This is a genomic window from Streptomyces sp. AC1-42W, from assembly GCF_003248355.1.
In the GTDB taxonomy this organism is placed as follows: domain Bacteria; phylum Actinomycetota; class Actinomycetes; order Streptomycetales; family Streptomycetaceae; genus Streptomyces.
This window is the reverse complement of sequence record NZ_QKWY01000001.1, coordinates 1896868-1952756: the sequence shown is the minus strand read 5'-3', so window position 1 is coordinate 1952756 and position 55889 is coordinate 1896868. Positions and strand designations below refer to the sequence as shown.

The window sequence follows — 55889 nt, the reverse complement described above, 5'->3', positions numbered from 1 at the left end:
ACGTCGCGCGCGGCCGCGGACCTTGCCGCCACAGCACTCCACGGACCACCCACCGACCCCGCCGAGCTCCCCGCCGCATTCGAGCGGGCCTTCAACTCCGGTGAAATCGACGCGGTGGACCGGCTGTTCGCACCCGGAGCGGTCTTCGTCACCGCCCCCGGCCTGAGCGTTCGAGACGATGAACGGCGCGCCGCGAACGCCGATTTCCTCGGGCTCGGGATCCCGATCCGGCTCACCCCGCGCCACACCTACGTCTGCGACGACACCGCCCTGCTCATCGGCGACTACGTCATCTCGGGCAACGGACCGGACGGGGCCCCGGTGCACCTGGAAGGCTCGGCCACCGACGTGGCCCGCCGCGGAAGCGACGGCCGTTGGCGCTATCTCATCGACAACCCCTCCGGCACCGACCGCCCCTGATCCGTCGCGAACAACGGGACCCGGCTCCGTACGCCCGGACCCGCACGATCCCCTCTGGAAGGAAGACCTTGCCGACCACCGCCGACCAGGACCTCAGCGTCCTCGACCTGCCCTTCGACTCCGCACCCGATCCCGAGGAGTTCCTGCGCGCCGCGCTGCGCTGGCACTTCTCGCCCGAGACGGGGTCACCGTTCTGGCTGGAACGCGCCGCGCACCTGGGCTTCGACCCGCTGACCGACATCCGCACCTTCGCCGACCTCACGCGCTTCCCGAACCTCGCGGGCTCGCTGCGCGACGTCCGCGGCGAGGATCTCGTACCACGCGGCTACGGCAAGCGCCCCGATGTCGTAGGGGTCTACGAGAGCGGCGGCACCACCGGCGCCCCCAAGCGGATCGTACTGCTGCGTGACTGGCTGGACAGGCTGCTCGCCTGGAGCAGTGCGCAGCTGGACGCGCACGGCATCCCGCAGGACGTCAACTGGCTCGTCGTCGCGCCGACCGGCCCGCACATGGTCGGCGATGTCATCAAGCAGCAGACGGCCCTGCGCGGCGGGCTCGCGTTCATGGTCGACCTCGATCCGCGCTGGGTGAAACGGCTCATCGCCGACGGCAAGGGCGCGGAGGCGGGCGCGTACGCCGAGCACATAGTGGACCAGGTCGCCCATGTGCTGCGTACCCAGGACATCGGCGTGCTGATGTGCACCCCTCCGGTGCTGGAGCGCCTCTCCCAGCGGGAGGACCTCGCCGAGCTGATCGGTGGCAAGGTGCGGGCGATCAACTGGGTCGGCACCCAGATGGACGCCGACACCAGGCACCTCTACCGGACCGAGATCTTCCCCGAGGCCAAGCTGTACAGCGGTTACGGCTCCACGATGATCCTGGGCAACGCCAGCGAGCGGCCCGGCCTGAGCGACGACGAGCCGTGCGTCTACGACCCGTGGTCCCCGTACATGACGTTCTCCGTCATCGATCCCCTGACGGGCCGCCCGGTGGAGTACGGCGAGCGCGGGCAGGTCGTCATGCATCACGTCAGCAAGAGCTTCTTCATGCCGAACAACCTGGAGCGCGACACCGGCATCCGTATGCCGCCGCCGGCCGGCACCGCGCAGACCGGGGACTCCGTCGCCGACATCGCACCGGTCCTCGAGTTCGACAACGAGACCGTCATCGAAGGGGTCTACTGAGATGCCCGCTCCCATCGAACTGGACGCGCTCGGCCCGAACGGGACGTTCCGTGCCCGCAACCGCATCACCATCAGTGACGTGGCGGGTGATCCGGTCGCCGAACTCGGCCTGGTCCCCAGGCTGTTCGTCTCGCGCACGATGAAGGCGCTGCACCGGGCCCGGTCACTGCCGGTCGCCGAGCGCCTGACCGCCCTGACCCGGGCCGCCCGAATCTTCGCCGAGGACGTCATCGGCGGCCTCTCCTTCGCGGAGTACGAGCACACGGTGGCCCGGGTCTCGGGCGTCCCGCTGTCCGTGGTACGCGCGGCCACCGCCGCCATTATCGACTCCGCCGAGCAGGCCGAGCACGTGACGGACGTGCCGCGCCCGCGAGGCGCCGTCGCCGACTGGCGCGACCCGCGCACCGAACAGGGCAGCGCCGTGTGGACCCGGCGCGGGAACGTCTTCGCCGTGCACGCCGCAGGCAACCACCCCGGACCGCACTCGCTGTGGCTGGAGGCTCTCGCCCTCGGCTACCGGGTGGCTGTGCGGCCCTCGCGGCGCGAGCCGTTCACACCGCACCGGCTGATCAGCGCGCTGCGCCTGGCCGGCTTCGGCACCGACCAGGTCGTGCTGCTCCCCACCGACCACGACGCCGCCGACGAGGTGCTGCGCGGTGCCGACTTCGGTCTGGTATACGGCGGCGACGAAGTGGTCCGCAAGTACGCGGGAAGCAACATCCTGCCGCAGGGGCCGGGCCGTTCCAAGATCCTCGTCACCGCGGACACCGACTGGCGTGAGCACCTCGACACCATCGTCGACTCGATCAGCCATCAGGGCGGCGTCGCCTGTATCAATGCCACGACGGTCCTGGTCGACGGAGACCCGGCACCACTCGCCGCAGCCATCGCCGAACGGCTCCGGGACATCGTGAGCCTGCCTCCCGAGGACGAGAAGGCGCGCCTCGCGGTACAGCCGGTAGCCGGTGCCCGGGCCCTCGAGGAGTATCTGCTCGCCCAGGCCAGAGGCTGTGTCGCCCACCTCGGCGGCGACGGGATCGTCGAGGAACTGCCGACGGGCGGCGCGGTGCTGCGCCCCGCCGTGCACCAGTTGGACCGGCCCGACGCACGGCAGGCGAGCATCGAACTGCCCTTCCCCTGCGTATGGGTGGCTCCCTGGAAACCCGCGGACGGCATCGGCCCGATGCACAACACCCTGGTGCTCACCGCGTACACCGACGACGAGACGCTGATCGACTCGCTGCTCCAGGAGCCGACGATCAGCAACGTCTACCTCGGCGACCACCCCACATACTGGATCAGGCCGGGTGTCCCGCACGACGGATACCTCGGCGAGTTCCTGATGCGCACGAAGACCGTGATCCGCGGCTGACGCGCGTCCACGGGCCATTCCCCGTCAACGACCGCCGACCCCGTGCCCCGCACGGGGCCGGCGGCTTTTCCCCGTCCGCCCTCCCACCCTCATCCGAAGGCACCCACCCATGGCAGTCCGCCTCAACCACACCATCCTCACCGCCCTCGACCGCGACGCCACCGCCGCGTTCCTGTCCGACATCCTGGGCCTGCCGGCACCACGCCCCTACGGCCCGTTCCTGGTCCTTCAGCTGTCCAACGAGGTGTCTCTGGACATCCTCGCCGCCGCCGACGCACTCTCCGGCCCGGTGTCCGAGATCACTTCCCAGCACTACGCCTTCCTCGTCGACGAGGAGGAGTTCGACGCGATCTTCGGCCGGGTGCGGGACCGGGGCCTGGCCTACTGGGCCGACCCCTTCAAGCGGCACCCCGGCCGGATCGGCGGCTGGGCCGGGGGACGCAACGTCTACTTCGACGACCCCGACGGCCACAGCATCGAAATCATGACCCGCCCCCACGAAATGGACTGACGATGACCACAGTTCCGGGCACAGCCCGAGGCCCGGCCCTCACCGGCACGGTCCTGCGCCCCGGTGACGCGGGCTACGACGAGGAACGGCTCGGCTACAACCGGGCCCTCGACCACCGGCCCGCCGTCGTCGTCGGCGCACACACCGCCGAGGACGTCCGCACCGCGGTCCGGTACGCGGCCGGGGCCGGGCTCGCAGTCGCCGTACAGGCCACCGGACACGGCCTCTCGCACTCCGCCGAAGCACAGTTGATGATCAGCACCCGCCGGATGAACGCGGTCGGCATCGACCCGGAGAGCCGCACCGCGACAGTCGCGGCCGGTGCGTCCTGGCACGACGTCCTGGCCAGGACGGCACCGCACGGGCTCGCGCCCCTGAGCGGTTCGAACCCCGGCGTGGGTGCGGTCGGCTACACCGTCGGCGGCGGGCTCGGACTGCTCGGCCGGCGCTTCGGCTACGCGGCCGACCATGTGCGCCGCCTGGACGTCGTCACCGCGGACGGGCGTCTGCGGATCGCCGGCCCCGAGTGCGAACCCGACCTGTTCTGGGCCCTGCGCGGCGGCAAGGGAGGCTTCGGAGTCGTCGTCTCCATGGAGATCGGCCTGTTCCCGGTGGCCCGGCTCTACGGCGGCGGGCTCTACTTCGGCGCCGAGCACTCGGCCGCGGTCCTGCACACGTACGCCCGCTGGTGCGCCGCCGTCCCCGATGAGATGTCCTCGTCGGTCCAGCTGATCGGCTATCCCGACCTGCCGGCGGTTCCCCAGGAGTTGCGCGGCCGGCACATCACCCACATCCGCGTCGCCTTCTCCGGGGACCCGGACCAGGGCAAGGCCTGGGTGCGGCCGTTACGCGCGGCGGGCACCGCCCTGCGGGACACGGTCACCGAGATACCGTACGCGGAGGCCGGTTCGATCCATCACGAACCCCCCGGCCCAGTGTCGGTGTACGACCGGAACGCCGCCCTGCGCGAGCTGTCCCCCGACGCGGTCGACGCCCTGCTCGCCCTGGCCGGGCCGGGTGCCGGAGCTCCGTACTTCGTGGAGATCCGCCACCACGGCGGCGCCTACGCCCGGTCCCCCGAGGTGCCCAACGCGGTCGCCGGCCGGGATGCGGGGTTCCTGCTCTTCTCCACCTCGGTCCTCGGATCGGACGGACCGGGCCGGGTAAGGGCCGCTCACGACGAGTTGTACGCGACGATGCGCCCGTGGGGCACGGGTGGCGCCTTCGTGAACTTCTTCGGCATCGACGACACCTCCCCCGAACGGGTCCGCGGGGCCTACCGGGCGGAGGACCACGCACGGCTTGTCTCGCTCAAGGAACGGTACGACCCGGACGACCTGTTCCGCCTCACGTACGGAATCGGCCCGCACAGGCGCCGGAGTTCCTGAGCTTCGGGGCTGCAGGCCGGAAGGGGGACGGGCCACACGGCCCGTCCCCCCGTCTGTGTGCCGCGAATCAGGCGGTGAAGTCGGCGGCGTGGTCGGCCGCCCACTCGGCGAAGGTCCGGGCGGGCCGCCCGGTGATCCGCTCGACCGTGTCCGAGAGCTCGGTCGGCACACCGTCGGAGTGCTCCCAGTAGCCGAACACCGCGTCGGCCACCCAGTCGGGCACGATTTCCTTCAAGTCCTCGCGAGCCTGCTCGGGGGTGCGCTCCTCGAACTGCAGCGGCCTGCCGGTGACCGCAGAGATGATCTCCAGCTGACGGCGCTGCGTCACCGACTCGGGCCCGCTGATGAAGTAGCTCTTCCCCTCGTGGCCGGGGTCGGTCAGCGCCTTCACGGCGACGGCCGCGATGTCCTTCTCGTGGATGCAGTCGCTGTGCGACCCGGGGTAGGGGAAGCGGACCTTCCCCTCCGCCCTGATGCTCTGCGGCCAGCCCCACATCAGGATGTTGGTGGCGAAGTTGTGCGGGCGCAGGAAGGTGTACGCGATGCCGGAGGCGGCGATCGCCGCCTCGGCCGCCCGGTGCATGCCCGCGATGGGCTCCTGCCCCGGGAACGCCTCCGCGACTGTCTGGGACGACAGCAGCACGATCTGCTTCACCCCGGACGCGCGCGCCGCCTCCAGGAACGTGTCCATGCCCTGGGGGAAGGGGTAGAGGAAGACCTTCTCCACCCCGGCGAGGGCCGTGGAGAGCGTTTCGGGCCGGGTGGCGTCGAAGGCCACGGTGTCCACGGTCTCGGAAAGGTTCAGCTTCTGCGGGGTGCGGGCGCCGGCACGGACAGCCGCGCCCTGCCCGACCAGCTGCCTCAGAACCTCACGGCCGACCTGCCCGGTGGCGCCGGTGACCAGAATCTGTGCGGGGGGCATCTCTCACTCCTTGATTTCGGCGGGTACGAACGAGGTGCGGCCGTCGCGCCGGGACTTGGACCAGCGGCGGGTGACCGGGGCTTCCACCCAGGCGTACAGCGCCCAGGAGAGGACCACGGTGACGGCGGCTGACGCGATGAGCAGCAACGCTGTGGCGGCCGTCGAGTACATCTGCACTCCGAGCAGCTCGCGTCCGTACGCGAGGACCACGAAGTGCAGCAGATAGAAGGCGAACGAGATCTCGCCGAGCCAGATCATCGCCCGGTTGCGGAACGGCGAGGGCCGGTTCTCCACGTCCGCACGGGCGGCGGCGGCGATCAGCAGGACGACCGGGACGACGCAGGCCGCGCGCTGGCCGTACAGGTACGGCACGTACGCGGTGAGCGTGTAGCCGACCACCAGGAGCAGCCCCGACCAGGCCATGCCGATGTCACGCCACCTGCCATTGGCCACCGCGTGCGCCACGAGCATGCCGAGCGCGAAGTCGACGATGCGGACCGGCGGCAGCACGTAGGCGACCCAATACTGCACGACGGAGCTGGTCTCGCCACCGGGTATGCCGGGGGTGTTCGTCAGCAGGGCGTAGGCCAGCGCCGGCGTGGCGACGACGACCACGATGGCGCCGATGATCCAGTACTTGAGGTGGGCGGGGGCGATGCGCCGGAAGGCGTTGTTCAGGAGCGGGAACGCGGCGTAGAAGACCGCCTCCGCACCCAGCGACCAGCTCGGCGGGTCCACGCTGAAGTACGTGTTGAAGTCGGGCGACCACACCTGCACCATCAGCAGGTTCGCGAGCGCGGTGCCGGTCGAGGTGTACGCGGACGCGAAGAGCACCATCGCGAGGACCCACGCCACCACGTAGTTGGGGTAGATCTTCACGAAGCGGCGGCGCCAGAAGGCGCGCGCCGTGTCCTGCTTGCGGACCGACCACGTCAGCACGAAGCCGCTGAGGACGAAGAAGAAGGTGACCCCGAGGCCGCCGGCCTGCCCGGCGAGCAGGTAGAAGTCACCGACCACGGAGTCGTCCTGGAGCAGCCGCAGCGCCGGAATCGGCAGTGCGGCGTGATACAGGAACACGAGCAGCGCGGCGGGGAAGCGCAGCCCCGTGAGCGAGGGAAGACGGGACAGGCGCGCCGACTCCGCCCGCGGGCCGGACGAGTTCGTGCCGGCCCTTTCGGGGACGGCGACCGCCGGGTCTTCCCGGAGCCACTGACCGTGAGCCATTTAATACCATCCTTGGATATGCAGTTGTTGCAGTCGCCTGCATGAATGAACGAGATCAACAGGGCGCACCGGGGCGTCCTGTGGTCCGATTGGACTGCATCCATGGATTTCTGGGCGTGCTCTGCGGAATAATCTGTCAGCTGCACCTGCGGCCACCCTTCCGGGTCGCCGACCTGACATAGTCAACGGAATTCGTTCCCGAACGCCGGGTATCTTCCCCTACGTTATCGGGGTACCGCCTGTCACGACCCGGCGGGCGGTACCCCGCAATATCACTCATTCGTGCAAGCACGAAGCTAAGGGGAGAAACATGCCCATCGTGTCCGCAGGTGACGCCCGCGTCGACTACCAGGTCCATGGCTCCGGGGACGGCGTGCTTTTCGTCCACGGCACCGGCTTCGGCGCCGCCGGAACATGGGGGCACCTCGTCGACCAGTTCACCGACGACCGCACGGTGCTGCTGCCCGATCTCGCGGGCTGCGGCGCCACCGAGTACGACGGCGGTGAACTGACCGTCGAGCAGCTCGCGGCCCAGATCATCGGAGTCATCGAGGACGCCGGCAAGGGCCCCGTGGATCTGGTCGGCTTCTCGCTCGGCGCCGTCGTCTCGGCGGCGGTCGCCGCCACCCGCCCCGACCTCGTCAGCCGGCTGGTCCTGACGGCGGGCTGGGCCGGCCCCGGCGACGCATACCTGAACAACCACATGACCGTGTGGCGCTCGCTGAGCGGCGACGCGGACGCCTTCGGCCGCTTCGGCACCCTGACGGCCTTCAGCCCGGACTTCCTCAACGGAGTCGGCCACGAGCCGCTCGAAGGCATCATCGCGGGCAACCAGCCGACCGAGGGCGCCCTTCGCCACATCGACCTGAACCTGCGGGCCGACATCCGCGAGTTGCTGCCGAAGATCGAGGCCGAGACGCTCGTGATCGGCTGCACGCTCGACAGCACCGTCCCGGTCGCGAACGCCCGCGAACTGGCCGCCGGAATCGCCAGGAGCTCGTACAGCGAGATCAAGAGCGGTCACGTGGTCGTGTACGAGAACCCCACCGATTTCGTCAAGCTTGTGAAGGACTTCATCCGCAAGGCCTGACGCCTCGGAAGCATTCGCCCAGAGTACCGAAAATTAATTCCTCACGGGCGGGGTCGAGTATCTCTGACTCCGCCCATTTTTCGTGTCCAGAAAGGAGTCTTTATGACTTCCGTGGAACCGGCTGCGGCCGGGTCGGGTACATCCCGGCGCCGCCCGGCGCTCGTGCTCGCGCTGCTGGCACTGGCCCAGCTCATCACGTCCCTCGACTACAACATCGTCTATGTCGCCCTGCCCGAGATCGGCGACAGCCTGGACTTCTCCGCGCAGACGCTCCAGTGGGTGGTCAGCGCCTATGCCGTGGTCTACGGAGGATTCCTGCTGCTGGGCGGGCGCGCCTGTGATCTGCTGGGCCGCCGGCGCGTCTTCGTCTTCGGTCTCTCGCTGTACGCGGTGGGCTCGTTGCTCGGCGGTCTCGCCACCTCGCCCGGATTCCTGGTGGCGTCCCGTGCGGTGCAGGGGCTGGGCGGCGCGTTCCTCTTCCCCGCCACCTTGTCCCTGGTCATCACCTCGTTCACCGAGGGCCGCGAACGCAACCGCGCGCTCGCGGTGTGGGCCGGCGCCGGCGCGAGCGGCATGGTCGTCGGCTCACTGCTCGGTGGTGTGCTGACCCAGGCGTTCGGCTGGGAGTCGGTGTTCTACGTGAACGTGCCGCTCGCCCTGGCGGCGATCGCCCTGGCCTTCCCGCTGCTGCCGGCCGACGGCGCGCGCGCCTCGGGCCGCTCGTTCGACCTTCCGGGCGCCCTGACCGGCACCGCGGGCGCGACTCTGACCGTATTCGCCCTGGTCCAGGGCCCGGAGTCTGGCTGGACCTCCGTACCGGTACTGGCCTCGGTCACTACCGGCATCATGCTGGTCGCGGTGTTCCTGTTCATCGAGTCGCGCAGCGCCGAACCCCTCATGCCGCTGCGCCTGTTCCGTAACCGCAACCTGTCCGCCGGTGTGGCGACGACCTTCATGTTCATGGCGACCTTCGGCTCGCTGCTCTACTTCCAGACCGTCTACTTCCAGAACGTGCTCGGCTACAGCGCGCTGACGACCGGCCTGGCGTTCCTGGTCCCGATGGTCACCGGTCTGGTGGGCTCTACACTCGGCGGCCGCCTCGCCACCCGGTTCGGCACCCGTAACACAATCCTCGGCAGCCTGGTCGTGGGTGCGCTGGGCACCTTGCTGCTCGCCCTCCAGATGACCCCGTCCGGATCGTACGCGGCCCTGGTGCCGGGGCTCGTCGTGCTCAGCCTCGGCCAGGGCGCCCTCTACACCAGCATGTTCGCCGCGTCGTCGTCCGGCGTGGACCCCATGGAGCAGGGCATCGCGGCGGGCCTCGTATCGACCGGTCAGCAAGTGGGCGGCGCGGTGGGCCTGGCGCTCCTCGTCGCCGTCGCCAACTCCGTCACCGGTACGGGCGCGATCGGCGAGGCGTCGCGGGCGGCCACCGCCGACGGTCTGCACACCGCCGTCCTGATTGCGGCGGCCTGCATCGCCGCGTCCGTGGCGATCGCGCTGCGCTTCCGCCGCGACGGCCGGCGCGAGTCCGGACAGGGCGGGCCGGGCACGGAGCCAGCCGCCGACGAGCCGTTGGTCACGGAGAGTTCCGCCTCCTAGAACTGTCTTGGGGCTCCCGCGCCTGCGGGCCCCAGCACCCGGTCGACACGGGCCCACCCTTTGCGGGTGGGCCCGTGCTCGATCAGGCTCCCGGCCGCCACGCTGTCGTCCGTGTGGAGGTCCGCGCGCCGTGCATCCATGCCACGTAGTCGTGGAGTTCGGCCGGAGCGAGCGCGGCGAGCCGTTCGTTCCGGGCCGTGGCAGTGGCTCCGGCGGCGTGCCAGAGCTTGATGCTCTCCCGGGCGAGGCGCTGGATGCGCGCGGTGCGCTCGCCACGCTCGGCGTTGTACTTCTCGAAGCGCTGCGGCAGTTCGTCCGCGCCGCAGTCGAGCAGGTCCCCCAGGGCCACCGCGTCCTCCAGGCCCTGGCAGGCACCCTGGGCGACGTAGTGGAGCATCGGGTGTGCCGCGTCGCCGAGGAGCACCACCCGTTCGTCGGTCCAGCGCTCGACCGGGTCGCGGTCCACCAGCACCCAGGACCTCCAGCCCTCGCCCAGTTCGAGCAGGCGCTGCGCGTCCGGGCCCAGCGCGCCGAACTCCCGGCGCACCGCGTCCTTGGTCACGGGCACCCCGGCGAGCGCCTCGGCTGCCCCGTTGTCGCTGCTGGCCGCAAGGTTGAGATACTTGCCGCCGGCGATCGGGTAGTGCACGAAGTGGCAGTGCGGGCCGGTCCACCAGGTGACCGATCCGCCGTGGCGCAGTTCCCCGGGCACCTGCTCCATCGGGATCACCGCGCGGTAGACGGTGATCCCGGAGATCCGGGGGTCCCCGTCGCCGACCAGTTGCCGGCGGACCGCCGAGTGGATACCGTCGGCACCGACCATGGCATCCGCCGTGACGTGTTCGCCGTCGCTGAGGAGAACCGAGACCCCGGTGCCGTCCTGCTCGTAACCGACGGTGCTGCAGCCGCCGCGCAGTTCGATCGCCTCGCGGGCCCGGCACGCTTCCAGGAGCGCGGTGTGCAGCTCGGCGCGGTGCACCACGACGTACGGGTTGCCGAATCGCTCGCGGTACTCCTCGGTGAGCGGCATGCTCACCACGTGCTCGCCGGTGACCCCGTCCATGAAGCGCAGCTCCTCCATGCGGACTGCGGTCGCCCGGACGGTGGCGCCGAGACCGAGCCGGTCGAGGGCATGGAGTCCGTTGGGGGCCAGCTGAATGCCGGCACCGATCTCGGCGAACTGTGCGGCCCGCTCCAGGACGATGACGCGATGGCCCTGCGCCGCTGCGGCAAGGGCCGTGGCCAGGCCACCGATCCCACCGCCCACGACGATGATCCGCGACATCACACCTCCTCCGTGACGACCTGGCCCACAGTGCTGCCCGAGGCGAGGATGCGGGCGAGTTCAAGACGTTTGATCTTGGTGGTGGCGGTCTGCGGCAGTTCGGACTGACGCCAGTGGACGGGGGCCGCCATGGCCGGCAGTCCCGCGACGGCCCTGCCCCAGCTCTCCGGGGCGATCGGCCGGTCGTCCCTGGTGCAGACGACCGGGACGGCCCTGCCCTGCTCGCCGGGGATGATGATCACCTCGGTGAGCTCGTCGAGCCGGGAGAAGAGGGCGTCCTCGGCGGCAAGCGTGGAACCGAAGCCCTCGATGACGTCGACCTCCCGGTCGAGCAGGTGCACACAGCCCCAGCCGGTGCGGTAGCCGACATCGCCCATGCGCCACCAGCCGTCGCTGACCTGAGCGTCGTAACGCTCCTGTTCGCCGAGGTACGTGACGATCCGGCCGTCACTGCGCACCTCGATGAACCCGGGATCGTCCCGTGACGGCTCCTTGCCGCCCCGGCGGACCACCCGGACTTCGGTCATCCCAGGGAAGGGCATGCCCACGCAGCGGCCATCGGCGTCCGGCCTGCGATGCCGTGTGAACGAGCGGACCACCGCGGGCCCGATCTCGCTCTGCCCGTAGAGCTGTCCGAAGACCGGTACTTTGCGGTCGGTGGCGGAGAGCATGCGCCGCACGGTGCGCGGGTGGATGGCGTCGAAGGTCGAGCTGAAGAGCTTGACGTTCCCCAGCGGCCGGCGCGGGTCGTCGGCCAGTTCCTCCCATTCCATGAAGGAGTTGGGATGCGCTTCGAGGATGCCGGGACGTACCTGCGAGAAGAGGTCGGCGGCGCGCCTGGGGTCCGCGTCGGCGAGCACGACGACGGGGTAGCCGCGCAGCAGGGAGAGTGCGAGCGCGGTCATCAGCCGGGAGTGCACGAAGGAGACGTGCAGGGCGATGGTCTCCTTCTTGCGCAGGAGCGGCCTCGTGACCGCCGCCTGTGGCCGGTAGCGGGCTTGCAGCGTCGCGCCGGTGTGCACGGCGAGCTTCGGAGTGCCGGTGGTGCCGGAGGTATGGGTGACCAGCGCGGGGTGGTCCGCGGGCATGGTGACCGGGGAGACCCGCTCGACGCCGGCCAGCGAGGACAGTTCGAGGGCCGCCGGATGCCTGCCGGAGCTGAGCAGTACCCGCTCGGCCCGGTCGAAGACCTCGGCCGGCAGGCTCTCCTCCAGCTTTCTCTGATCGGTGATCAGGAACGGCCGTTCGGTACGGCGTACCAGCTCGGCCACCGTGTCCCCGTCCAGCTTCGGTGAGAGCAGGACCGGCACGCCGCCGATCCGGGTGATCGCGCAGGCCAGCAGGGTGATGTCGAAACCGTCGGACTTGTGGACGACGACACGGCTGGAGGGGCGGACGCCCGCGGCCCAGAGACGTGAGGCTAAGTCGTCGATCAGGTCGGCCACTTCGGTGACTGTCGCCCGGCGGCCGAGCTCCGGGGCGATGTCCAGGTCGTGGTCGAGGATCACGACATTGGTGGGGTGCCTGCGTGCGGCCCGCTCGAAGAGCGTGCCCAGACGTATCCCCTTGTTCGCGACGCGCTGTAGAAACATGCTGTGCCTTCCTGGCTCAGGTGTGTCGGGGAGCGTGCCCGTCGTACGGTCAGCCCGCCTTCTCGAACAAGGGCTTGATGCGCCGCAGTGTCTCGGCGAGATCACCGGCCACCTTCTCGCCCCACTCGGTGAAGAAGCGCCGCTTGCGCTCCTCGTCCATCTCCGCAGTGATGCCGAGGATGCCTTCGGTGGGCGCGTCCATACGGAAGTGGTGGACGAGGACGCTGCCCTCGCCGTCGGCTTCGATGTCGAAGCCCCAGACGCTCTGCTGCTTACGGCCCGCGCTGTCCCGCATGGCCCAGAGGAAGGTGCGGCCCGGCTGGGCGTCGACCACTTCGGCGTACGTCGTCCAGGCGCCACGTACCACCGGCGCCCAGGAGACGACCTCTTCGCTGCGGACGTTCTCGCCCCGGAACACCGCGCCGACGGCACCCGGTTCGCCTTGGATCCATGAACCACCGCGGCACTCCGGGCTCCATTCGCCGCTGCGGGACAGGTCGCTCACCGTCGCGTAGACCTCGGCCGGCGCGGCCTCGATCCGGACCTCGGCCCGGGACGCGAGAAGCGGCGTGCCGTTCTGCTCACTCATGGGAATCGCTCTCTTTCATGCTGCTGCTACTGGTCGTCCGTCGCGGTCGTCGATCCCGCCGAACGAGCTGAACCATACGGTTCAGTTCAGTTGAACGCAACGGTACAGTTGAATCTCTTGAACCTGCAGCGCCGAGGGAGACGAGGACACGCATGTCCGACAGCAGGAACCCGGAGGCCGGGGCGGCCCACAGGCCGCAGACGCGCTCCGTACCGTCGGGACCGCGGGCGGCCCGCAAGCGCGAGGCGATCCTGGACGCGGCCCGCCGGGTCTTCCCGCAGGAGGGGTTCACGGTCGGTATGGATCTGATCGCGGCGGAGGCCGGCGTATCCAAGGTCACCGTCTACAACCACTTCGGCAGCAAGGAGAATCTCCTGAACGCTGTCATCGAGCAGACCCTCGACGAAGCGCTCGCCGGTACCAAGTCGTTGATCCAGGCACAGCTTCCCGAGTCCGGCGATGTGCGCACCGACCTCCTGGCGGCTTGCCGTACCTGGGTCGAGGGGCTCAGCGCACCGAACGTACTGGCTCTGCGCGACCTGATCACGGGCGAGCGCCACCGCTTCCCCGAACTCGGCCGGACCTGGCAGGAGCACGGCCCCGAGCGCCAGCACGCCGCCCTGGCCGAAGCCCTGGGCCGCCTCGACGAGCGGGGCCTGCTGCGGATCGCGGACATGGAACTGGCGGTCCTTCAGCTGTCCGGTCTCGTCCTGTCACCGCACCTGGTCTACCGCTCGTACGGGACCGAACTGCCCCCGGCCCTCGTCGAGCGCATCCTCGAGGGTGGTGTGGACGTATTCCTCGGGCACTACGGGCGGCTGTCCGGCCGGGTCCGCAGGAGTTGACGAATCATGCACAGCGGACTGCCCTCCGCCTCGCCCGCCTGTGACGATCACCTCATGCGCGCAGCTTTCATCGAAGAACTCGGCCCCGCGGACGCCATCGTGTACGGCGAGATCGCCGCACCCCGGCCCGGCCCGGTCGACGTCCTCGTCGATGTCGAGGCGGTCTCGGTCAATCCGGTGGACACCTTCGTACGGTCCGGTGCCTTCCGCACCCCCTTGCGGTTCCCCTTCGTCATCGGCCGGGACCTCGTCGGCACCGTCGTGTCCGCGGGCCCCGGAGCGATCGGCTTCGCCCCGGGCAACAAGGTGTGGTGCAACAGCCTGGGCCACGCCGGACGGCAGGGCGCCGCCGCCGAACAGGCCGTCGTGGCGGCCGACCGGCTCTACCACCTGCCCAGCGGGGTGGACCCCGCCCAGGCGGTCGCCGCCGTGCACCCCGCAGGCACCGCCTACCTCGCCCTTTTCCGGCACGGGCGGCTGCGCGCGGGCGAGACCGTGGTCGTCGCGGGCGCCGCAGGCAACGTCGGCAGCGCCCTGATCGTCATGGCGGTCGAGGCGGGAGCCCGCGTCATCGCCACCGCCCGGCCCGCCGACGCCGACTACTGCGCGTCGCTGGGGGCCGAAGCGGTACTGGACTACCGCGACCCGCGACTGCGCGAGAAGACAGCGCGGCTGTGCCCCGCCGGAGTGGATGTGTACGTGGACACCTCCGGCACCAACGACCTGGCCGGCGCCGTGGCCGTACTCGGCGAGCACGGCCGCATCGTGCTCCTGGCCGGCGCCCGGTCCCGGCCGGTGCTGCCGGCGGGCCCGCTGTACATGAAGGGCGGCTCGGTCGTCGGCTTCGTCATCTCGCATGCGTCCACCGCGGAACTCGCCGACGCCGCTCGTACGATCAATCGCCTCCTGGCTGCCGGGATGCTGCGACCACGCTTCCTGGAGAAGGCCCCCCTCGCGGACGCGGCCCGCAGCCACCGGCGGATCGAGGACGGCGAACTGCACGGTCGCCGCGTAGTCCTGCTGCCCGCGCGACAGGAGTCTTCCCCCACGCGGGGAAGATCCGAGTAGACAACCGGGAGCCCGTGAGCTCGGGCCCCGATGCGGACGAGTCCGAAAGCCTCCAGTCCCCCGGTCGTGAAGACGGGGGCATCGAAGTCTGGCCGGCTGCGCCACAGTTCGGGACGTGACACGAAGGGAACAAAGCGAATCCGGCCTCTCAATATGATCGGGCTGGTGTCGGCGGGAAGGACATCGCGACAAGGAGGGCGGTGGCAAACGTTCGGTCGGAGGCCCTTTCGCGGGCGAAGCCGTTGGAGGCGGCAGACGAGTCGGGCTGTACGCCGGGTTCTGTCGCCCGGTCGCCTCGCGGCGGCCGGGGAGACGGCCATCCATCTAGGACCGGCATTGCTGCCGGCCTCGTGCGGTCTACCCGCGAACTCGGGCGGGCAGCCCTCGAACGTTCGCGCAGGGCCGCCTCGCGGCGGCCCCTCTTGACCTTGCTCCGGGTGGGGTTTACCTAGCCGTCTGGGTCGCCCCAGGCGCTGGTGGTCTCTTACACCACCGTTTCACCCTTACCCGGGACCGGAGTCCCGGGCGGTCTGTTCTCTGTGGCACTGTCCCGCGGGTCACCCCGGGTGGCCGTTAGCCATCACCCTGCCCTGTGGAGCCCGGACGTTCCTCGGGAGGACCCGAAGATCCCCACGCGGCCGTCCGCCCGGCTCGTCTGCCGTACCGCCCATGCTACCCGGCCCGACGGACCGGTCCGCTCAGAGGAAGTCCTCCGTGCGCAGTTCGAGATCGAAGGGAGCCGGGAGCCGCACGGGCTTGCCGAACGGCACCGTGCAGTGCTGGCGGTAGTCGTCCCCCTCCGGGTCGCGGAACAGCGTCACCGAGGACTCCTCCCGGTCGACCAGCAGGTACAGGGGGATCGGGCCCCTCGCGTAACAGTGCCGCTTGGCCTCGCGGTCGGCGGCCGCCTTCGACGACGTGACCTCCACCACGAGCGCCACCCCCTCGCACGGCATCCACGACTCGGCACCCCGGTACAACCGCAGCGCCCTCGGAGCGAAAGTGCCGTCGGGGATGACGTGGTTCTTCGGACAGCCGCCGCCGCTTCTCAGCTTCAGGCCCTTGTTCCCGGAGAACTGCATCTTTGTGCAGGAGTAAGCCATCACCTGCTCAAGGATCAGTCCGATGTAGTCCTCATGATCCCCGTCCGGCGGCGGTGTCACGACGATCTCCCCCTCGATCAGCTCCGCTCGGAAGCCCTCCGGCGTATCCAGCGCCAGGAAGCCCTCAAGCAGGACGTCCGCCTGCGAAAGCGGTTCGTGCGGCATGGCAGACATGTCACGCCCCTTCCTCGGTCGCTCGTCAGAGTGGGCCATCGCGGAACCAGCCGTCCGTGAGATGGGAGTCTTTCCCCCGATCGTGGCACAGGATGGGTCCAGGAGTTCAGCGGCGGCTCGGCGTCAGCGCGGTGATGCCGGCTGTCCAGGCCGCGGTGATGGATTCGGGGGTGGGGAAGCGGTTGTTCAGTTCCATCATGACCATGCCGTGGGCGAAGGCCCAGGCCGCGCGGGCCGTGGCCTCGTCGTGGGAGAGGGCTCGGAAGAGGGGGGCGGCGGCGCGGTCTTCGAGGTGCTGGGGGTGTGCGCGGGACGTCGTGAGGCGGTAGAGGTGCGGGTGGGCCAGGGCGTGGGCGCGGTACGCGGCGGCCAGGGCCGGGAACGAGCCCGGCGCCGCCGTCTCCGCCGCTTCGAGGGCCTCGGCGGTCTCCGCCAGCATCGCGTCGGCCAGCGCGTTCACCACGGACGACTTGTCCGGGAAGTGCTTGTACAGGGAGGGGGCCGTGATGCCGAGCCGCCCGGCGAGCCGGCGCATGGTCAGCGCGTCCGGGCCCTCCTGCTCCAGGAGCACACGGGCGGCGGCCAGGATCTGGTGCTGGCGGGCGCGGTCGGTCACGCCGGTCCTTCCTTCGTACGGGCGCGGGGCGCGGGGGCCGAACTCGCGATCGTACGAGACGCCGTCAGGCCGGGTTGAACAGGGCCTTCGCCGTGCCCGGCGCCGCCTCGGCGAGCCGGACCCGCAGCCGCTCGCCCAGCGGCAGGGGCGCGTCGCCCTCGATGCGGGCGACGATCGCCGGGTCGTCGATGTGGACGGTGCCGATGGCCGGTTCGTTGTCCTTCACGTCCACCACGTACCCGTCGAAGACCGCGCCCACCCGGTCCTGGAGCAGCGCCGCCTCCACCAGGTCCACGGACTCCCGCTCCACCGTGTTGGCGCGCCGTGTGCCCTCCGCCATCTCCTTGGGCAGGGCCGGCAGCGCGGCGAGCACCCACTCGGGCGGGTCGCGGTCCTCGCAGGCCGCCAGGCACAGTTCGGCGGCGTACCGGTCGACCAGGCGGCGCAGTGGCGCCGTGCAGTGGGTGTAGAGGTCGGCGACGGCCGCGTGCACGGCGGGGACCGGCAGGTCGCCGCCTTCGAAGGCGGTGTAGCCGGCGCCGCGCAGCAGCGTCGTGCAGTCCTGGAGGAACGCCGCGTGGTCCGTGCGCCTCGGGTCGAGCGAGCGGACGACCTCGGCGTACGGGACATGGTGCGGCCAGTCGATGCGCAGGGCCTCGGCGCTGCGGCGCAGCCGGGCCACCGCGCCGTCCGGCGCGACCGGCAGCGTACGCAGGATGCCGGTGCCGCTGTCCGCCATGACGCGGGCCGCCGCCATGCCGGTGAGCAGGGAGATCTGCGCGTTCCAGCCGTCCGCCGGGAGCGGGGCGCGGTACTCCAGGCCGTAGCCGCCGTCGTGCTCGGTGATCTCCTGCTCGGGCACGTTGAGGGAGATGCCGCCCCGTGCCACCTCCCGCTCCTCGCGGAGGGTGCCGATGTCCCGGAGGAGCGCCAGCGGCTCCTCGGCGGTGCCCGCGTCGATCTGCCGCTGCGCGTCCGCGTAGTCGAGCCGGGCGCGGCTGCGTACGAGGGCCCGGCCCAGCCGGGTCGCCACCGCGCGGCCCTCCGGGTCCAGGTCGATCTCCCACAGGGCGGCGGGGCGGACCCGGCCGGGCAGCAGGCTCGCGGCGTCCTCCGACAGGACCTCCGGGTGCAGTGGAATCCGGCCGTCCGGGAAGTAGAGCGTGGTCACCCTGCGGTGGGCCTCGGCGTCCAGCGCGCCGCCGGGGCGCACGAACGCGGCCACGTCCGCGATGGCGTACCGCACCCGGTAGCCGTGGGCGCGGCGCTCCAGGTGCATCGCCTGGTCGAGGTCCATGGCGCCGGGCGGGTCGATCGTGAGGAACGGGATGTCCGTCGCGTCGCGGTGTGCGCCGAGTTCCGGCGCGCGTACCGCGTCGTGCGCCTCGGCAAGGACGTCGGCCGGGAAGTCGCCGGGCAGCGACAGTTCGGTGCGCAGCCCGCGCAGGGCCTCCCGCAGCGGGGTCCCGGCTGCGCCGGTCATACGAAGGTGACGGCGGGGCATGCCCCGAGCGTAGGCCGCCACACGGACCACGGCATTCCGGAAGCCCCGGCCCCCGTACGCTGGCCAGGGGCCTCCGTGCCGACCGCACGCCGGGCGGGGCCCTTCCCCGTGCGTCAGAAGGAGAACCGTCGTGCTCGTGTTGTTGCCGCCCTCCGAAGGCAAGGCCGCCTCGGGGCGGGGGGCTCCCCTCAAGCCCGAGTCCCTTTCGCTGGGCGGGCTGGGCGGGGCCCGGAGCGCCGTGCTGGACGCCCTGGTGGAGCTGTGCGTGGGGGACGAGGACAAGGCCCGCGAGGTACTGGGGCTCAGCGAGGGGCTGCGGGGCGAGGTCGCGAAGAACGCCGCGCTGCGGACGGCGGGGACACGGCCGGCCGGGGAGCTGTACACCGGTGTGCTGTACGACGCGCTCGGCCTGGCCACCCTCGACCCGGCCGCCCGGCGCCTCGCCGGGAAGTCGCTGCTGGTGTTCTCCGGGCTGTGGGGCGCGGTCCGGGTGGGCGACCGGATTCCGCCGTACCGCTGCTCGATGGGCGTGAAGCTGCCGGGCCTCGGCGCGCTCGGGGCGTTCTGGCGTACGCCGATGGCGGAGGTGATGCCGGAGGCGGCGGGCGACGGGCTCGTGCTGGATCTGCGTTCGTCCGCGTACGCGGCGGCGTGGAAGCCCAAGGGCGCGGTCGCGGAGCGGACGGCAAGCGTCCGGGTGCTGCACGCGCAGCTGGTGGACGGGGTGGAGAAGCGGTCAGTGGTCAGCCACTTCAACAAGGCCACCAAGGGCCGCATCGTGCGGGACCTGCTGCTCGCGGGGGCGCGGCCGGCCGGTCCGGCGGAGCTGGTGACGGTCCTGCGGGACCTGGGTTACGTCGTCGAGGCGGCGGAGCCCGCCCGGCCGGGGCGGCCGTGGCAGCTCGACGTGGTGGTCACGGAGATCCACTGAGCGGACGCCGCACCGGCGTTGCGCATGCCGCAACGGTCATTGCGTGCTGCGCCGCGCGCGGGCAGGATGGGCACATGACCTCCTCCGTGCTGGACCTCGCCCCCGTCGTGCCCGTCGTCGTCCTGGAGGACGCGGCCGACGCGGTCCCGCTGGCCAGGGCCCTGGTCGCGGGCGGGCTCCCGGCGATCGAGGTGACCCTGCGCACCGCCGCCGCCCCGGACGCGATCCGGGCGATCGCGGCGGAGGTCCCGGACGCGATCGTCGGCGCCGGCACGGTCATCTCGGCGGGCGATGTCGCGGACACGGTGGCGGCGGGGGCCCGGTTCCTGGTCAGTCCGGGCTGGACGGAATCGCTGCTGGAGGCGATGAAGGGGTCCGGGCTGCCGTTCCTGCCGGGTGTCTCGACGACCTCCGAGGTGGTCGCGCTGCTGGAGCGCGGGGTCACCGAGATGAAGTTCTTCCCGGCCGAGGCGGCGGGCGGCACCGCCTATCTCAAGGCCCTCTCCGCCCCGCTCCCCCGGGCCCGGTTCTGCCCGACCGGCGGCATCTCGCCCGCCTCCGCGCCCGCGTACCTGGCGCTGCCCAACGTCGGCTGCGTGGGCGGCAGCTGGATGGTCCCCGCGGACGCGATCGCGGCCGGCGACTGGGACCGGGTGGAGCGTCTCGCCGCCGAGGCGGCGGCACTGGGAGCCTGAGCGCTTCCGCGCCGGCCGGAATCTCGTACACCGGTCGAATCCCCGTACAGCACATGCATGCTCGCCGGTATTCGGGGCACGACCTCTGTAGGGGACGTCACCCGCACGCCGGGTCACCCGGGTTCCGACAGGTAATCCCCCGACCGGCCGGAACCGCCTCGGCCCCACCGGCCCTCCCCCCGGCCGGTGGGGCCGAGTGCCGTCCGGGCGCGGTCAGCCCGCCAGGTGGGACGTGTCGTTCAGGAGGCGCACGGAGGCGTTGCCGTCCGCGTAGTACGCCACCGTCGAGACGGACGCCGCCGACAGCTCCATCCGGAACAGCGCCTCCGGGGGCGCGCCCAGGGCCAGCCGGACCAGCGTCTTGATCGGCGTGACGTGCGTGACGACGAGGACCGTGCGCCCCGCGTAACGCGTGACGAGGCGGTCGCGGGCGTCCGCCACCCGCCGGGCGACCTCGGCGAAGCTCTCGCCGCCGCCGGAGGGGGCCGCGTCCGGGGAGGCGAGCCAGGCGTCCAGCTCGGGGCCGTACCGCTCCTTCACCTCACCGAAGGTGAGCCCTTCCCAGGCCCCGAAGTCCGTCTCGCGCAGCCCGTCCTCGATCCGCACCTCCAGGCCCAGCCGGTCCGCGACCGCGCCGGCCGTCTCGCGGCAGCGGCGCAGCGGGGAGCTGACGATGTCCTGGACGGTGCCGCGCGCGGCGAAGGCGGCCGCCGCGTGCGCGGCCTGTTCGCGGCCGGCGGCGGAGAGGACGGGATCGGTGCCGCCGCTGCCGGAGAACCGCTTCTGCGGGGTGAGGGCCGTCTCGCCGTGCCGCAGCAGGACGAGGGTGGCGGGGGCGCCCAGGTCCGGGGCGGAGCCCCAGCCCACCTGGGGGGTGACGGGGTCGGACGGGGTCGGCGCGCCGGGGAGCGGAGGCACGGCCACGGGGGTGTGCGGGGCGTCCGGGGCGGCCGTGGAGGCGGCCGGGTCCCACGGGAGGCCGCGCCGGCCCGCGTCCATCGCCTCGTTGGCCAGCCGGTCGGCGTACCGGTTGCGCTCGCGCGGAATCCACTCGTAGGTGACGGCCGCGCCCGGCAGTACGCCCGCGGCCTCGGCCGCCAGGGGTTTCAGGTCCGGGTGTTTGATCTTCCAGCGGCCGGACATCTGCTCCACGACCAGCTTGGAGTCCATCCGGACATGCACCGCGGCGTCGGACGTCCCGGTGCCGTCCGGGAGCAGGGACCGCACGGCGCGGAGGCCCGCGACCAGGCCCCGGTACTCGGCGACGTTGTTGGTCACGACGCCGAGGTACTCGGCGGCCTCGGCCAGCGTCTCGCCGGTGTCCGGGTCGATGACGACCGCGCCGTAGCCGGCGGGGCCCGGATTGCCCCGTGAGCCGCCGTCGGCCTCGACGACGAACCGGCGCGGCCGCTCCACCACTACAGGCCCGAGTCGGCGGTGCGGACGAGGATGCGGCGGCAGTTCTCGCAGCGCAGCACCGCGTCCGGGGCGGCCGCCTTCACGTCGTTGATCTCGGTGATGTTGAGCTCCAGGCGGCAGCCCTCGCAGCGGCGCTGGTAGAGGCGGGCGGCGCCCACCCCGCCCTGCTGGGCGCGGAGCTTGTCGTACAGCTTGAGCAGGTCGGCGGGGACCGAACCGGCGACGACCTCGCGCTCCTTGGTGACCGTGGCGGCCTCCGCGTCCAGCTCCTGGGTGGCGGCGTCGCGGCGGGCGGTGGCGTCGTCGACCTTGGCCTGCACGGCGGCGACCCGGTCCGTCAGCTCGGAGACCCGCTCCTGGGCGGACTCGCGGCGCTCCATGACCTCCAGGACGATGTCCTCCAGGTCGCCCTGGCGCTTGGCGAGCGAGGTGATCTCGCGCTGGAGGCTCTCCAGGTCCTTCGGCGAGGTGACCGCGCCGGAGTCCAGGCGCTGCTGGTCGCGGGCGGCGCGCTGGCGGACCTGGTCGACGTCCTGCTCCGCCTTGGTCTGCTCGCGGGCGGTGTCGCTCTCCTCGGTGGTCGCGGCGACCAGCAGGGCGCGGTGCTGGGCGAGGTCGGCCGTCAGCGACTCGATCTCGGCGTGCTCGGGCAGGGACTTGCGGCGGTGCGCGAGCTGGGAGAGGCGCTGGTCGAGCGCCTGGACGTCGAGAAGTCGGATCTGATCGGCGGGCGCGGCGTTCAGTTGGGGGCTCCAGAAGAGTGGTGGGCGGTCCAGGGGTCGGTGACCTGCTTCGAGACGTGGACCCGGAGGTCCCATCCGAGGCGGTCGGAAATCGCTTCGAGCTGTGCGGCGGCCTGTGCGCACCACGGCCACTCGGTGGCCCAGTGCGCGGCGTCGACGAGGCCGAGCGGTGAGTGCTGGGTGGCCTCGGAGGCCGGGTGGTGGCGCAGGTCGGCGGTGAGGAAGGCGTCCACACCGGCGGCGCGCACCGCGTCGAAGAGGCTGTCGCCCGATCCGCCGCTGACGGCGACGGTGCGCACGGTCGCCGCCGGGTCGCCCGCGAGGCGGATGCCCTGCGCGGTGGCGGGCAGCCGGGCCGCGGCGCGGGCGGCGAACGCGCCCAGCGTCTCGGGGTGGTCGAGCACGCAGATACGGCCGAGGCCGCGGCGCCCCGCCGGGTCGCCCGGGTCCGGGACGAGGGGGCGTTCGACGCGCAGGTCGAGGGCCGCGGCGAGGGCGTCGGAGACACCGGGGTCGGCGGTGTCGGCGTTGGTGTGGGCGACGTGCAGCGCGATGCCCTGCCGGATGAGGGTGTGCACGACCCGGCCCTTGAACGTGTCGGCCGCGACCGTCGTCGTCCCGCGCAGATAGAGCGGGTGGTGGGTGACGATCAGCTGGGCGCCCAGCCGGACCGCTTCCTCGGCGATCTCCCGCACGGGGTCCACGGCGAACAGCACACGGTGGACCTCGGCGTCCGGATCACCGCAGACGGTGCCGACCGCGTCCCATCCTTCGGCCCGCTCGGGCGGCCAGAGGGCGTCGAGCTCGGAGATGACATCAGACAGACGGGGCACGGAGCAAAGGCTACCTGCCCGGCGCACCCCCGGAAGCCCCAGGGAACGGGCCGCCCGAAGGCACCCGTCCGCGCAGCACACCCGCGCTCGTGGGCACAGCGGAATCCGACCATCACCACCCTTATGTGTGAAGTGGGGGGTCTCGTGTTGTTCGGCTGGAAGTGCGAAAACTAGCTTCGGTGGCCGGAGGTAATGAGTCGATGACTGCCTGTGCCATCAAAGAGGGGTCCGCGACGGGGGCCGGTGCGGGGGCCGACGGGCCCAAGTGGGTCCGCGTGGAGACGAAGCCGGCGGCCGGTGCCCGCGCGCGGGCCGCCTCCCCGGTGGCCGGAGTCGTCCCGGTCTCCCCCGTCTCCCCCGCGCCCGCCCTCTCGCCCGTCGCGGTCCCGGTGCCGGGCCGCGCCACCGAGTGGGCGCTCGCCCCGGCCGGGCCGGGGAAGTGGACGCTCGCGGCGCCCGGCCGGGTGGAGCGCCCCGGCACGGAGGCCGTACCCGCCGCGCCGGTCGGCCGGGCCCCCGCCTTCGAGCGCCCGGCCGAAACGGTCCTGCCGCGGTTCGTGCTCGCCGGGGACGGGGCGTACGGGGCGCGGCTCGCCGTCGCCCCCGTCGCCGGGGGCGAGGGTGCCCGGTTCGTCGAGCGGTGGACGCTGGACGGGCCCGAGCCGTACGCCGTGCCGCTGCCCACCGACCAGCCGGAGGAGGCGGAGGCGCAGGTGCTGCCGCTGGCCGACGGGCGGGTGCTGATCCGGCGCCGGGTCGCGGAGCGGCACACCTTCTCGCTGCTCTATCCGACCGGGCCCGGCACGGGCGAGGTGCTGCTCGGGTCCGTCGAGCGCGAGGCGCTGACCCTGCTGCCGCCGTCCCCGGACGGGGTGAGCGCCTACGCGCTGTCGGCCGGTGCGTACTCCACGGGCCTGTGGCGGGTGGCGGGCGGGCCGGGCGGGCCCGAGCACCTCGCGGATCTGCCGGGCCGCTGCTCCGGCGGGGTCTGGCTGGACCGGGACGGCCGGCTGCTCGCCCTGGACCGGGAACCGGCGGGCGGCGGCCCGGTGAAGACGGTCGCCGTGGACCTGGATCGGGACGCCGAAATGACGCCGCTGCTCCAGATCGCGCCGGAGAGCGACGACCGACTGCTGCTCGCCGACCCGGACAGCGGTCTGCTGCTGATCCGCTCGGACGCGCCCGGACACGCCCGGCTCGGCTGGGGGGTGCTCGGCAGCAGCCTGCCGGTGCGCTTCCCGGAGTGCCTGCGGCTGCCGGGCCGCACGGTGACGCCGTTCGCCGTGCAGCCGGGGCAGCCGCTGATGCCGGAGAGCTGCGCGGTGGCGCTGCGGATCGACGGCGCGGAGGGGGCCTGGATCGGCCTGTGGCGTCCGTCCGGCCGCCGGTTGCACCAGGTCTCGGCGCCCGCCGGCTGGCTGGGCGGCAGCGGGGTGTGGTCGCGCGACGGGGTGCTGAAGCTGCCGTACGCGGACGGGGAGACGGCCTGCGCGGTGGCGCTCCTGGAGATGCCGGAGGACACGGAACGGCTGCCCGGAGGAAGTCGTAGGCAACCTTCCGGCGCGCCGGTTCCTCTTCCCGCGTGTACCCCGGTTCCCTTGGGGCAGGCGCCCCTCGTGGGGTGCACGGGCTCTAAGAGCCTGTGTGGGAACCCCCGTCCGGATCAGGCCGGGGCGTTCGGTGCCTTCGAATCCAAGGCGGAGGAGGGAACGATGGCGGAGCCATCGCGACTGACGACAACGCGGGAGGCGGAGGTGCCGGGCGCCCCGGACCCGGGCGCGGGTTCGCACACAGGCTCTAAGCTTGGGCCCGGGCTCACGTAACCGTGCATCGCGGTCACCGACCGTGGCCTTTCCCGGATGGCGGTGGCGTGACGCTCCGGTTGACACACACGTAAGCGATCACAACGGGGTGACTTCCCACATGTCTGAAGCCCACACCGACACGACCCTGACGCACCCGCCGGTGGCGGACGCGCCGAGGGCCGACGCCGGCGGCTCCGGAAAGCACCGAGGGGGTGTGGCGACGGAGGAATCGGCGGATCGGCCGGCCGGACGCCACCGCCGCCCTGCGGAGGAAGGCGGCGCGGCGGCGGCCTGACCGCCGCGCGGTAATCGAGGAGGGGAACGCGGTGCCCCTGCCGCCCGTGACGCCCACGGCCGGCAGGGGCACCGCTCTGTTCCCGCGTCCCCGCCACCTCCCGTACGGCCGGTGACAAATGTCATCGCGGACCGGGTACGCATGGATCTGCCGCCACACGATCACGCTCCGTAACGTCGTAGGCATGAGGCGGACAAGGGACGACGGGGCCGCGGTGGTGTTCACCGGGGCGGTGAAGACGTTCGGCCGGGCCGGGCGGAGCGTACGGGCCGTGGACGGCATCGGGCTGCGGATCGGGCGCGGCGAAACCGTGGCGCTGCTCGGCCGCAACGGGGCCGGGAAGTCCTCGGCCATCTCGCTGCTGCTCGGCCTGAACGAGCCGGACGAGGGCACGGTACGGGTGCTGGGCCGCTCCCCGGAACAGGCGGTGCGGGCGGGCCTGGTGGGCGCCATGCTCCAGGAGGGCCGGCCCATCCCGAGGGTGACCGTGCGCGAACTGGTCTCCTTCGTCGCCTCTACGTATCCGCACCCCATGCCGCTCGCGGAGGCGCTGGCCCTGGCCGGGGTGACGGAGTACGCGGACCGGCGCATCGACAAGCTCTCGGGCGGCCAGACCCAGCGCGTCCGGTTCGCCGTCGCGCTGGCCGGGAACCCCGAGCTGATCGTGCTGGACGAGCCGACGGCCGCGCTCGACGTGGCGGGGCGGCGCGCGTTCTGGGAGTCGATGCGGGCCTATGCCCGGCGCGGCAACACCGTCCTGTTCTGCACGCACTACCTGGAGGAGGCCGACGAGAACGCCGACCGGATCGTCGTCATCGACCGGGGCCGGATCGTCGCGGACGGCAGCGGTGAGGAGGTCAGGGGCTCGGCCGGGCACAGCCGGGTGTCGTTCGACCTGGCGGGCGGGCCCACGGAGGGCCTGGACCGGCTGCCCGGTGTGGTGGCCGTCGAGGTGACCGGGGACCGGGCGCTGCTGCGCACCGACGACTCGGACGCGACGGTGGTGGAGCTGGCCCGGCGCGGTCTGGTGCGCGGGCTCCAGGTCTCCCCGGCCACGCTGGAGACCGCCTTCCTCGCGCTCACCGCACCCACCGGCACCGCACCCATCGGCATCGCACCCGCCGGCACCGTGCCCACGCCCGGCCTGCCCGGAGCGGCGAAGGAGACCGTCTGATGTTCCGTTATGTCCTTTTGGAAACACGCCGGACCCTGCGCGACGCCGGATTCCTGATCTTCGGCACGGGCATGCCGGTGATGATGTACCTGATCTTCACCAACATCGGCGCCGAGGGGAGCGACGGCGGCTGGCGGACCGCGTCGATGGTCGGCATGGCCGCGTACGGGGCGCTCGGCTCGGCCATGTCGACCGGTACGGGTGTCGCGTCCGACAAGTCCCTGGGCTGGCTCCGGCAGTTGAGGGTGACCCCGCTCGCGCCGTCGCACGCGGTGGTGGGCCGGGCGGTCAGCGGATCGGTGACGGTGCTGCCGGTGATCCTGACCGTGCTGCTGGCCGGGGCCCTGGTCAACGAGGTGCGGATGGCGGCCTGGCAGTGGGTGGTGCTGGTGCTGCTGCTGTGGATCGGCGCGCTGCCGTTCACGCTGCTCGGGCTGGGCAACGGCTACCGGCTGACCCCGCAGGGCACCGGAGTCGCCAACGTGGCCTGCCTGATGGGCTTCGGGGTCGTGGGCGGGCTGTGGTTCCCGCTGGAGATGCTGCCCGGCTGGCTGCGCGAGGTCGGCCGACTCACCCCGGCCAACCGGTTCGCCGACCTGGGCTGGGCGACGACGGACGGGCACGCGCCGGGCGCGACGACGCTGGGCGTGCTCGCCGGGTGGCTCCTGCTGTTCGGGGCGTACGCGGTGATCTCGTACCGTCGGTCCGCCAGGACCGTGTGACGGGAGCGAAGATGCCACGGAACGGACAGCCCTCGCGCCGGGAACGCCGGGAGCGCCGGCGGTCGCGGAGGGAGTGCCGCAGGCCGGGACCGCCGACGCCGTACACGCTGCTGCCCTGGCTGCTGATGGGGCTGGGCTCGTTCTCCAACCTGTTCCAGGGCGAGACCCCCAGCCCGTGGATCGGCGGCCTGGGTCTGCTGGCCTTCAACGCGCTGTACATCTCGGTGGTGTTCCGGGGCTTCGTCAAGGAGAAGCGCGAGAGCCCGGTGACGTATGTGCTGCTCGGGTCGCTGGCGGTGGTCACCTTCGCGCTGGCGATCGGCTACGGCGACAGCTGGCTGCTGTTCTTCCCGCTGCTGTCGCTGGCCGCCGGCACGGTCCTGCGCAACCGCTGGCTCATGGCCGCGCTGCTGGGGCTCGCGGCGGCGGCCTGTGCGATCGCGGTGTGGCGCGGGGACAGTGTGTCCCCGCCGTGGACGCTGGGGTACGGGACGTTCATCTCCGGGGCCGTGACGTCGGCGATCCTGCGGCTGGCGGAGACCGTGACGGAACTGCGCGCCACCCGGCAGGAGTTGGCGCGCGCCGCCGTGGAGCGGGAGCGGCTGCGCTTCTCGCGGGACCTGCACGATCTGCTGGGCCACACGCTGTCGGTCGTCGTGGTGAAGTCGGAGGCGGCCCGCAGGCTCGCCCCGCGCGACCTGGACGCGGCGCTCTCCCAGGTCGCCGACATCGAGTCGGTGGGCCGTCAGGCGCTCACCGAGATCCGCGAGGCCGTCACCGGCTACCGCGAGGGCAGCCTCGCCACCGAGCTGGACCGGGCCAGGTCCGCGCTGACCGCCGCCGGTGTCGAGCCGGTCGTCCGGCGCTCCGGGCCGCCGCTCGCCCCGCAGACGGAGGCGCTGCTGGGCTGGGTGGTACGGGAGGCCGTCACCAATGTCGTGCGCCACTCGACGGCGACGCGCTGTGTGTTCGCGGTCGGCGGGTCCGCCGAGCGGGTGCGGCTGACGGTGACCGACGACGGCCGGGGCCGCCCGGCCGGGCCCGCGCCCGCGCCGGGCATCGGCGGCACCGGGCTGAAGGGGCTGACCGAACGGCTGGCCGCGGCCGGCGGCTCCCTGGTGGCGGGGCCGGGCCCGGACGGCGGCTTCGTGGTCACCGCGGAACTCCCGGCGGACGCGGGCGCCGAGGAGGGCGGCGACGCGGCGGGTCCACCCGGCACCGGGGCCGGGGCGGACGGCTCGCCTACCCTGGGCCGGTGAACGAAATGCCTGATGAAGGGCGCCCCCCGGCCCCGTCCATCCGCGTCCTGCTCGCCGAGGACCAGGGGATGATGCGCGGCGCGCTCGCCCTGCTGCTCGGTCTGGAGCCGGACATCGAGGTGGTGGCGCAGGTCGGCGCGGGTGACGAGATCGTGGCGGCGGCGCTGGCGTCCCGTCCCGATGTGGCGCTGCTGGACATCGAGTTGCCGGGCCGCAGCGGCCTGGACGCGGCGGCCGACCTGCGCGAGGAGGTCCCGGACTGCCGGGTGCTGATCCTGACCACGTTCGGCCGGCCGGGCTATCTGCGCCGGGCGATGGAGGCGGGGGCCGCGGGCTTCCTGGTGAAGGACGGTCCGGTCGAGGAGCTGGCGGCGGCGATCCGCCGGGTGCTGGCCGGGGAGACGGTCGTCGATCCGGCGCTGGCCGCCGCCGCGCTCAGTTCCGGGCCCAGCCCGCTGACGGCGCGTGAGCGGGACGTGCTGGTCGCCTCGGTGGACGGGGCGACGGTCGCCGACATCGCGGCCGGACTGCATCTGTCGGAGTCGACGGTGCGCAACTATCTGTCGTCGGCGATCGGCAAGACGGGCACCCGCAACCGCATGGAGGCGGTCCGCGCGGCCCGGCAGCAGGGCTGGCTCTGACCGCCCGTACGACCCACATTCAGTCCGTCCGTACCGTGATATCTCGGGGGCTTGGTACGTCATGTCTTCTTCCGGCTCCGCGCCCCGGCGCGCTGCTCCGCTCTGGCTCATACCGGCGCTCTGGACGCTGGCCCTCGGGCTCTGGGGGCTTTCGCGGCAGGGCAGCTTATGGCGGGACGAGGCCGCGACCTGGCAGGTGGCGCTGCGGTCCACCGCCGACCTACGGGCCCTGCTGGGCCAGGTGGACGCGGTGCACGGGCTGTACTACCTGCTGATGCACGGCCTGTTCGACTGGTTCGGGCCGACGACCACGACGCTGCGGCTGCCGTCCGTGCTGGCCATGGCGGTGGCGGCGGCGTGTGTGGCGGCCGTCGGCGAGCGGCTGGCCGGGCGCTGGGCGGGGCTGGGCGGCGGCATGGTCCTCGGGCTGCTGCCGGCCGTGCAGTTCTACCTCCAGGAGGGCCGCCCGTACGCGCTGGTCGCGGCGGCAACCGGGGTCGCGACGCTGCTCCTGGTGACGTTGGTCCAGGGGAACGGCGGCTGGGGGCGCTGGGCGGCGTACGCGGGCGCGGTCCTGTTCGGCGCGCTGCTGAACTGGTTCTCGCTGCTCGTCCTGCCCGCGCATCTGGCGACGCTGGTGTGGAGCGGGGCGGGGCGGCGGGTGGCGGGGCGCTGGGCGGTGGCGTCGGCGGGCGCGGTGGCGGGTGCGCTGCCGCTGGTCCTGTTCACGGCGGGCCAGGCCGGGCAGGTGTCCTGGATACCGCCGCTGACCTGGCACATGCTGATCGGTCCCGGTGTGCTGCTGACGCTCGGCGCTCTCGCGGCCCTGGCCGACCGGCCGGGTGCGGGGCGGCTCTCGGTGGCCTCGGTGGGGCTGCCGCTGCTGGCGGTTCCGCAACTCGGCCTGGTCGCCGTCTCGCTGGGCAAGCCGCTGTTCCTGGACCGCTATGTGCTGTTCAGCATGCTGGGCCTGGCGCTGCTGGCGGGAGGTGTGTGCGCCGCGGCGGTGCGGGTGGCGGCGCCCCGGTTCCCGTCGGCGTCGCGGTGGCTCGTGCCGGCGCTGCTGGTGTGCGTGGTGGCGGCGCTGCTGCCGCAGTCGCTGGCCAAGCGGTCGCCGTCGAGCCGGGTGGACGACGTGCTGGCCATGGCGGCGGACGTGCGGCGGCTGAAGGAGCCGGGGACGGCGGTGGTGTTCCTGCCGAGCGCCCGGCGCGACGCCAGTCAGGTGTCGCCGGAGGCGTTCACCGGTCTGCGGGACATAGCGCTGGTGCGGGGCCCGCTCGCGTCCGGGACGCTGAGCGGGGTGGAGGCCGCTCCGGACCGGATACGGGAGGCGATGCTGGCGGAGCGGCGGATACTGCTGGTGACCGACGCGCCGGAGGCGGCCCGCACCGAGCACGCGCGGCGCGAGCGGGTGAAGGCCGCGGTGCTGAGGGAGTACTTCGGCATCGTCGCGGACGAGCGGGTACGGGGGCGCAGGGTAACGCTGTACGAACGGAAGTGAACGGGGCCGGCGCCGGGGTGCGGCGTACCGCCCGGCCCGTCCCGGCCCCGCCGCTCAGCCCCGTACCGTCCGTTCCCGGGCCGGGCGGTGGCGCGGGAGCCAGAGCAGCATCAGCAGCAGCCCGGCCAGCAGGACGCAGCCCGCCGTGCGGAAGGCCAGCGCGTAGCCGGCGGTCAGCGCGGCCGGGTCCGTCGCGTCGCCGGTGCGGGCCGCGGCGACCGTGGAGAGCACCGCCAGGCCCAGCGCCCCGCCCATCGTCCGCGAGGTGTTGACCAGGCCCGAGACGAGGCCGGCCTCCCCCGGCGCGGCGCCCGACGTGGCCAGCGAGGCGAGCGGGGTGGAGGCGAGCCCGGCCCCGGCCATCATCAGCACACCGGGCAGGCAGACCGCGGTGAGGAAGGAGCCGTGCGCGGTCATCGTGGACTGCCAGCCGAAGCCCGCGGCGGCGACGGCGGTGCCCAGGAGCGCGAGGTTCTTCGCGCCGACGCGGGCCATCAGCCGGGGCGCGGCCTTGGAGCCGGCGACGACGGCCAGCGAGGACGGCATCAGGGCGAGCCCGGCCGCCAGCGCGCTGTAGCCCAGGACGTTCTGCGCGTACACCGTCATGAAGTACCACATGGCGAACGTGGCGGAGCCCATGACGAGCATGGCGACGTTCGCCGAGGCCACCGCCCGTGCCCCGAGCACCCGCAGCGGCATCAGGGGGCTCGCGGTGCGGGCCTCCACGAGGGTGAACAGGGCGAGCAGCACGGGCCCGCCGACCAGCGGGACCAGGGTCGCGGCGGCCGTCCACCCCACCGCCTCGGTCTGCACGATGCCGTACGCCGTTGCGGCGAGGCCCGCCGTGACGAGGACGGCGCCCAGCAGGTCGACGCGGCTGCGGCCCGCCGCGCGGCCCTCGGCGAGCCACAGCGCGGCACCGATCAGCACCAGCACCCCGATGGGCACGTTGATCAGCAGCACCCAGCGCCAGGACAGCGCGTCGGTGAGCACCCCGCCGACCAGTCCGCCGGCCGCGCCGCCGCCCGCGCCGACCGCCATCCAGGTGCCGATGGCCCGGGCGCGGGCGGGGCCCTCGGGGACGGCGGCGGTGAGCAGGGTGAGGGTGGCCGGGGCGAGGACGGCGGCGCCGAGGCCCTGCGCGGCGCGGGCGGCCAGCAGCTGCCAGCCCTCCTGGGCGAGCCCGCCGGCCAGCGAGGCGGCGGTGAACAGGCCGAGGCCGACGAGGAACATCAGCTTGCGGCCGTAGAGGTCGGCGGCCCGCCCGCCCAGCAGCATGAACCCGGCGAAGGCGATGGAGTACGCGTTGAGGACCCATTGCAGGCCGGTGGTGCTCAGCCCGAGGTCGGCGCGCATGGACGGGAGGGCGACGTTGACGACGGACACGTCGAGCACCACGAGGAACTGCCCGACGCATGCGGCGAGGACCACCGCCCAGGTGCGGGTCCCGGAGCGTTCGGTGGGCGGTGCGGGGGTGGTGACGTCAACCATGGGTGTCATACTCGCAGCCGCCGTGCACCCCGTACATCGGTTTCGGGTCCGGTCCCGCTCGGTCCGGCGGCGTAGGACCCGCACGCACACGCGGGTGCGGTGTGTGCGCCCGCGTGTGCGTGCGGCCGGTTCGCACCCCGTGCACCGGAATACGCCGTAGCCGAACAAGGTTCACCCTGCACAGACTTGGCGGTCGGCGCCGCCCGGCCCGGCCGCGCCACCGCCCGCACCACCCCTCACCGCCGCCCGGAGGCCGCCCGCATGTTACCGACGCCGCACGGCCGGGGGATCGTCCCCGTGCTCGCCTTCGCGGGGATCACCGTCGCCGTGATGCAGACCCTGCTCGTCCCCGTCTTCAAGGACCTGCCCGCCCTGCTGGACACCTCCCCGTCCGACGCGACCTGGGTGATGACCGCCACGCTGCTCGCCGGGGCCGTCGCCACCCCGATCATGGGGCGGCTCGGGGACCTGTACGGCAAGCGCGGGATGCTGCTGGCGAGCCTCGGCGTCATGGTCGTCGGCTCCCTCATATGCGCCTTCACCGACGACCTCGTGATCATGATCGTGGGCCGCTCGCTCCAGGGTTTCGCCATGGGCGCGATCCCGCTGGGCATCGGCATCATGCGCGACGAGCTGCCGCGCGAGAGGCTGGGCTCGGCGATGGCGCTGATGAGTTCGTCCATCGGGGTCGGTGGCGGGCTCGCGCTGCCGGGCGCCGCGCTCATCGCCCAGCACACCGACTGGCACGCTCTGTTCCTCACCTCCGCCGGGCTCGGCGCGCTGGCCATGGCGCTGACCCTGTACGCGGTCCCGGAGAGCACGCTGCGCGCACCCGGCCGCTTCGATCTCGTCGGCGCACTCGGCCTCTCGCTGGGTCTGGTGCTCCTGCTGCTGCCCGTCACCAAGGGCGGCGACTGGGGCTGGGGCTCCCCCCTCACGCTCGGGCTGCTCGCCGCCTCGCTGGTCGTGCTGGTGCTGTGGGGGCTGTTCGAGCTGCGCACCGAGGCGCCGCTGGTCGATCTGCGGACCACGGCCCGCCGCGAGGTGCTGCTGACCAACCTGGCGTCGATCATGATCGGCGTCGCCTTCTACGCCGTCTCCCTCGTCCTGCCCCAGCTGCTCCAGCTGCCGGCCTCCACCGGCTACGGCCTCGGCCGGTCGATGGTGGTCGCCGGGCTGTGCGTGGCCCCGCTGGGCCTGACGATGATGCTCGTCGCCCCGTTGTACGCGCGGATCTCCGCCCGCCGGGGCCCCAAGGTGTCGCTGATGCTCGGCCTGCTGGTGATCGCGATCGGTTACGGGGCCGGGCTCGGGCTGATGAGCGCCACCTGGCAGACCGTGCTGATCTCCGTCCTGCTCGGCGCCGGCATCGGGCTCGCCTACTCCTCGCTGCCCGCCCTGATCATCGGCGCCGTGGACGTCTCCGAGACCGGCGCCGCCAACGGTCTGAACACCCTGATGCGCTCCATCGGCACCTCGGTGTCCAGCGCGGTCATCGGCATGGTCCTGGCCCACACCTCGACCCGGATGGGCGCGGTCGAGGTGCCCACCATGAAGGGCTTCCGCATCTCGTTCCTCATCGCGACCTGTGCGGTGGTCGCCGGTCTCGTCCTCGCCTCGTTCCTGCCGTCCCGGCGCACGGCCACCGCGCCGGTCCTGCTCGCGAGCGCCGAGGGCGACGCGGCCGCCCGGCACACCGGCTCGCGCGACCGGGTGCCGGACGCGGCGGGGCGCCGGTCACCGGGGCCGACGTAGACCCCATCGGGCGGCGGGCCCCGGCTCGTCCGCCCCGCCGGTGCGTCCGGCCGGGGCGTACGGCACGATGGCGCCGTCCCGCACGTCGTCGCAGCACCGCCCACCAGGAGGAACACCGTGGCCGCCGAGCCCGAGCCGGAGATTCTCGCCGCCTTCCAGGCCGCCAAGGGCTTCATGCCGGTGGTCGAGGGGCTCGCCCTGTACGAGGCCGCGACCGCGGCCGCCGCGCTCGGCCTGCCGCTGCTGGAGGTCGGCACCTACTGCGGGCGCTCCACGATCCTGATCGCCGACGCGGCGCGGGCGGCCGGGGTGACCGCGCTCACCGTGGACCACCACCGGGGCAGCGAGGAGCAGCAGCCCGGCTGGGAGTACCACGACCCGACCGTGGTGGACCCGGAGGTGGGCCGGATGGACACCCTGCCCACCTTCCGCAGGACGCTGCACGCGGCGGGCCTGGAGGACCACGTGGTGGCGCTGGTGGGACGGTCACCGCAGGTGGCGGCGGTGTGGGCGGGCCCGCTCGGCTTCGTCTTCATCGACGGCGGCCACACCGACGAGCACGCGGCCGGCGACTACGAGGGCTGGGCGCCGCACGTCGTGGAGGGCGGGCTGCTGGTGATCCACGACGTGTTCCCGGACCCGGCGCACGGCGGCCAGGCCCCGTACCGGGTGTATCTGCGGGCGTTGGAGTCGGGGGCGTTCACGGAGGTCTCCGTCACGGACTCGCTGCGGGTGCTGCGCCGTACCGGTCCCGGCGTCTGAGGGCCGCCGCCGGGCGCGGCGGCCGGTCCGCGGACGGCCCGGACAGCGGCGGGCCCGGCCGGTAGCATCGCCGGGTGCGTCACGACGAGAGCCTTCCCGCCACCCCGCGCCGGCCGCTCCGGCTCGCCGCCGCCGCTGCCCTGCTGTGCCTGGGCCTGGCCGGCTGCGGCGACGGGGACGGCCCCGTGCGGGGGCAGGCCGGGCCGACTGCCACCGGGGCCGCCACGCCCGCGCCCTCCGCCCCGGCCCCGTCGTCGGCCCCGTCGTCGGCCGTGCCGACGCCGGTGAAGTCGCCGTCGAGGACCGCATCCCCCTCGGCGTCCGCGTCGAGGACCCCGGCCGCCCCCACCGGGCCGCTGTCCGGGAAGACGGTGGTCATCGACCCCGGCCACAACCCGACGAACCACCTGCACACCGCCGAGATCAACCGCCAGGTGGACATCGGCACCGGGCACAAGGCGTGCGACACCACCGGGACCGCCACCAACGGGGGTTACGCCGAGGCGGAGTTCACGCTGGACGTGGCGCACCGGCTGCGGAAGCTGCTGCGCGCCGAGGGCGCCGAGGTGGTCCTGACGTACGACCGCGACCGGGCGTTCGGGCCCTGTGTGGACGAGCGGGCGCGGATCGGCAACCGGGAGCACGCGGACGCGGTGGTCTCGATCCACGCGGACGGGTCGGCCGCGGGCAACCGGGGCTTCCATGTGATCCTCCCGGCGGCGGTGCGCGGCGGGGGCGCGGACACGTCGAAGATCGTCGAGCCCTCGCGCGACCTCGGGACCCGAATCGCGGGTCTGTTCGTACGCAGTACCGGAAGTTCTCCTTCCAATTATGTCGGCGGCAAAACCGGTTTGGACGTTCGCAAGGATCTCGGCGGACTTAATTTGTCGACCGTGCCCAAAGTGTTCATCGAATGCGGCAATATGCGTGATCCCAAGGATGCCGCCCTGCTCACCGACGCGGGTTGGCGCCAGAAGGCCGCCTGGGGCATCGCGGACGGGATCAGCAGCTACCTCAAGGGGTAGGCAAGGGGTGATTCTGCGATGAATTCGGGAGGATGTCCGCGCACCCGGCGGGCAGCAACGCGACCCGCACGAGCAGACGATACATTCACCCGTACGATGGGGAGCCGTTCCCGAGCTTCGAGCCGTGCCAGCCGCGTATCCGGCGGCGACGACGACCGCCCCCGACGAGACGACCGACTAAGGACCTTCACGTGAATATCCGCTCCCTCACTCGAGGCGATGGCGTGGTGATCGGAGCAGCGGTCGTGCTGTTCATCGCCTCGTTCCTCGACTACTTCGACTACGGAAGCAGCAACGTCGACGCCCCCAACTCCTGGGACTCCCTGGGCAACGGCATCGGCGTCTACATGGTCGGGGTGATCGGCGCAGCACTGATCGTGCTCTCCCGCTCGCAGCCCCAGCCGCGCAAGATCGTGGGTCTCGACCTCGCCCAGTTCGGCGTCGCCGCCACGGTCTTCACCGCGTGGAACATGTTCTGGACGATCATCGACCTCGGCCAGATCGACGCGGGCGCCGGCCTGATCCTCGGCTTCATCGCCTCGCTGGCGCTGGCCGCGGGCGCGGTCGCGTCGCCGCTGGTTCCGGCGCTCAAGGCCCCGCTCGCGGGCGCCCCGAACCCGCAGGCCGTGCAGCCGCCGTACGGCGCGCAGCCCGGCCAGGGCTACGGCTACCCCGGTGGTCCGCAGCCGGCGTTCGGCGGCCGGCAGGGCCAGCCGCAGCCGTACGGTGCGCAGCAGCCGGGTCAGCCCGACGCGCAGAAGGCTCCGGCGCCGCAGGCCCCGGCGGCCGGCGGGCAGTCCGGTGAGTTCACCGCGTTCTGGTTCGCGGTGCCGGTGGCCCGTCCGCTGTACAACGAGGACGGTTCGCAGGCCCCGATCGCCGAACTGGCGCCGGGCACCTGGTACCTCGCGGTCGAGCAGCGCGGTTCGGCGCTGATCGCCCAGACGCAGGACGGCCGTCGCGGCGTCCTCCAGGACACCTCGGGCATCCAGCGCGGCTGACACCCCCCGTCCGCTAACGGCAGTGGCCCCCGCCCTTTCCGGGCGGGGGCCGCTGCCGTTAGCGGTTCAGCCGGCCGCCCGTTCCGGGATCTGGCCCGTCCGGGTCCAGCGCAGCAGTTCACCGGCGGACCAGGTGGTGACCACGCGCTCCGGCGGTACGCCGCACTCCTCGGCGCGGGCACAGCCGTACGCCTGCCAGTCGAGCTGGCCCGGCGCGTGCGCGTCGGTGTCCACGGCGAACAGGGTGCCCGCCGCCACGGCCCGGCGCAGCAGCCGGCGGGGCGGGTCGAGCCGTTCGGGCCTGCTGTTGATCTCGACGGCGGTGCCCGCGTCGGCGCAGGCGGCGAAGACCTCGTCGGCGTCGAACGCGGATTCGGGGCGGCCCTTTCCGGTGACGAGGCGTCCGGTGCAGTGGCCGAGGACGTTCGCCTGCGGATGGCGTACGGCGGCGACCATCCGGCGGGTCATCGGGGCGGCGTCCATGCGGAGTTCGGAGTGGACGGACACGACGACGAGGTCCACCTGTTCCAGGAGGTCCATTTCCTGGTCGAGGGAACCGTCCCGGTGGATGTCGCACTCGATGCCGGTGAGCAGCCTGAACGGCGCCCAGCGCTCGTTGAGTGCGGCGACCTCGTCGAGTTGCCGGCGCAGCCGCTCGGGCGAGAGGCCGTCGGCGACGGTGAGGCGGGGCGAGTGGTCGGTGAGGACCGTCCAGTCGTGGCCCAGTTCCGCCGCCGCGCGGCCCATCTCCTCGATGGGGCTGCCGCCGTCCGACCAGTCGGAGTGCGTGTGGCAGTCGCCGCGCAGCAGCGACAGCAGGTGCTCGCCGCCCTGCGCGAGGGGCCCGGCGCTCGCCGCCTCGGACTCCAGCCGGTCCAGGTAGCCGGGGGTCTGCCCGGCCAGCGCCTCCCGGACGACCTGGGCGGTGCGGGGGCCGATGCCCTTGACCCGTTCCAGCGAGCCGTCCGCGACACGGCGGGCCGGCTCGCCGTCGTCCATCGCGGCGACGGTGCGTGCGGCGGTGCGGAACGCCTGGACGCGGTAGGTGACCGCCCTGCCGCGTTCCAGCAGGAAGGCGATCCGTTCCAGGGCCGTGACCGGGTCCATCGGCACCTCCGGGGCGGCCGGAACGGTTGGTCGGCCGCCCGTCCAGCTTGGCCCGGACCGGCCCGGCCCGCACACCGGGGGCCGGGCCGCGCGGCTCAGCCGAAGGTGGTGCGGGCCAGCCAGAAGTCCAGCAGCGCGGCGTCGCCCAGGACCTCCACCCGGTCGCTGTCGGGGGCGAGGCGGCGGTTGAAGACCAGCATCAGGTCGGTGAGCGGCCCGCGCAGTGCCACGTCCGCCTTCGCGTGCGCCCGCCGCCAGGTCACCCCGTCCTCGCCGATCTCGATCAGCCACTCGGCGTCGGGTACGTCGGTGGCGTGCAGGTGCAGGGAGCGCGCGGCCCCGCGCAGCTCGGCGACATCGCGGTCGCCGTCGGCCTGCGCGAAGACCACGATCTGCAGCCACTCGTCGATCGTGTCGGCGGCCAGCTCGGGCGTCATCGTGTAGGGGACGTTCGCGGTGAGGGCCGCGTCGGCGAGGTGGACGACGGTTTCGAGGGTCATGCGGCGCGCCCAGAAGCCGGCCCTCCGCTCCCAGGCCCAGGTCCACACCTCGGTGTCCGGCCCGGCCTCGCGCAGCGCGGCGGCTGTCCCGGCCGCCCCGGCGGCCAGCCAGGCGTCGAGGGTGGCGGGGTCGTCGTCGGCGGGGCTGCTGTCCGGCACCTTGTCCTCCGGCACCGCCTCGGCGGAGCGGGTGCGGACGATCTCACCGGCCCAGCGGTGGGCGCGGCCCACGTGCTCGGCGAGTTCGCGCAGGGTCCAGTCGGGGCAGGTCGGTACGGTCGCGGTGAGGTCGGCGCCCCGCAGTGCCGCTCTCAACTCCTCGGTCAGCCGGACGATTTCATCGCAGTAACGCTCGTGCGTCAGAAGACCCATGCCCGCACCCTAGTGCGACCGCACCCGGCTCCACATGCGGATATCCGGCCGCCGTGCGCCGTTCAGGCGCAGCAGTCCGGTTCCAGGCCGCTCGGCAGCCGGTCGCCGCCGAAGACGGCGGTCGTGGCCTCGTCGCCGCCGAGCGCCGCCACCGCGAGGAGCAGGGAACCGGCCGTCCAGGAGGTGTGCTCCTCGGGCCAGAACGCCTTGTCGCCCTCGAAGACGTAACCCGTCCAGTACAGGCCGCCTTCGGCCCGCAGGTGCTGGATGGACTGGAGGATCTCCAGCGCCCGGTCGGACTCGCCCATCACCCACAGGGCCAGGGCGAGTTCGCAGCTCTCGCCGCCGGTGACCCACGGGTTGGGCAGTACGCAGCGCACCCCGAGGTCCGGCACGACGAAGTCGTCCCAGCCCTCCTCGATGCGCTCCTTGGCCGCGGCCCCGGTGACGGCGCCGCCGAGGACCGGGTAGTACCAGTCCATCGAGTAGCGGCTCTTGTCGAGGAAGCGTTCGGGGTGGCTGCGGATGGCGTGGCCCAGGGCCCCGGTCGCCAGCTCCCAGTCGGGCTGGGGCTCCTCGCGGCGTTCGGCGAGGGCGAGGGCGCAGCGCAGGGCCTGGTGGATGGAGGAGGAGCCGGTGAGCAGCGCGTCCGTCACGGCCGTGCCGTCCGCCTCGCGCTTCCAGCCGATCTGGCCGCCGGGCTGCTGGAGGCGCAGCACGAACTCGACGGCGGCGTAGACCGTGGGCCACATGCGGTCCGCGAAGGCGTCGTCGCCGGTGGCGAGGTAGTGGTGCCAGACGCCGACGGCCACGTAGGCGCAGAAGTTGGTCTCGCGGCCCCGGTCGGTCGGCTGCCCGGGGTCGCCGTCGTGGTAGGCGGCGTACCAGGAGCCGTCGCCGTTCTGGTGGCGGGCCAGCCACTCGTAGGCGCGGGCCGCGGCGGTGTGCTCGCCGGCCGCGTCCAGGGCCATGGCGGCCTCGGTGTGGTCCCACGGGTCGAGGTGGTGGCCGCGGAACCAGGGGATGGCGCCGTCCGGGCGCTGGAGGGCGCGCAGTGCGGCGACGGTCTCGGCGGCCTGCTCGGCGGTGAGGACGCCGGGCAGGACGAGGTGTTCGGTCCGTTCGGGAAGGCTCACGCCTCGGCCCCGGCGACTGCGGCCTCCGCCGCGCTGACGGGGAGGTGCGGCTTGGTCGCGTAGGCCACGAAGCTCTTGCCGACGACCGGGTTGAGCAGCTGCTCGGCGACCCGGGTCAGGGCCGGCTTCTTCATGATGTCCCAGACCAGGAGCTTGTGGTACGCCTTCACCGGCAGCGCCTTGTCGTTGTCGACGCCGAACGCGCACTTGAGCCACCAGTAAGGGGCGTGCAGGGCGTGCGCGTGGTGGGTGCCGTACGGCTTGAGTCCGGCTCCGCGCATCTTGCCGAGCAGTTCGTCGGCCTTGTAGATGCGGATGTGCCCGCCCTCGACCTCGTGGTACGCGTCGGAGAGCGCCCAGCAGACCCTCTCGGGGCCGTAGCGCGGGACGGTGACGGCGATCCGGCCGCCGGGCCGCAGGACGCGGACCATCTCGGCGAGCACGCCCTTGTCGTCGGGGATGTGCTCCATGACCTCGGAGATGATGACGACGTCGAAGGACTCGTCGGGGAAGGGCAGGTTCAGCGCGTCGCCCTCCATCGCGGTGGCGGTGGCGCCCTCGGGGGCCTCCCCGGCCTCCTTCATCGCGGCGAACCACTTCGCGACCTCGCGGATCTCCTCACCGTTGCGGTCGAGGGCCACCACCCGGGCGCCGCGCCGGTAGCACTCGAAGGCGTGGCGTCCGGCGCCGCACCCCAGGTCGAGCACGCGGTCGCCGGCGGCGAGCGGGAAGCGGGTGAAGTCCACGGTCAGCACGAATGCCTGCTTTCGCGGTCGGGGGTGGAGGCGGGAGCGGTCGGGGGCGGGGTCAGGGGCGGGTCGGGGTCATCGCCGGCCGCCGGGGCCGGTGGCGGCGCGGGCGGCGATGGCCTGCCGGTAGAGGTCGACGGTGCCGATCGCGGCCTGCTTCCAGGTGAACCGGGCGAGCACCCGGGCGCGTCCGGCGGCCCCGAGCCGGGCGCGCAGCTCCGCGTCGCCGAGCAGCCGGCCCAGCGCGTCGGCGAGGGCGCCGGCGTCGCCGGGCGGGACCGCGAGGCAGGTTTCGCCGTCGGGGCCGGTGACCTCCGGGATGGCGCCGCCGGTGGTGGCGACGAGCGGGGTGCCGGTGGCCATGGCCTCGGCGGCGGGCAGCGAGAAGCCCTCGTACAGGGAGGGGACGCAGGCGATCTGGGCGCCGCGCACCAGGTCGACCAGCTCGGTGTCGCTGATGCCCTTGACGAACTCGACGGCGTCCGCGAGGCCGTGCCGTTCGATGGCGCGGGCGACGGGCCCGTCCTCGGCGCGCTTGCCGACGACGACGAGGTGGGCGGCGGGGTTACCGGTCCGCAGCTTGGCGAGGGCCTCCACGAGGTGGACAAGGCCCTTGAGCGGAACGTCGGCGCTGGAGGTGGTGACGATCCGGCCGGGGACCTCGGCGACCGCGGGGTCGGGCGACCACAGATCGGTGTCGGCGCCGATGTGGACGACCCGGATGCGGCGCGGGTCCACGCCGAGGTGCTCCACGATCTCCTGCTTGGAGGAGCCGGAGACGGTGAGCACGGAGGGCAGCCGCCGGGCGACCCGCTTCTGCATGCGGGTGAACGCGTACCAGCGACGTACGGAGGCGCGGCGGCGCCGGGTCGTGGCGGCGGCCAGGTCGAGCTGCCGGTCGACGGTGATGGGGTGGTGGATCGTGGTGACGAGGGGGGCGCCGAGGTCGGCGAGGAGCCCGTAGCCCAGGGTCTGGTTGTCGTGGACGACATCGAACTCGCCGCGCCGGGCGGCGAGGTGGCGCCGGGCCCGCAGGCTGAAGGTGAGCGGTTCGGGGAAGCCGCCGGTCCACATCGTGGCGACCTCGGCGGCGTCGATCCAGTCCCGGTACTCGTCGCGCCCGGGGGTGCGGAACGGGTCGGGCTGCCGGTAGAGGTCGAGGCTGGGGAGTTCGGTGAGCGGGACGCCCTCGTCGAGCACCGGGTAGGGCTGGGCGCCGATGACCTCGACGCTGTGGCCGAGGCGGGCGAGTTCCCGGGCGAGGTGGCGTACGTAGACGCCCTGGCCGCCGCAGAAGGGGTTGCCCTTGTAGGTGAGGAGCGCGATGCGCAGCGGCCGGTCGCCGGGGTCCGTGCCCGACGCGGCGACGCCCGTACGGGGACCCGACTCCACGGCCTCAGCGGTCACACTCGGCCCCCTTCTCACTGCTCTGTTCGCCGGAGCGTAACCGCCGTGGCTAATCTAGAACAAGTTTCAGACTGGATGGTTCAATGGACTACGAATCTACCGGTCGGTAGCGTCGGTGCAACGGCCGGATCAGGTGATTCACGCCACGGCACACGCCCCGGCTGCGGGATGGGACACATGACAGCGGAAGCCCGGCCGGTATCGCCGCCCCTGACGGAACGCCAGGAGGCCCGGCGCCGCCGCATCCTCCGGGCCACCGCCGCCCTGGCCGGCGAGGGCGGCTTCGAGGCCGTCCAGATGCGCGAGGTCGCGGTGGCCGCCGAGGTCGCCCTCGGCACCCTGTACCGGTACTTCCCGTCCAAGGTGCACCTCCTCGTCGCCACGCTGCGGGACCGGCTGCAGCGGCTGCGCACCGATCTGCGCGACCACCCGCCGGCCGGGGACGACCCGGCGGCGCGGGTGGCGGGCACCCTGCTGCGGGCCTTCGGCGCGCTGCGGCGCGAACCGCAGCTCGCGGACGCGATGGTGCGCGCGCTGACGTTCGCGGACCGGGGCGTGCGCCCCGAGGTGGACGCCGTTTCGCGGCTCACCACCGCGATCATCCTGGACGCCATGGACACCGGCCACCCGACGCCGCGGCAGCTCTGCGCCGTGCGGGTGATCGAGCACACCTGGCACTCGGCGCTGATCGCCTGGCTGTCCGGCCGGGCCTCCGCCGCGCAGGTGCGCGCCGACATCGAGACGGCCTGCCGGCTGATCGGCCCGCCGGCCCCCGACGTGGGATGCCGGTGACTTTCACCCGCTCTGGTCTGGATCGTCCGGTTGATGGGTGTGCTGCCGGTCCGGCGCCACAGCTTCTCGTACTTGCCGACGCACGGCACTGGGGCCGCAAGAAGGCGGCAGCGGGGCCCCTCTGATCGCTGGGCTCAGCGGGCACTCGGTGTTCTGGATCCTCGCGACGAGCCGCGGGGTTGTGCGGGCGCAGGTGGGCGCGCTCGACGCGATGCGCGGGCGGGCCGTGCTGTCGTCTCGCGTGATGTCGTAGCTGGTCGGGTCGGTGAAGACCAGCACGTCCAGCCGCCGCGTGCGGTCCTTCGCCCGGGCGAGCCGGGCGGCGACCTCGGCGACGGCCCGCTCGTCGGCCCGATGCAGCGCGGACCAGATGTCCTTAACCAGCCCGTCTCGTCACTGTTCAGGGTGAAGTACTCCGGCGCGGTGGACTGGCCCAGTGGAAGCGCGGCAGCAGCCGAGGCTATGTCAGGGCGGGTGTTTCCGCCGTGTCGCCGCACGCGGTGGATGTGACGAGCGGCTGTCGGGCGGGGCATCCTGAGCGGTATGGATTTTCAGCCGGTTGAGCGCGCCTCGGAGGCGTTCCAACAGTCAGTGACCGCCCAGGAGATTGCGGAGATCTGCCGCCGGGCCTTCGGCCCCGAGGCTGTGCCTGTCTCCGCGGTCGAGCTGGGCACGGGGATGTACAACAACGTCTACTGCGTGGCCCTGGCCGGGCGGGCGGAGCCGGTGATCCTGCGGGTCGCGCCGGAGGAGGGCCGCCAGTTCCGCAGCGAGCGCCACCTGATGCGGAACGAGTACGCGGCCCAGCCCTGGCTGGCGGTGATCGCGCCGCTGATGCCGCGGGTCCTGGCCGCGGACTGGTCGCACGAGGTGATCGGCCGGGACTGGATGATCCAGACGTGCCTGGACGGCGTTCCGGCGCCGGAGCGGTTGGGGGCGTATCCGCGTACGCAGTGGTCGGCGTTCTTCGGGCAGATGGGTGCCATCGCCCGTTCCGTGCATCACGTGCGCGGTCCGCACTTCGGGCCCGTCGGCGGTCCGGGACACGGGACGTGGAGCGAGGCAGTGATCGCGTCGCTGGAGGAGATCGCCGCAGACCTGGACGGTGCCGGTCTGGACGCGGGTGACGTACGGAAGGTCGCCGCGGTGGCCGCGCACGGGCGGGCCGCGCTCGACGAGGTCACCGAGCCGAGGCTGCTGACCGGCGATCTGTGGACCGTCAACGCCCTGTTGGACCCGAAGGCTCCCGAACCGGTGATCACCGGAGTGCTGGATTTCGACCGTGCGTGGTTCGGTGACCCGGCGGCCGACTGGACCATTCGCATGGCGACAGCCAAGCAGGACGAGCGGACCGCGTTCTGGGAGACCTACGGCGCTGTGGACCGCTCGCCCGCCGCTGTGTGGCGCGCGGGGATCTACGAGGCCCGGCACCTGGCCGCGATCCGGCTTGAGCGGCACCGGCTGGGCAAGGCGGACGCGGTCCGCGAGAGTTACGACACGCTGGCCGGAGTGCTTGCCGCTCTGGCCTGACCGGTTGGTGTGCAGATTCAGATCCGCCGTCCGGCGGAGGTTGTACCGATGCTCTGGGCGGCCCGTAGTTCGGTGACGAACAGATCGTGTGTCCGGGTATAGGCGCGCAGGTCGATGTCGTGTGGCAGCGCGGGTGGGCTGGACAGCAGGAGGGTGCCCGCTGCGACGAGGAAGGTGCGGATCGTCGCGTCGGCGCCTCGCTTTCTGCGGGGGGCCTGGTAGAGGAGGTAGGCGGCCTGGAGCCATGCGGTCAGCGTGTCGGCCGGGGTGGTGTGGTCGCGGGCGAGCAGGGTCATGGCGTGGTGGAAGACCGCGTGGCGTTCTGTTTCCGGTGCGCTGGCGGTATAGATCAGATGTCCGCTGGTGGCGATACGGGACGTGTCCCCGCCTCGTGCTGAGATCCGGCCGGCCATTTCGGCCGCGGCCCGGTGGGCGGCGGCACCGCGCAGGAGCCGCGTCCCGTCCACGGTGCGGCCGTCGGGCAGGGAGACGCTGTTGCATACGACGTCAACGCCCGGCGACGGGGGAAATCTCACGGCGGCGAGCGCCTCGAACCGTCGCATCGTCCGGCTGGCCGGGGTGTCGGTGCCCCCCTGGTAGGTGCGGGTCGCTGGATCCCACGTCGCGCCGTCCCGGAAGCGGGCGTGGTCACCGACGCGAAAGAGGTTGGGGCTGTCGTCGGTGATGGGAGTCCGGAACCGGTCTGCCCACGTGGGGCTGTACCGGCCGGTGTTGTGCGGGCTGGAGGCCGCTGCCCTGTACCGCCAGTCCTCCGTCGCCTCGAACGCGGCGATGAAGGCCGCGACCCGGGCCCGCGTGTCGGGGGCCGGGCGGAGAGCGGCGGCCAGGGACCGGGCCAGGAAGCGCGCCGCCCCGGCTTGCTGGCCGGCGAAGGCCCGGACCGTCTGCTGGGCGACCGGGTCGTTGGTGCGCAGGAGGAGGGCAGGGGCGGGGAAGCAGGCCGCTGTGATCGCCGGACCGGCCCCGGATTCGTGCGCCTCCCGTGTGGCGGGCCCGCTCATCGGCCGCTCATCGGCCGGTCCTGGCCGAGCGGCCGGGGACCGGTCCCGGTTCGCCGTGGTGTGGTTCGACTTCGATGCGGATCCTCCGTAGTTGCGCGTCGGCCCGCTCCTCGACCTCGGCAGCGTCCAGACCGGTGACCACGAACGATCCGAGCCGGTGGCCGTTGGCTCCCGGTTCGTGGACGGTGCTCCCGATCGCTGCCCGCCGACGGACGAACGGCACGCCCGGCCCCGTCGCCGGGAATCCGGAGAGCGAGGTCAGCCGTCCGGCGCGCGGGCTGGTCACGAATCGTACGGTCGCATACCTGCGGGTGGTGGGGGCGAGTGCGGCCGGGCGGCCGAGGGCGATGTCGAGCAGAGCCGCCCACACGTCGATGCCCAGGGCGTGCTGGATCAGGACGCCGATCTGCCCGGCGGCGAGGCGGGCGCCGAGTTCGATGACCGTGCACCGCCCGTCCTCGCCGACGATGACCTCGGTGTGCGAGGCACCATGCCGGATTCCGGCCGCCCGGATGGCCGCCTCCGTCTCCCGGTAGACGGCCGCCTCGACGGCCGGTGGCAGGCAGACGGGGAGGCTGTGACCGGTCTCGACTCTCTTCGGGCCGCCGGTCACCTGCTTCCGGGTCACGGCGAGGTGCGTCGTGGTGCCGTCTTGTGTAAGGGACTCGATGCTGTACTCCGTCCCTGCGGCGTATGCCTGGACCAGGATGCGCGGGTCACCGCCGCTTTCGTACATGCCGACCGCCGCGCGGGCGGTGTCGGCGGCCTCGGCCGCACCGGCCGGGCCGGTCACCACCGTGACGCCGGCGGAACCCGCCGCGGACGGCGGCTTGACGACACACGGGAAGCCGACCCGTGGGTCTGCCAGCGCGGCCCGCAGCCCGGCCTCGTCGCGGACGAGGACCGTGTACGGGGTGCGCACCCCGGCCATGGTGAACGTCTCGGCCATGGCGGCCTTGTCCCGGGCCGCCCGCGCGGAGGCGGGGTCGTTGCCGGGCAGCCCCAGTTCGGCGCAGAGATGCGCGGTGAGGCCGGTCAGGTATTCGTTGACGGTGAGCACGGCGCCGACACCGTGGCGGCGGGCGTACGCGGCGATCTCGTCGAGGGCCCGGCCGGGCCGGTCGAAGTCGGTGACGACCCGCCCGGCCAGAAGGCCCCTCAGCTCCGGACCGTAGCCCGTGTACGCCGCGGCGGTGGTCGCGGCGTGGACCTGGTGCCCGCGGGCGGCGGCTGCCGTGGCGAGGAAACCTGCCTCGGGGCCGGCCGCGTCCAGTAGCAGCACACCCGGGAGGGTCACGACAGGTAGTCCTCGAAGCCGCCGGTGCGGTGGGTGTCCAGAGTGAAGCAGTGGAACCCGCCCCCGAACAGGCGCCGATGCCGGTGCCGGACGGGCACCACGCCGAAGCCCTCGGCCTCCAGCAGCTTGGCCAGGCCGGTGCACTCCTGGTTGACCAGAACCGTGCGCTCGTCAACCGAGAGCACGTTGAGGTCGATGTAGGGGCTGGTGAGGACCAAGTCCTCGTAGTCGTCGTAGACCGGGAACGCGCCCTCATCCGGCTCCGGCGGCACGATGTAGCGCCACGAGCGCAGCGGTTCGGGCATCAGGTCCCGGATGCCGTCGTGCCGGGCCAGGAACACCCCAGGCTTCAGGGCGAGGACCATGCTGTCGATGTGGTTGTCCGCCATCCGCCACACCCGGTGGACGCGGTACTCGTGGCCGAGGTGCCTCTGAAGCCACTCGGCGCCACGGGCGTGGTTCTCCTGGGCGACGTTGACGACCAGGTCCCGGCCCAGCCTCAGCACCTGCGCGCCGTCCAGCATGATCTCCACGCCGACGTCGTACGGGCTGGGCTGCGGGTCGTCGATGGCCTCGGTCGGCCCGCCCAGGGTGGTCGCGGTGTCCCGCGCGTAGGACAGGTCGAACGACGTGTCGGTGAGGGTGGGGCGGGGCATCGTGGTCCACCGCGCGCCGGCCTCCCAGTAGCGGGTGAAGACGGGGGCGAGCAGGCGGGTCTCCAGGTAGCGGGAGCGGATCGCGGGCGGCGTCTCGATGATCTCGTCGCCGAGGATCAGCGTGTTGTCGCGGATGTTCAGCGCCGGGGTCGGGGCGGCCTCCCAGCCCAGGCCCGCGATGACCTTCGCGTCGGGAGGCAGCGGCAGCGGACGGTGCACGGCGACCCCGAGCCCGGCGAGGACGGCGGCCAGGGCCTCCACGTCCTCGTGCAGCTCCTCGGCGTACCGCTCCTTGATGGCCCAGCTCTCCCGGTGGCCGGCCGACGTCCGGGTCAGGCGCGGATAGGCCCAGTCCGACCGGAAGCCTTTCAGGTTCTCGTGGTGGAACAGCTCGAAGCTGACGTCGCGGTCGTGTCCCACGTAGTTGGCGGCGGACCCGACGATGACCTCCTTGAGCGGGGTGAAGTCGTCGTGACTGTTCAGGCGGGCCATGGGCGTTCCTCTTCTCTCGGGGTGTGCGGGCGGGGTCAGGAGGCGCGGGGCGCGGCGGCCACGTGCCGGTCGGCGAGGGAGCGGCCGCGGCGGACCCGCAGGGTCAGACCGTTGCTGTCGGGCTGGAGGGTGCGCTGCTCGCTCCAGCCGGAGAACCGGAACTCCCCGGTGCCGCCGGCCGGGACGAGCGCGAAGGTGCGCCCGGCGACCGTCAGGGCGAGGACACCATCGGCATGGTCGATGCGGGCGGGGATGAGGGAGCCGTCCAGCGGGGCGGGTGAGTCGAAGTCCGCGAACCCGGACGGCAGCAGCGCCTCGTACGGCAGCTCGCCGGGCCAGGCGGGAGCCTCGGCCGAGCCGGTGCGGTTGAACAGGACCTCGCCGTGGGCGAGGAGGTGCTGCCAGGCGTCCGGGAACCAGGCCGCGAGATCGGCGGTGAGCAGGGCGTCGATCACGGCGTGGACGCGGGTCACCGTCTGGCTGGTGTTGCGTACCAGGTGCTCGCGGGAGAAGTCGCCGTACCAGCAGGTGCCCGGCTGCCAGCAGTGTTCGACGCCGTCCAGGACGAGCACGGCGCCCGGGTCGGTGACGACGGGGATGTGCAGGCGCACGATGCCCCGGTCCAGCCGGTACTTGGGGTCGCGGTGCGGGTCCGAGGCGGCGCCGGGCCCCAGCGCCATCAGCCGTACCGCGTTGAGCGGGGAGGGGACCGAGTTCAGGATCTCGCCGAGGTAGGGCAGTTGGTCGAGCCAGTGCGTCGGCGCGAACGGCTGGGGCCCGGGGCCGCCCGGGTCGGAGCGTTCCGGGTCGCCGCCGAGGCTGCGCAGGGGCAGGACCCGCCAGTCGATCGCGGCGGGCAGGCCGACCTGCCCGCCGTGGGTGTGGGTGCGCTGCACGTTCCAGGTGTGGGTGGTGACGGCCTTGAGTTCGGCGGCCAGTCGGTCGGAGTCGAAGACGGGGGAGAGCTGGGCGGCCTCGGTGGCCGCGGTGAGCGAGGTGGTGGTCATGGGCGAGGCTCCCGGTCAGGAGGAGAAGGACACGGCGCCGGTGCCGATGTGCTGGCTGGCGTCGTAGGTGCCGGCGGGCACGGCCGCGAACCGTGCGTCGAGCCGGTCGAACGCGGCTGTGTGGCCTTCGGCGGGGTCGTAGGCGAGGCAGAACACGAACTGCACCGGCTCCCCGGGGGCGAGGGGGATGGCGGGCATCGACACGATCACCCCGGTCCGGGTGGCCGGGTCGTACGCCAGGCCCAGCTCGTCGAGCGCGGCGAGGAACTCGGAGAACGAGGGCACCGCCCAGGTGGGCGGGACGTGGTATTCGACCACCTGCCGGGCCGGGGCGGCGGCGACGTCGACGATGCCGTGGGCGATCGACTGGTAGATGTGCAACGACCCGGAGACCTGCGCGTTGACCTCGGTGAACACCACAGACCCATCGGGCAGGACCAGGGCGTCCGCGCTCAGGTGCCCGCGGTAGCCGAACGCCCGGTACGCCTCGGCAAGGCGGGCCCCGCCGTCCAGCAGCGCCGCCCGCACCGGCTCGGTGACCCCGTCCAGCGGCACAACCTGGTGGCTCAGACGCCGCCCGACATACAGCAGGCGGCCCGTCTCGGTGGCCCGGGTGCCCCCGTCCGCGGCGTAGTGCTCGGAGTACACGGCGTCGGCGCCGGGCGCGAACTCCTCGATGACGACCGGCCACCGGTCGTTCCCGCTCGCCCACGGCCACCGCTCGCCCCAGTACGCGGCGACGCCGTCCGGGCCTGGGGCCAGATGGTGCAGGTGCCGGGCCCCGACATGGTCCACCGCCATCCCCGGGTCGCGTACGAGCAGCTGGTTGCCGACCCCGGCCCCGTTGTGGGCCTGCTTGACCACGACGGCCCCCGATGCGGAGCACTCCAACAGCGCGCCGGTCGCTTCGGTCGCTTCGGCGCGGCTGCGGCAGACCCGGCCCGGCAGGATCGGCACCCCGGCCGCCGCCGCCAGGGCCCGGAAGTTCGCCTTGCTGTTGCCGATCTCCCCGCCGCCCTGCCCGAAGAAGGCCGCGCCCGGGAAGCGGTCGGCCACGCCCAGGGCCTCGGCGAGCCGTGCCACGGCGGCCGACGGCCACAGCGCGAACACCTCGCTAACCGGGCCGGCCCCGGCCGGACCGAGCGCGGCCCGCACCTGCTCCACGAACGCGGGCACCGTCAGGGAGGCGAGATCGAGCAGCCTCTCGCCCCACGCTCCGGCCGGTGCGGTCAGCACGGTCAGCTCCTCGCGCTTCACGCCGGTATGGGCCAGGGCGTGGTCGACGAACGCCGTGTCCGGCTCGCAGCACAGGATGAGCAGGTCACCGGGGCGGCCGAACCACAGCAGGCGCTGCGTCCAGGCCCGCATGTCGCCGCGCTCGCGGATGGACGGATCAATGTGGTTGCCGATGAGGATGCGCATGGCGGACTCCTGAAGACGTGGACGGACGGGCAGCGCGCGCCGATCGCCGTGGTGCGGGGGCGTGCTCAGAGGAGGAGGACAGCGGGCAGCGTGTCGAAGGCCCGCATGGTCGCCGTCCGGCGCCGTACGCCGTCGCCGGCAGCGGCCAGCCGGGCCGGGTGGTTGTTCAGGGCCGCGACCAGGGCGCGCAGCCCGGCTTGGGCGACGGTCGTCCCGATGCAGGAGTGCGGCCCCCACCCGTAGCCGAGGTGGCGGTTCGGGGTGCGATTCAGCACCAGTTCGTCCGGCCGCGTGAAGGCGGCCGGGTCTCGGTTGGCCGCCGCGAACAGCGGGACGACCTTCTGCCCCGGCGCGATGTCGACGCCGCCGATCCGGCAGGAGCGCACCGCCGTGCGGGTGGTGCCCTGCACCGGGCCGTCGAAGCGCACCAGCTCATCCACCCCCGTGGCCAGCAGTGCCCGGTCCCGCATCCGGTCCAGGGCTCCCGGGTGAGTGAGGAGGGTGTTGACGGCGTTGCCGATGGCAGCCGCCATCGTGCTGTAGCCGCCCTGGAACATCACCCGCGCCGTGTTCTTCACATACAGCCCGGTCCGCGCGTCGGAGCCGGGCGCCGTGGCCTGCCGTACCCGGGCCAGCAGGCCGGGGCGGGACGAGGCTTCGAACCAGGAGTCGACCAGGCCGCTCAGCTGCTGGCGGGCGACACGGCCCGGTTCGACGAGCGCGGGGTTGAGGCCGCCGTCCATGCTCCGCATGATCACGTCCGACACCGCGGCGAACTCCCCGTACGGCGGAGGCTCGACACCCAGCAGATCCGCGACGACCGCCACGGACAGCGGCACCGCGATCTCGGCCATCACGTCGAACAGGCCCCCGCCGGCCAGCCGGTCGAGCCGCTCGCCCACCAGGAGGCGGGCACGGTCCTCGACCCCGGTCAGGTCCTGGGCCCGCAGCGCGGTCATGAACAGGGAGCGCACCGCGTTCTGCTGCGGCGGGTCGAGCGTCTGCACGCTCAAGGACGGCTCCGGCACCTCGCCCCCGGTACGCCGCGGGTCGCGGGCGAACGTCTCGTGGTCGCGCAGCACCCGCACGCTGTCCGCGTACCTGGCCAGAGCCCACGAATCCATGCCCGCGTGCCAGAACACCGGTGCGTGCTCACGCAGTTCGGCCAGTACCGGGTAGGGGTCGTGCAGGATCTCCGCGTCCAAGGGGTCGTAGCGGTCGGTCACAGACGGCATCACGGGTCCATACCTTCCGGGGGCGGGAAGGGCGGGCCCGCCTCATCGGGCGGGCCCGCCCCGGATTTCTCGGGCTCAGTGGTCGTACGACATGGCAGTCCCTCCCTGTGCGTCGGTGACGGCGGGCGTACGGCAACGGTGAATCCCCGGGCCGGCCCTCGCCCGGCGGACGGGACAGACACAGCCCGGCGGGCGGACAAGGCCACAGGGAACAGTCGTCGCCGCACTCCGCCCGGTCACACGGGGTGCCGGGCGGAACACGACCAGTACAGCGGCCGCCGGTCGCGGTGCACAGAGGAATTCCCTATCCCCGCCCTATCCCCGGTCTCCTTGAACAGCTCCCCCGGCCGGGGAGCGGGTGGTGCAATGGGCGGGTGGACGACGAGATCCGCCACCCCCTCGCGCACGCCAGGAACGAGCGCGGGTGGTCGCAGGAGGAACTGGCCCGTCGTATCCGGCAGGCCGCAGCGCGTCGTGGCCTGCGCTCGGGCACCCGGGGGTCACGAGTCTCCAAGTGGGAGACCGGCCGCGCCGACCCCGACGAGGACGAGTCCCAGCCGCTCATCGCCGAGGTCCTCGGCATCGACTACGCGGCCGTCGCCCATCTCGGCTGGCCCCACTGGCTCCCGGGCCAGGACAGCCCGCTGCCGCTTGGCCCGCTCAACGCCGTCCCCTCACTCCGAGAGGCCCTGATGTCCTCCCTGGACCGCCGGTCGTTCATCGCCTACACCAGCGGCTCGCTGGCCGTTCTCGCCCACCAGTGGGCCGTCACCGAGCCCGGCCGGTTCGCACGGATCACCGCACCCGGCGAAGTCGACGCCGAGATGCTCGACTGGCTGGAGGTCACCGGGACGGCGCTGATCCGCCTCGCCACCGAACGCAGACGCCGCACCCGCCATCTGCTGGGCGCGCACCTCACCACCGTCACCGAGTTCATCGGCGAGTCCCGCTACACCGCCGCCGCCGGACAGCGGCCGCATACCCTGGCCGCCTCGCTCTCCCAGGCCATCGCCTGGCAGCACTTCGACGAACGCCGTCACGCCTCCGCCGGCCGCTTCTGGCATGCCGCCCTCCACAACGCCCACGTCAGTCACCAGCGTGACCTCGGCGCGGGCGTCCTCTCCGACCTCGCGTACCAACTGCTGTGGCTGGGGGACGCCCGCGCTGCGGCCGACATCCTCGAACACGCCATCCCCCGCACCCAGCACCCGCCTGGTGCTCGTGGATGTCCACCGCAGACCTCGCAGCCGACAGTGGCCGTTGTCTCGCAGATCTCGGCCAGCGGCGCCAGGCCCACCAGCTAATGGACGAGGGCATCACTCTGCTGACCGCCACCCGCTCCAAGACCAAATCCGTGTTCCTGACCTACCAGGCCGAGACCTACCTCCGAGACGGCGAACCGGAGATCGCCGCGGCGACCGCTACCCGTTCCCTCGATCTGGCCAGCCGGATCGATGCGCCCAGGTGCGTGACGATGGTGCGCGACCTCGAACCGGAACTGTCGCGATACGCACACACAGCTAGTGTCGGCGAACTCCTCGAACGGCTCCGAGCCGTCGGCTGAAGCCTTGCTACCAGCCGCCCCTGCGTTACAAAGCCCGAACAGACAGACCACCAACGCACCCGCCGCACACTGAACCTCTTCCAACCTGACGGGTGGTTGGACCGGCAGCCCCGGCGGCGGGCATGAAGAATGCCCCTGGTGAACGGGTTCACGACCAAGATCACCAGCCTGCCAGAAGGCTTTCGCGTGCTTGTCCACCCTTCCGGCATCAATCTGTCCAGCCCCCCTGCGCCCGCAACGGGACCCCCAACGGGCGGTGAAGTGCGCGGGCGGGTGGGTCAGCGGGGCCCCTCGTGGTCTGCGGCGAGGTGGCGGCGGCGCAGTACGCGGCAGTCCGTTTCGCGGCTGCCGTCTCCCTCCGCGCGGGCCACGGCCTCCTCCAGGTCGAACTGTTCGCACGTACGGCAGCCCTCGGCCGCCTCCCGGTCCGGCTGGGCGGCGCTCATGCGACCTCACCCCGGCTCCGGGCGTTCTCCCGCGCGGTCCGCGCCGCCAGACGCTCGGCCGGCGTGGCCTCCCGCGTGTGCTCGGGGCGCACCTCCCACTCCGTACCACCCCGGGGAGCCCGGAGCATCCAGTAGGGGCCCACGACCCCCCGGAACTCACCGACCAAGGGCTGCTCCCAGCGGGCGACATCCACGACGATCGCCCCCACAACGGGAGTTGGGGGATTCGGGGCGTTCTGCCCGGTCTGTTCGGTACCAGCGCACACGAGATGTCCCTCTCCGTAGCCATTCCACTACCAAGCGGGTTCAGCGTGGCCTAGAGTCGCCATGTCATCAACTTACGGAAACTGACAGACAAGTTGGACGACCGATGGTGAACCGGAAGGAACTTGACCCCGAGCAGTCGCCGCGCGCAGCCTTCGGCGCACTGCTTCGCAGGTTGCGAGAGGAACGCGGTTGGACGCAGGAGGAGCTCGCCGCTCGGATGGGCTGCTCAGGTGCGCACATTTCCGCCGTGGAAACTGGTAGACGGGCACCAACTCAACGCTTTGCGGCAAGTGCTGACAGGGCGTTGGGAACTGGTGACCGCCTCCGCCGCAAGAGCCGTTCAGCGCAGCACCGATCGCTGCTCGAAGGGTTCCCGGAGTACGTCGACCACGAGGCACGCGCAGTGGAGATCCGCCTCTACGAGGTCGGCGTCATACCAGGGCTGTTGCAGACCCACGACTACGCGTCCGCTCTGGGCGACAGCACCGTGAAACGAGGGATCGCCACTCGCGAGCACGCAGACGAACGAGTCGCCCTGATCACTCAGCGGCAGGCAACCCTTGAGCGCGCGCCAGCACCGTTGATCTTCGTGGTGCTCGATGAGAGCTGCTTGCTCCGGCCAGTCGGGAACAGCGCACTGATGGACGCACAGTTCGAGCGCCTGATCGAGTTCTCCGAACTGCCGAACACCGTTCTCCAGGTCGCCCCGTTCAGTATCGGCGTCCACCGTCCGATGACGCTGCCGGTGACGGTGCTCACAATGCCGGACCGGTCGCTCGTCTCGTATGCAGAGTCGGCCAATCGAGGGCATCTTGAGCGAGACAACGACTCCGTCGTACCCATCCTGACGGACTACCATCAACTCCAGGCCGAAGCGTTGCCGCGCGCCGCATCCGTGGCCATGATCAGCAAGTTACGAAAGGGCACCCAGTGACGACCGAACCCCCTATTTGGTACACATCCTCGTACAGCGAGAACGGCGGCCAGTGCGTTCAGGTCGCCACCAACCTCGCCCCCGCCACCGGCACCGTCCCCGTCCGGGACTCCAAGGTCCCGAGCGGCCCCGCCCTCGGCCTCCGTGCCGACGCGTACACCGCCTTCGTGACGGGTATCAAGGACGGCGGGTTCGACACCACCGTCTGAGCCACCCCCTACGAAGGGAAGCCCCGTGGCCACCGAAACGCCCCGCTGGTACACCTCCTCGTACAGCAACAACGGCGGCGCCTGCGTCCAAGTCGCCACCAACCTCGTGGCCACCACCGGCACCGTGCCCGTCCGGGACTCCAAGAACCCGGACGGGCCCACCCTCGCCCTGCCCGCCGACGCGTACGCGGCCTTCGTGGCCGGGGCCAAGCGGGGCGGGGTCGGCCTGAGCCCGGCCTGACCGTGCGACCGGGCCCGCCCGGTAGAGTGTGCGAGTCGTCATCATGCTCGTTCAGGGGGAAGCCGGTGCAAATCCGGCACTGACCCTTCCCCAAGCTCTCGACTTCGCTCAAGCAGGGGATACCCCATTCGTGACCGCCGCCCCGCGGTGGAAGTCGGAATGCCCTGTCCGAGTCGTGACCGGCTCGCGCCGCCGGACCCCCGGCGGCCGGCACCGTCGAGGTATACGGAGCCGGAGCCTGGTGCCTGTGTGTGCCTGTGCCCGGTTCCCCCCAGGGAGAGGCACCCGCCGCCATGACCGTCCGCCGCAGCGCCGCCGCGCTCGCCGTCACCGCCGCAGCGCTCTGCGCGTCCGCAGCCCCGGCCGCCGTCGCGGCACCCTCCCCCTCCCCGTCCGCCGCGCTGCCCTCCGGGCTGTACGGGACGAACGACCCGACGTACGACGGGGTGTGGCGGCAGTCACTCGCCTTCCTCGCCCAGCAGGCCGTGGGTGTGACACCCGCCACGAAGGCGGTCGACTGGCTGACCGGCCAGCAGTGCGACAACGGCGCGTTCCCCGCGTACCGCGCGGACACCTCCGCGCCCTGCACCGACAAGACGGTGGTGGACACCAACGCGACGGCCGCCGCCGCCCAGGCGCTGCGCGCGATCGGCGGCCAGCAGGACGCCCTCGACAGCGCGGTCGGCTGGCTCAAGTCCGTCCAGAACGAGGACGGCGGCTGGGGCTACACCGCCGGCAGCCCGAGCGACGCCAACTCCACGTCCATCGTGATCGGCGCCCTCGCCCGGGCCGGTCAGAAGCTGGGCGATGTGACGACGGACGGCGGCAGGACCCCGTACGCGGCGCTGCTCACGTTCTCCATCCCCTGCGGCGGCAAGGAAGGCGGCGCGTTCGCCTACCAGCCCGACAAGGCGGGCAAGCTCGCCGCCAACGGTGACGCCACCGCCGCCGGTGTGCTCG

54 protein-coding genes and 1 other RNA gene (2 of these 55 only partly in view) are annotated in these 55889 nt (G+C 72.6%); 30 read left to right on the top strand and 25 right to left on the bottom strand.

Features of this window, described 5'->3' with window-relative positions; genetic code table 11:
• The 5 genes from DNK56_RS08865 to DNK56_RS08845 form a co-directional block, all read left to right on the top strand.
• Positions 1-420: the 3' portion of a YybH family protein gene (locus tag DNK56_RS08865; RefSeq protein WP_111332151.1), read on the top strand. The gene continues 9 nt to the left of window position 1, outside the view; 420 of the gene's 429 nt are visible here — the last part of the coding sequence; the start codon falls outside the window, past its left edge; the stop codon is at positions 418-420.
• 68 nt (positions 421-488) lie between these two features.
• A complete protein-coding gene (locus DNK56_RS08860; RefSeq protein ID WP_111332149.1) occupies positions 489-1604 on the top strand; it encodes an AMP-binding protein in 1116 nt (371 codons plus the stop codon).
• 1 nt (position 1605) lies between these two features.
• Positions 1606-2976: an aldehyde dehydrogenase family protein gene (locus DNK56_RS08855; protein ID WP_111332147.1), complete on the top strand. Its 1371-nt coding sequence runs from the start codon at positions 1606-1608 to the stop codon at positions 2974-2976.
• A 109-nt stretch (positions 2977-3085) separates the two neighbouring features.
• Positions 3086-3487 carry a VOC family protein gene (locus DNK56_RS08850; RefSeq protein ID WP_111332145.1) on the top strand — a complete coding sequence of 134 codons (402 nt, stop codon included), beginning with the start codon at positions 3086-3088 and terminating at the stop codon, positions 3485-3487.
• Between the two features lie 2 nt (positions 3488-3489).
• Positions 3490-4875, top strand: a complete 1386-nt coding sequence (locus DNK56_RS08845; RefSeq protein ID WP_111332143.1) for an FAD-binding oxidoreductase — start codon at positions 3490-3492, stop codon at positions 4873-4875.
• A 67-nt stretch (positions 4876-4942) separates the two neighbouring features.
• On the opposite strand, the gene DNK56_RS08840 is transcribed toward DNK56_RS08845, so the two are convergent.
• Complete coding sequence (locus DNK56_RS08840) at positions 4943-5797, bottom strand: NAD(P)H-binding protein (RefSeq protein ID WP_111332141.1); 855 nt, start codon at positions 5795-5797, stop codon at positions 4943-4945.
• 3 nt (positions 5798-5800) lie between these two features.
• On the bottom strand, positions 5801-7021 hold the full coding sequence (locus tag DNK56_RS08835; RefSeq protein WP_111332139.1) for an acyltransferase family protein: 1221 nt from the start codon (positions 7019-7021) through the stop codon (positions 5801-5803).
• Between the two features lie 310 nt (positions 7022-7331).
• Here DNK56_RS08835 and DNK56_RS08830 point away from each other — a divergent pair, with 310 nt between their 5' ends.
• Both DNK56_RS08830 and DNK56_RS08825 read left to right on the top strand, forming a co-directional pair.
• Positions 7332-8111 carry an alpha/beta fold hydrolase gene (locus DNK56_RS08830; RefSeq protein ID WP_111332137.1) on the top strand — a complete coding sequence of 260 codons (780 nt, stop codon included), beginning with the start codon at positions 7332-7334 and terminating at the stop codon, positions 8109-8111.
• Between the two features lie 102 nt (positions 8112-8213).
• Complete coding sequence (locus DNK56_RS08825; RefSeq protein WP_111332135.1) at positions 8214-9713, top strand: MFS transporter; 1500 nt, start codon at positions 8214-8216, stop codon at positions 9711-9713.
• Positions 9714-9795: 82 nt separating this feature from the next.
• Here DNK56_RS08825 and DNK56_RS08820 read toward each other — a convergent pair whose 3' ends face one another.
• Genes DNK56_RS08820 through DNK56_RS08810 form a run of 3 tightly spaced genes read right to left on the bottom strand, consistent with a single transcriptional unit; the run spans position 9796 to position 13179 of the window.
• A complete protein-coding gene (locus DNK56_RS08820; RefSeq protein ID WP_111332133.1) occupies positions 9796-10998 on the bottom strand; it encodes an FAD-dependent monooxygenase in 1203 nt (400 codons plus the stop codon).
• Positions 10998-12590: a class I adenylate-forming enzyme family protein gene (locus tag DNK56_RS08815; protein WP_111332131.1), complete on the bottom strand. Its 1593-nt coding sequence runs from the start codon at positions 12588-12590 to the stop codon at positions 10998-11000. Before DNK56_RS08815 ends, DNK56_RS08820 begins: the two co-directional genes overlap by 1 nt.
• 49 nt (positions 12591-12639) lie before the next feature.
• Complete coding sequence (locus tag DNK56_RS08810) at positions 12640-13179, bottom strand: SRPBCC family protein (RefSeq protein ID WP_111332129.1); 540 nt, start codon at positions 13177-13179, stop codon at positions 12640-12642.
• 152 nt (positions 13180-13331) lie between these two features.
• Between DNK56_RS08810 and DNK56_RS08805 the strand changes: the two genes are divergently transcribed.
• On the top strand, positions 13332-14024 hold the full coding sequence (locus DNK56_RS08805) for a TetR/AcrR family transcriptional regulator (protein WP_111332127.1): 693 nt from the start codon (positions 13332-13334) through the stop codon (positions 14022-14024).
• Between the two features lie 54 nt (positions 14025-14078).
• Positions 14079-15092 (top strand): NADPH:quinone reductase, encoded by a 1014-nt coding sequence (locus DNK56_RS08800; RefSeq protein WP_111335607.1) that lies wholly within the window; start codon positions 14079-14081, stop codon positions 15090-15092.
• Positions 15093-15344: 252 nt separating this feature from the next.
• Here DNK56_RS08800 and rnpB read toward each other — a convergent pair.
• The 4 genes from rnpB to DNK56_RS08780 form a co-directional block, all read right to left on the bottom strand.
• Positions 15345-15746, bottom strand: an RNA gene (rnpB, locus tag DNK56_RS08795) — RNase P RNA component class A.
• Positions 15747-15790: 44 nt separating this feature from the next.
• Complete coding sequence (locus DNK56_RS08790; protein WP_111332125.1) at positions 15791-16360, bottom strand: Uma2 family endonuclease; 570 nt, start codon at positions 16358-16360, stop codon at positions 15791-15793.
• A 115-nt stretch (positions 16361-16475) separates the two neighbouring features.
• Positions 16476-16985 (bottom strand): helix-turn-helix domain-containing protein, encoded by a 510-nt coding sequence (locus DNK56_RS08785; protein WP_111332123.1) that lies wholly within the window; start codon positions 16983-16985, stop codon positions 16476-16478.
• A 64-nt stretch (positions 16986-17049) separates the two neighbouring features.
• The gene (locus DNK56_RS08780) at positions 17050-18468 is read right to left on the bottom strand and encodes an RNB domain-containing ribonuclease (RefSeq protein WP_111332121.1); all 1419 of its coding nucleotides are present in this window, start codon (positions 18466-18468) and stop codon (positions 17050-17052) included.
• 151 nt (positions 18469-18619) lie between these two features.
• Here DNK56_RS08780 and yaaA point away from each other — a divergent pair, with 151 nt between their 5' ends.
• Both yaaA and eda read left to right on the top strand, forming a co-directional pair.
• On the top strand, positions 18620-19420 hold the full coding sequence (yaaA, locus tag DNK56_RS08775; RefSeq protein WP_111332119.1) for a peroxide stress protein YaaA: 801 nt from the start codon (positions 18620-18622) through the stop codon (positions 19418-19420).
• 74 nt (positions 19421-19494) lie between these two features.
• The gene (eda, locus tag DNK56_RS08770) at positions 19495-20115 is read left to right on the top strand and encodes a bifunctional 4-hydroxy-2-oxoglutarate aldolase/2-dehydro-3-deoxy-phosphogluconate aldolase (RefSeq protein WP_111332117.1); all 621 of its coding nucleotides are present in this window, start codon (positions 19495-19497) and stop codon (positions 20113-20115) included.
• Between the two features lie 213 nt (positions 20116-20328).
• Here eda and DNK56_RS08765 read toward each other — a convergent pair whose 3' ends face one another.
• The 3 genes from DNK56_RS08765 to DNK56_RS08755 are packed head-to-tail and all read right to left on the bottom strand — an operon-like array spanning position 20329 to position 23110.
• Positions 20329-21531 (bottom strand): bifunctional RNase H/acid phosphatase, encoded by a 1203-nt coding sequence (locus DNK56_RS08765; protein WP_111335605.1) that lies wholly within the window; start codon positions 21529-21531, stop codon positions 20329-20331.
• Positions 21532-21533: 2 nt separating this feature from the next.
• A complete protein-coding gene (locus tag DNK56_RS08760) occupies positions 21534-22277 on the bottom strand; it encodes a zinc ribbon domain-containing protein (RefSeq protein ID WP_199563851.1) in 744 nt (247 codons plus the stop codon).
• The gene (locus DNK56_RS08755) at positions 22274-23110 is read right to left on the bottom strand and encodes a Nif3-like dinuclear metal center hexameric protein (protein ID WP_111332113.1); all 837 of its coding nucleotides are present in this window, start codon (positions 23108-23110) and stop codon (positions 22274-22276) included. Before DNK56_RS08755 ends, DNK56_RS08760 begins: the two co-directional genes overlap by 4 nt.
• 200 nt (positions 23111-23310) lie before the next feature.
• Between DNK56_RS08755 and DNK56_RS08750 the strand changes: the two genes are divergently transcribed.
• The 7 genes from DNK56_RS08750 (at position 23311) to DNK56_RS08725 (ending at position 30510) form a co-directional block, all read left to right on the top strand.
• Entirely contained in the window at positions 23311-24933 is a 1623-nt protein-coding gene (locus DNK56_RS08750) for a hypothetical protein (RefSeq protein WP_241989809.1), read from the top strand.
• A gap of 100 nt (positions 24934-25033) precedes the next feature.
• Positions 25034-25210 (top strand): hypothetical protein, encoded by a 177-nt coding sequence (locus DNK56_RS35270; protein ID WP_199563811.1) that lies wholly within the window; start codon positions 25034-25036, stop codon positions 25208-25210.
• A gap of 214 nt (positions 25211-25424) precedes the next feature.
• Positions 25425-26384: an ABC transporter ATP-binding protein gene (locus DNK56_RS08745; protein ID WP_241989948.1), complete on the top strand. Its 960-nt coding sequence runs from the start codon at positions 25425-25427 to the stop codon at positions 26382-26384.
• Positions 26384-27106, top strand: a complete 723-nt coding sequence (locus DNK56_RS08740) for an ABC transporter permease (RefSeq protein WP_111332111.1) — start codon at positions 26384-26386, stop codon at positions 27104-27106. Before DNK56_RS08745 ends, DNK56_RS08740 begins: the two co-directional genes overlap by 1 nt.
• A gap of 11 nt (positions 27107-27117) precedes the next feature.
• A complete protein-coding gene (locus DNK56_RS08735) occupies positions 27118-28365 on the top strand; it encodes a sensor histidine kinase (protein ID WP_111332109.1) in 1248 nt (415 codons plus the stop codon).
• Positions 28362-29006 carry a response regulator transcription factor gene (locus tag DNK56_RS08730; protein WP_199563812.1) on the top strand — a complete coding sequence of 215 codons (645 nt, stop codon included), beginning with the start codon at positions 28362-28364 and terminating at the stop codon, positions 29004-29006. Before DNK56_RS08735 ends, DNK56_RS08730 begins: the two co-directional genes overlap by 4 nt.
• A 61-nt stretch (positions 29007-29067) precedes the next feature.
• Positions 29068-30510, top strand: coding sequence for a glycosyltransferase family 39 protein (locus tag DNK56_RS08725; protein ID WP_111332105.1), 1443 nt, complete (start codon positions 29068-29070; stop codon positions 30508-30510).
• A 54-nt stretch (positions 30511-30564) separates the two neighbouring features.
• Here the strand turns inward: DNK56_RS08725 and DNK56_RS08720 are convergent, their stop codons facing one another.
• On the bottom strand, positions 30565-32010 hold the full coding sequence (locus DNK56_RS08720; RefSeq protein WP_199563813.1) for an MFS transporter: 1446 nt from the start codon (positions 32008-32010) through the stop codon (positions 30565-30567).
• A gap of 252 nt (positions 32011-32262) precedes the next feature.
• On the opposite strand from DNK56_RS08720, the gene DNK56_RS08715 reads away from it, so the two are divergent.
• The 4 genes from DNK56_RS08715 (at position 32263) to DNK56_RS08700 (ending at position 36544) form a co-directional block, all read left to right on the top strand.
• Entirely contained in the window at positions 32263-33756 is a 1494-nt protein-coding gene (locus tag DNK56_RS08715) for an MFS transporter (protein WP_111335603.1), read from the top strand.
• A 117-nt stretch (positions 33757-33873) separates the two neighbouring features.
• Positions 33874-34518, top strand: coding sequence for a class I SAM-dependent methyltransferase (locus DNK56_RS08710; protein WP_111332101.1), 645 nt, complete (start codon positions 33874-33876; stop codon positions 34516-34518).
• A 74-nt stretch (positions 34519-34592) separates the two neighbouring features.
• Entirely contained in the window at positions 34593-35543 is a 951-nt protein-coding gene (locus DNK56_RS08705) for an N-acetylmuramoyl-L-alanine amidase (protein WP_111332099.1), read from the top strand.
• A gap of 224 nt (positions 35544-35767) precedes the next feature.
• Positions 35768-36544 (top strand): DUF5336 domain-containing protein, encoded by a 777-nt coding sequence (locus DNK56_RS08700; protein WP_111332097.1) that lies wholly within the window; start codon positions 35768-35770, stop codon positions 36542-36544.
• Between the two features lie 66 nt (positions 36545-36610).
• Here the strand turns inward: DNK56_RS08700 and DNK56_RS08695 are convergent, their stop codons facing one another.
• The 5 genes from DNK56_RS08695 to DNK56_RS08675 all read right to left on the bottom strand — a co-directional run bounded on the left by DNK56_RS08695 (position 36611) and on the right by DNK56_RS08675 (position 41815).
• On the bottom strand, positions 36611-37651 hold the full coding sequence (locus DNK56_RS08695) for a PHP domain-containing protein (protein ID WP_111332095.1): 1041 nt from the start codon (positions 37649-37651) through the stop codon (positions 36611-36613).
• A 95-nt stretch (positions 37652-37746) separates the two neighbouring features.
• Positions 37747-38523, bottom strand: coding sequence for a maleylpyruvate isomerase family mycothiol-dependent enzyme (locus DNK56_RS08690; protein WP_111332093.1), 777 nt, complete (start codon positions 38521-38523; stop codon positions 37747-37749).
• 62 nt (positions 38524-38585) lie between these two features.
• Positions 38586-39659 carry a prenyltransferase/squalene oxidase repeat-containing protein gene (locus tag DNK56_RS08685; RefSeq protein ID WP_111332091.1) on the bottom strand — a complete coding sequence of 358 codons (1074 nt, stop codon included), beginning with the start codon at positions 39657-39659 and terminating at the stop codon, positions 38586-38588.
• Entirely contained in the window at positions 39656-40414 is a 759-nt protein-coding gene (locus tag DNK56_RS08680; protein ID WP_111332089.1) for a class I SAM-dependent methyltransferase, read from the bottom strand. The genes DNK56_RS08685 and DNK56_RS08680 overlap by 4 nt, the downstream gene beginning before the upstream one ends.
• A 69-nt stretch (positions 40415-40483) precedes the next feature.
• Positions 40484-41815, bottom strand: coding sequence for a glycosyltransferase family 4 protein (locus DNK56_RS08675; protein ID WP_111332087.1), 1332 nt, complete (start codon positions 41813-41815; stop codon positions 40484-40486).
• Positions 41816-41992: 177 nt separating this feature from the next.
• On the opposite strand from DNK56_RS08675, the gene DNK56_RS08670 reads away from it, so the two are divergent.
• Together DNK56_RS08670 and DNK56_RS08665 are read left to right on the top strand one after the other, a co-directional pair.
• Complete coding sequence (locus DNK56_RS08670; RefSeq protein WP_111332085.1) at positions 41993-42607, top strand: TetR family transcriptional regulator; 615 nt, start codon at positions 41993-41995, stop codon at positions 42605-42607.
• 543 nt (positions 42608-43150) lie between these two features.
• A complete protein-coding gene (locus tag DNK56_RS08665; protein WP_111332083.1) occupies positions 43151-44137 on the top strand; it encodes a phosphotransferase family protein in 987 nt (328 codons plus the stop codon).
• 17 nt (positions 44138-44154) lie between these two features.
• Here DNK56_RS08665 and DNK56_RS08660 read toward each other — a convergent pair whose 3' ends face one another.
• The 6 genes from DNK56_RS08660 to DNK56_RS08635 all read right to left on the bottom strand — a co-directional run bounded on the left by DNK56_RS08660 (position 44155) and on the right by DNK56_RS08635 (position 51268).
• On the bottom strand, positions 44155-45159 hold the full coding sequence (locus DNK56_RS08660) for a hypothetical protein (RefSeq protein ID WP_111332081.1): 1005 nt from the start codon (positions 45157-45159) through the stop codon (positions 44155-44157).
• Positions 45160-45166: 7 nt separating this feature from the next.
• A complete protein-coding gene (locus DNK56_RS08655; RefSeq protein WP_111332079.1) occupies positions 45167-46456 on the bottom strand; it encodes an ATP-grasp domain-containing protein in 1290 nt (429 codons plus the stop codon).
• Positions 46453-47604, bottom strand: coding sequence for a glycine amidinotransferase (locus tag DNK56_RS08650; RefSeq protein WP_111332077.1), 1152 nt, complete (start codon positions 47602-47604; stop codon positions 46453-46455). The genes DNK56_RS08655 and DNK56_RS08650 overlap by 4 nt, the downstream gene beginning before the upstream one ends.
• Positions 47605-47639: 35 nt before the next feature.
• Positions 47640-48611: an aspartyl/asparaginyl beta-hydroxylase domain-containing protein gene (locus tag DNK56_RS08645; protein WP_111332075.1), complete on the bottom strand. Its 972-nt coding sequence runs from the start codon at positions 48609-48611 to the stop codon at positions 47640-47642.
• Positions 48612-48626: 15 nt separating this feature from the next.
• Positions 48627-50033 carry a preATP grasp domain-containing protein gene (locus DNK56_RS08640; RefSeq protein WP_111332073.1) on the bottom strand — a complete coding sequence of 469 codons (1407 nt, stop codon included), beginning with the start codon at positions 50031-50033 and terminating at the stop codon, positions 48627-48629.
• A gap of 65 nt (positions 50034-50098) precedes the next feature.
• Positions 50099-51268 carry a cytochrome P450 gene (locus DNK56_RS08635; protein WP_111332071.1) on the bottom strand — a complete coding sequence of 390 codons (1170 nt, stop codon included), beginning with the start codon at positions 51266-51268 and terminating at the stop codon, positions 50099-50101.
• Positions 51269-51642: 374 nt separating this feature from the next.
• On the opposite strand from DNK56_RS08635, the gene DNK56_RS08630 reads away from it, so the two are divergent.
• A complete protein-coding gene (locus DNK56_RS08630) occupies positions 51643-52572 on the top strand; it encodes a helix-turn-helix domain-containing protein (RefSeq protein ID WP_158558536.1) in 930 nt (309 codons plus the stop codon).
• On the top strand, positions 52572-52832 hold the full coding sequence (locus tag DNK56_RS08625; protein ID WP_111332067.1) for a hypothetical protein: 261 nt from the start codon (positions 52572-52574) through the stop codon (positions 52830-52832). Before DNK56_RS08630 ends, DNK56_RS08625 begins: the two co-directional genes overlap by 1 nt.
• 278 nt (positions 52833-53110) lie before the next feature.
• Here the strand turns inward: DNK56_RS08625 and DNK56_RS35265 are convergent, their stop codons facing one another.
• Positions 53111-53278 carry a hypothetical protein gene (locus DNK56_RS35265; protein ID WP_199563815.1) on the bottom strand — a complete coding sequence of 56 codons (168 nt, stop codon included), beginning with the start codon at positions 53276-53278 and terminating at the stop codon, positions 53111-53113.
• A 370-nt stretch (positions 53279-53648) separates the two neighbouring features.
• Here DNK56_RS35265 and DNK56_RS08615 point away from each other — a divergent pair, with 370 nt between their 5' ends.
• From DNK56_RS08615 to DNK56_RS08600, 4 genes are all read left to right on the top strand, one after another.
• The gene (locus DNK56_RS08615; protein WP_111332063.1) at positions 53649-54479 is read left to right on the top strand and encodes a helix-turn-helix domain-containing protein; all 831 of its coding nucleotides are present in this window, start codon (positions 53649-53651) and stop codon (positions 54477-54479) included.
• Entirely contained in the window at positions 54476-54688 is a 213-nt protein-coding gene (locus tag DNK56_RS08610) for a DUF397 domain-containing protein (RefSeq protein ID WP_111332061.1), read from the top strand. The genes DNK56_RS08615 and DNK56_RS08610 overlap by 4 nt, the downstream gene beginning before the upstream one ends.
• 25 nt (positions 54689-54713) lie before the next feature.
• Complete coding sequence (locus tag DNK56_RS08605) at positions 54714-54929, top strand: DUF397 domain-containing protein (protein WP_111332059.1); 216 nt, start codon at positions 54714-54716, stop codon at positions 54927-54929.
• A gap of 293 nt (positions 54930-55222) precedes the next feature.
• Positions 55223-55889 carry the 5' portion of a prenyltransferase/squalene oxidase repeat-containing protein gene (locus DNK56_RS08600; RefSeq protein ID WP_111332057.1) on the top strand. It continues 593 nt past the right edge of the window, so 667 of the gene's 1260 nt are visible here — the first part of the coding sequence; the start codon lies at positions 55223-55225; its stop codon lies off the right edge, out of view.

Excerpts from the sequence above, each read along its gene's own strand:
- DNK56_RS08855 (WP_111332147.1), top strand. The coding sequence starts at position 1,606 with ATGCCCGCTCCCATCGAACTGGACGCGCTCGGCCCGAACGGGACGTTC.
- DNK56_RS08665 (WP_111332083.1), top strand. The coding sequence starts at position 43,151 with ATGGATTTTCAGCCGGTTGAGCGCGCCTCGGAGGCGTTCCAACAGTCA.
- DNK56_RS08780 (WP_111332121.1), bottom strand. The coding sequence starts at position 18,468 with ATGACCGGCGCAGCCGGGACCCCGCTGCGGGAGGCCCTGCGCGGGCTG.
- DNK56_RS08645 (WP_111332075.1), bottom strand. The coding sequence starts at position 48,611 with ATGACCACCACCTCGCTCACCGCGGCCACCGAGGCCGCCCAGCTCTCC.
- DNK56_RS08615 (WP_111332063.1), top strand. The coding sequence starts at position 53,649 with ATGGTGAACCGGAAGGAACTTGACCCCGAGCAGTCGCCGCGCGCAGCC.
- DNK56_RS08810 (WP_111332129.1), bottom strand. The coding sequence starts at position 13,179 with ATGAGTGAGCAGAACGGCACGCCGCTTCTCGCGTCCCGGGCCGAGGTC.
- DNK56_RS35265 (WP_199563815.1), bottom strand. The coding sequence starts at position 53,278 with ATGAGCGCCGCCCAGCCGGACCGGGAGGCGGCCGAGGGCTGCCGTACG.
- DNK56_RS08825 (WP_111332135.1), top strand. The coding sequence starts at position 8,214 with ATGACTTCCGTGGAACCGGCTGCGGCCGGGTCGGGTACATCCCGGCGC.
- DNK56_RS08845 (WP_111332143.1), top strand. The coding sequence starts at position 3,490 with ATGACCACAGTTCCGGGCACAGCCCGAGGCCCGGCCCTCACCGGCACG.
- DNK56_RS08800 (WP_111335607.1), top strand. The coding sequence starts at position 14,079 with ATGCGCGCAGCTTTCATCGAAGAACTCGGCCCCGCGGACGCCATCGTG.
- DNK56_RS08695 (WP_111332095.1), bottom strand. The coding sequence starts at position 37,651 with ATGGACCCGGTCACGGCCCTGGAACGGATCGCCTTCCTGCTGGAACGC.
- DNK56_RS08640 (WP_111332073.1), bottom strand. The coding sequence starts at position 50,033 with ATGCGCATCCTCATCGGCAACCACATTGATCCGTCCATCCGCGAGCGC.
- DNK56_RS08805 (WP_111332127.1), top strand. The coding sequence starts at position 13,332 with ATGTCCGACAGCAGGAACCCGGAGGCCGGGGCGGCCCACAGGCCGCAG.
- DNK56_RS08690 (WP_111332093.1), bottom strand. The coding sequence starts at position 38,523 with ATGGGTCTTCTGACGCACGAGCGTTACTGCGATGAAATCGTCCGGCTG.
- DNK56_RS08625 (WP_111332067.1), top strand. The coding sequence starts at position 52,572 with ATGGACGAGGGCATCACTCTGCTGACCGCCACCCGCTCCAAGACCAAA.
- DNK56_RS08835 (WP_111332139.1), bottom strand. The coding sequence starts at position 7,021 with ATGGCTCACGGTCAGTGGCTCCGGGAAGACCCGGCGGTCGCCGTCCCC.
- DNK56_RS08790 (WP_111332125.1), bottom strand. The coding sequence starts at position 16,360 with ATGCCGCACGAACCGCTTTCGCAGGCGGACGTCCTGCTTGAGGGCTTC.
- DNK56_RS08720 (WP_199563813.1), bottom strand. The coding sequence starts at position 32,010 with ATGACACCCATGGTTGACGTCACCACCCCCGCACCGCCCACCGAACGC.
- DNK56_RS08715 (WP_111335603.1), top strand. The coding sequence starts at position 32,263 with ATGTTACCGACGCCGCACGGCCGGGGGATCGTCCCCGTGCTCGCCTTC.
- DNK56_RS08660 (WP_111332081.1), bottom strand. The coding sequence starts at position 45,159 with ATGAGCGGGCCCGCCACACGGGAGGCGCACGAATCCGGGGCCGGTCCG.
- DNK56_RS08815 (WP_111332131.1), bottom strand. The coding sequence starts at position 12,590 with ATGTTTCTACAGCGCGTCGCGAACAAGGGGATACGTCTGGGCACGCTC.
- DNK56_RS08735 (WP_111332109.1), top strand. The coding sequence starts at position 27,118 with ATGCCACGGAACGGACAGCCCTCGCGCCGGGAACGCCGGGAGCGCCGG.
- DNK56_RS08650 (WP_111332077.1), bottom strand. The coding sequence starts at position 47,604 with ATGGCCCGCCTGAACAGTCACGACGACTTCACCCCGCTCAAGGAGGTC.
- DNK56_RS08725 (WP_111332105.1), top strand. The coding sequence starts at position 29,068 with ATGTCTTCTTCCGGCTCCGCGCCCCGGCGCGCTGCTCCGCTCTGGCTC.
- eda (WP_111332117.1), top strand. The coding sequence starts at position 19,495 with ATGACCTCCTCCGTGCTGGACCTCGCCCCCGTCGTGCCCGTCGTCGTC.
- DNK56_RS08850 (WP_111332145.1), top strand. The coding sequence starts at position 3,086 with ATGGCAGTCCGCCTCAACCACACCATCCTCACCGCCCTCGACCGCGAC.
- DNK56_RS08670 (WP_111332085.1), top strand. The coding sequence starts at position 41,993 with ATGACAGCGGAAGCCCGGCCGGTATCGCCGCCCCTGACGGAACGCCAG.
- DNK56_RS08840 (WP_111332141.1), bottom strand. The coding sequence starts at position 5,797 with ATGCCCCCCGCACAGATTCTGGTCACCGGCGCCACCGGGCAGGTCGGC.
- DNK56_RS08820 (WP_111332133.1), bottom strand. The coding sequence starts at position 10,998 with ATGTCGCGGATCATCGTCGTGGGCGGTGGGATCGGTGGCCTGGCCACG.
- DNK56_RS08750 (WP_241989809.1), top strand. The coding sequence starts at position 23,311 with ATGACTGCCTGTGCCATCAAAGAGGGGTCCGCGACGGGGGCCGGTGCG.
- DNK56_RS08830 (WP_111332137.1), top strand. The coding sequence starts at position 7,332 with ATGCCCATCGTGTCCGCAGGTGACGCCCGCGTCGACTACCAGGTCCAT.
- DNK56_RS35270 (WP_199563811.1), top strand. The coding sequence starts at position 25,034 with ATGTCTGAAGCCCACACCGACACGACCCTGACGCACCCGCCGGTGGCG.
- DNK56_RS08635 (WP_111332071.1), bottom strand. The coding sequence starts at position 51,268 with ATGCCGTCTGTGACCGACCGCTACGACCCCTTGGACGCGGAGATCCTG.
- DNK56_RS08740 (WP_111332111.1), top strand. The coding sequence starts at position 26,384 with ATGTTCCGTTATGTCCTTTTGGAAACACGCCGGACCCTGCGCGACGCC.